Below are 56124 nucleotides of genomic sequence, written 5' to 3' on the forward strand. Positions count from 1 at the left end.
GAACACCGACTCCAGGTTGACCTTCTGGCTCTTGAAGTGATTGACCAGCTTGTTCAGCGCCTCGAGATCGGCACCACTCATAGCGACCATGGCTAGAGATCTTTAACGGTCCAGGTTATGGAGGTTGGAGGTCAAGCCCAGTTTTGGCGATGAGTCCCTCGATGAGGCGGGGGCGGTACTGCATCCGTTTCAGCCGCGTCTTTACCAGCGCGGTGAGCTGGTCGAGGCTGTGTTTGGTGAGGTTGGCCAGCGATCATTTCAGGTGCGACCACACGCCCTCAACGGGGTTGAACTCGGGGGCGTACGGCGGCAGCTGGTAGGCGGTCAGCCATGATCGGGCCGTGATCAGCTCGCGCATGGTGCGGCTGACGTGCGTGTTCAAGTTGTCCCACACCAGCACGATCGGTCCGCCGAGCTGCTGGTGCGCGGCGTCCAGCAGGCGGGCGTAGTCGGTCTCCGTGAAACCCTTGCGGCGGCCCTTGGCAGGGCCACGGTCGAGGTGGATGCGGTAGATCAGCCGTGGCCGGTGGCCCGCTTTGGTGCAGATCAGCGCCGCCATCGACACGCGTTTGGTGACTGCCGCAGTGACTCGCACCACCGGGATGTGTCCCCGGCGGCCCCAGGTGCGGCCCTCGGGCGGCCTCAGGCCCTGGCCGGCTTCATCCTCGAAGCAGAGCCAGGCGCCCAAGTCCGCCGCCCTCTTTTTATGACGGGCCACTGCGCCTGTGGCCAGGCGGCAATCTTCGCCTCATCCCGCTCGGTGGCCTTGCGGAAGGGGACCTGCACGCTCCAGCCGATGCGGTGCAGCAACAGGTCCAGCCCGGCCAGGGTGTACTCCACGCCGAACCGGCGGTGCACGATCCTAGCCAGCGTCCAGCACTGGTCACTCCAGCCCGAGGCGGCCGGTCCAGCATCCAACACCGCTTCCAACGTTCGGAGTTGCGCCGCATCGAGCTTGCAGCGGGCGTCGCCGGGACCCTTGGAGGCCAGGGCCTCCCGACCGCCCGAAGCCAACGCCCGCCGCCAGCGGTTCGCCGACATTCGGGTCGCCCTGAACCGCCGGGCCACCTCCCGGTCACTGTCCCCGGCCTCGATCAGGTCAGCGGCTGCAAGCCGGACTTGCTCACGCCAAGCCCGTTCCTCGGCCGTCAACCCACCCCCATCGGGATACCTCATGCCCCCGGCATAGCGCGACCAACGACAGCCGTCACGACCCCGCGTAACCCGCACCGTTAAAGATCTCTAGCCTCGCGCTTTCATAAAGTTCGAGGCTAGCCGGGACGCCGACACTCGGCCGCGCATGCCCAGGCTCGTATTCAGCGGCTGACAGCCTGGGCCTCTTCGACGACGACGTTCTGGGTCTTCCCGAACACACCATTGGGCAAGCCGGTCGGGTTCGGGCGGCCGGTTCCGGTCCAGGTGACCTGCCAAGTGATCGTCGCCTTCAGAGGGAAGGACCCGCCGGCGGACGAACGCAGGTACTTAATGCCGCAGGGCGGGTCCTGGTTCCCAAGTCCCGGGGCCCAAGCCTTGCCGATGGAGCCGTCGTCATTGAACGTGCACTCGCCGCTGGCCGGGTAGGTCGTCGCATCCGGCGTGCCGGGCTCTAACTTCAGCGAGATCGACTTGGCGGTCGTGGTAGCCTGGAGGCTCCACCCCGGTACATTCAGCTCGGCGGTCACCGACACCGGTTTGAAGTTCTTCTTGTCCAGCCAAGCCCAGGTGGGCAGGTTCACCTTGGTGGGACCGGGCGGGGCGAGCGTCACCTTCGTGTCAGGCAACTTGATTTTGTTGTACGCGAGTTGGGCCAGGACCTCAGGGGTGACCGCGTTCTTGACGGTGGGCGTCTCCCCGTTCTTCACCCAGAAGGTAGCGGTGTCACAAGCAAAGGCAGCCGGATCGCCGGCCTTTCCCCGTGCCGGATCCCGCACCGCGTCCCACCACATGCCTTTGCCGGCCTCGGCCTTGTTGAAGTCCTTGTACGGCTTGCCGTTCTGGAAGTGCTCCTTGGCAATGTTGTACGCCTCACCGACCCCGCTGGCTGTGGGGATGTCCCACGCCTCCTGGAAGTGCTTGGCGAACTCGTCGGGGTTCCATTTCGGCTCGTACCAGCATGCAGGTGGCGACCAGTTGGTCATCGGCTCCAGGCCACCGGAGTCGCCCCCTCCGGAACCCCGCGTCGCCCCGTGGAAGGAGATGCGCGAGCCGATGGTCTGACTCTCGCCTTGCTGGTTCTCGCCCGAGAGGTCGAACTGGGAACCGCCCGGCCCCGTTGCAAACGCCAGGTTCGGCGCGAGGACACCTGCGAGGACGACCACGCCGGCGAGCAGCGTGCCGGATCTCTTCAGCGCATGCATGACTGGCTTCCCCTCACGGACGTTCCGACTGTCGTCTGCCAGACGCCCTGGGCGTTCTTCTCCAGGCGCATGTTGTACAGCACGAACGCGTCCTTGCCGGGCGCGGTGTGGTCGACCTTCCCGGTCTTGCGGTTCTTGTTGAACGCCTTGGTCTCGTCCGAGCAGAACACGACCCCGGCTGCGTTCTTGCCGAACAACTCGACCTTCGGGTTGAAGTAAGACGTGGTTCCTGTGAAGCTGAGCTCAGCGTCCTTCCACTTCTGCACCCACTTCACGGTGGAGACGAGGGCTTCGTCCTTGTAGTAGAAGGACATGGCCGACGTGTTGGGATCGCCCTTGAGGATCGCGGCGTTCATGGCATTCTGCGCGCCGCTTGCGTCGGTGAGGACCGCGTCCTTCGTGGCGTCGCCGGTCTTCCAGTTTTCGAAGTCGTCCTTCACGTCTCTCGGCAGTGAGATCGCCGGGCGATCGTCCGAGGCCGACACGCTCGGGCTGGGCGACGTAGACTCCTTCGTGTCGCCGCTCCCGGCGCCCGCGATCTTGCCGCTGTCCTTGGCCTTGGAATCGCTGCTACAGGCGGCCAGCGACAGAGCCGCGGCGCTCGTCAGCGCGGCCACGATAAGCAGAAGACGGCGGTTCACGTGTGACTCCCAGTGAGGCGAGGGGCTTCGTGGTGGACATGACGATACTCAGAGCGCAGGGTGCCACGATGGCGAATGAGTATCGGATGCGGGATCGCGATGTGGCTGATATCGGCTCCATCCTCAGTCACCGAGGGATGGCTGTGCGCCATATTCCATTTCATTGGGACCGCCGCATCCCTGCACGTCAACCAGCTTGAAGGTACCGGGACCCTGAGTCGGCTGAACGGGTTCCCGGAGCAGCTGCAGGACGATCCTGGCGTCCTCGTGCGTTCTTTGCGTGTGGCTGGCATTCGTCCCTCGGGTTGGCGCACGCGAGACTGGCTAGGGGGAATCCGGGAATCGAGAGAGCCACCGTGCCTCTGCGCCAGCTCTGTCAGACCTTTGGGTCGGAGGACGTGGGGACGCAATCCGAACTGACGCTGATGAACATTGACGACTCGTTCTCTACGCCCACGCCGACCCACCATTCGGACTTTGGAGGTTTGCCCCCGACCCTGGCCATTTTCGGGTACGGGGGGTCGAGCGTGTATCCGGCCTTGACGAAGTGCGCCTTCGCCGCGTCCATCACGGGCTGAGAGGCGTTCTTGGGAACGTCGACCTTCAGGACGTAGTCGTAGGTGAACCTGTGCACGCCGGGTGTCTCGGTCGAGCACTTCTCCCAGCTACTGCTGTCGACCGACGTAGTGGCCGATCCGATGGTCGGGCGAACCGCTTCGAGCGTCTCCTGAGCAAGCGACTGTGCCTTGCTCACCACCGACTTAGGGTCAGTACCTCCGACGCCTGACCCTCCACAGCCCGCTGTCGCTGCCAACGCTGCCACGGCGGCGGCCGCGGCTCCCTTCGACAACCGTTCCGTCATCTTCACAACTCACCAATCCAAGAGGTCTTCTCCAGCGTGCAATATGCCCTTGCCGCTGGCCTTCAGATCGTCACCGACATCACCGAGACCGTCCAACGCACCATCCGCATCACCACTCAGGAGGTCACCGCCAGCCCCAACAAGGTTGTCCCCAGCTACCCCCAATGCGTGCATTGAGTCGCCGGCGTGCTCGATTGGCGTCCCCCAGTCATCCATCGCATGACCGGCGTTCTGTAAGACCGCGCCACCTACGTCAATCGGGCTCCATATATTGGGTATCGCGCCGATCTTCTGCTCGGTCGGCATCGCCGTGACCTTCTGGGGCTGGCCGAGCACGATGTTGGTCATGTTGTTCAGGGACGGACCTGCGTCCCAGTACTCACTGTGTGCGTGGTCGACGCCACTCCCGTCGCCGGTGTCGAAGGTCTGACCGCCGAAGGCCGAGGATGTGGGGTCGTTGCCGAACCTGATGTGATGGTCGTCGTGCCACTCAAGCGGATTGAGCGGCACGGACACCTCGGGAACGGGGTCGAACTTCGCCTTGCCCGCCCAGACGTGACTGGGATCGAGATGCAGATCGGATGCCTTGTCGACCGTGACTCCAGGTGACCCCACGAAGATGACACCGTCGGCTTTCATTCCTGCGTGTGCGAAAGCATCACCGATGACGGTCGAACCGTAGCTGTGGCCAATGAGTGTCACATGGCCCGCGCCGATGTGGTTGGGCTTAAGGGAGTTGACAAAGGCTGCCAACTTGGGAGCCCCCGCATCCGCGTAATCCGGCACGGTCGGACCACCGGGAAGGTCGTCCCATTGCGGAGCGTCATAGCCGAGCCAGTAGATTGATGCGGTGGAGTCCGGTTTCTGCGTGTTCGTCGTGCTGTTGAGCGTCAAGGCTCGATTCAAGTCACCCGAAGCACCGTCGAGGCTCGATCCCGTGCCGGGCACATAGACTGCCGTATTGGCCGCGGTGTCCGGGTTTCCATACGAGACTGCGACATGCCCCATGTCTACGTCGTCGAAACCGAGCAAGAACATATCCGGCGTGTACTGCGGATCCTTCGGATTCGTCAAGTGCTTCCACAGCTTCTTAAGCCGCTGCGGGCAGTCCGGCTTCTGCACCGCCGCCTCGAGCCGCAGTCGATTAAGCTTGTCCGCCGCATCGGCGGGCAGCCCTTGAAATGCCGTCACATCATTCGGCGGCGAGGCGTCCGAGTACGCCTGCAGAAACTCCCGGTCGTTCAGGTGCTTACGTAGGTCGCCTTTAACAAGGTTGATCGTTGCCTGGTCCTTGTTCGCGAGCGCTTGCTGGAGCAAGGCTGCATCGGCAGCCCCCATGGAGTACGGCTCGGGGATGCGGACGGTGTTACCGATTCCTGGGCGCTCTTTCTCCAAGGCTGCCCCCAGAGCCTGTCGGCGCTGAAGCATGGGTAACTGGTCATCAAGCCAGCCGCAGATAGCTACCAAGCTGGTCAAAGGCTCGGCATCGATACCGAACCGATCGAATTGGGCCTTGATCGATGATGCGCCGTTCCGCAGCCGCTCCTTATCCCCCTTTAAGGAGTTGATGGTCTTCAGTAAGGCACCCGGGTCGATCCCCGAGAATTCCCCCATACCATTTCTTCCCGTTGAGTCCGTGCGCGTCGGCCATGCCCGTCAGTAGCCCTGGAGGTCCATCCTCATCATCTTAGCCTCAGCAACAGATACCTTGGCCGGGCACTTGGCGATCTCGGCATCAACTGCTGGAATGACTTTGTCGATCAGAGATTTCATGTGTGCACGTCGGCCTTCGAGTTCCGAGTGCCAGGCATCGGCGGTCTTACCCGACCACACTTTTCCCGAGCCGATGTCTTTGGATGTCGTCTCCAGCTGCTTTCTGAGCTCAGCCGTCTGCGTCAGGAGATTGAGCTTCAGCGCCTTCAGAGCAGAAATACGCGGATTGTCCACCTTAGGCTGGCCATCGTCTGCCCCCAAGTGCTCCCCCTCAGGCTCCTGTTGGTGAGTTGCGTCACTCAGCATGATGCCACGGGGAGCCAAGCAGCGTGGGTGGATGCCCCGCCCCTTGTGCACCCACTGCGGCCGCATTAGGGAGGGAACCGATCGGGTCTGCTGCACGATCGGGTGACATCTGAACTGGCTTGCCCTGTAGGGCGGGTGGGAAGGATGTCGCTGTGCCCAAGCCTTATCCGGAAGAGTTCCGCGAGGATGTCGTGCGGGTCGCGAGGAACCGCGGCCCGGGTGTCACGGTGGAGCAGGTGGCCACCGACTTCGGGGTCCACCCGATGACGTTGTGGAAGTGGATGCGCCGGGCGGATATCGACGAGGGGACCAAGCCCGGGGTGACCAGCCAGGAGAGTGCGGAACTGCGGGAAGCGCGTCGGCGGATCAAGCTGCTGGAGCAGGAGAACGGGGTGCTTCGCCGGGCCGCGGCCTATCTGTCGCAGGCACATCTGCCGGGAAAAGGCTCTACCCGCTCGTGAAAGAGCTGGCCGGGGACGGGGTGCCCGTCACGGTTGCGTGCCGGGTGCTGAAGCTCGCCAGACAGCCCTACTACCGCTGGCTGGGCAAGCCGGTTCCCGATGCCGTGCTGGAGGAGGCATATCGCGCGAACGCTCTGTTCGACGCCCACCGCGACGACCCGGAGTTCGGCTACCGGTTCCTGGCCGATGAAGCCCGTGGTGCCGGGGCAGGGATGGCCGGGCGCACCGCGTGGCGGATCTGCCGGGACAACCGCTGGTGGAGCGTGTTCGGCAAGAAGCGCGGCAAGGGCAGGAAGGCCGGCCCGCCGGTGCACGACGACCTGGTCCGCCGCGACTTCACCGCGGATGCCCCCAACCGCCTGTGGCTCGCCGACATCACCGAACACGCCACCGGCGAAGGGAAGCTGTATCTCTGTGCGATCAAGGACGTCTTCAGCAAGAGGATCGTCGGCTACTCCATCGACGCGCGGATGAAGTCCCGCCTGGCCGTGACCGCCCTGAACAATGCTGTTGCCCGGCGTGAACACGTCGACGGGTGCGTTCTGCACACCGACCGCGGGTCCCAGTTCCGGCCACGGAAATTCGTCCGGACACTCGACGGTCACGGGATGGCCGGGTCGATAGGAAGAGTCGGGGCCGCAGGCGACAACGCGGCCATGGAATCCTTCTTCAGCCTGCTGCAGAAGAACGTCCTCGACCGCCGGACCTGGGCCACCCGTGAAGAACTACGGATCGCGATCGTGACCTGGATCGAACGGACCTACCACCGACGCCGCCGACAAGCCTCGCTCGGCCGGCTGACCCCCGTCGAATTCGAAACCGTCATGACTACGCCGGCCCTCCAGGCCGCGTGACCCAACCTGTCACCCAAACCTGCAGCAGACCCGTCAGGCCAGTGCCCGCTATGAAGCCGTCGAGGGTGGCGGACCGGTACTGGGGTCGTTTAGGCCGGTTGCGGACGAGGGCCTCAAGCCGGTCGAGTTCGACCACGGCGAGGTTGGCCAGGCTGCGCTTGACGTGCGCCCGTACCCACTCGACGGGTCGAGGTCGGGCGAGTAGGCGGGCAGCAGGAACACCATCAGCCATGCGCGCTCGGCGATCAGCTCACGCATGGCGTGGGAGACATGGGTGTTGAGCCGGTCCCAGACCAGCACGATCGGCGCCTTGACGAGGTGGTGGACTCCGTCGATCAGCTCGATGAAGTCCCGCTCGCCCATGCTGCGGCGTCTGTCTTCGCCGGCTCGGCGGGCGCGCAGCCGGTGGCACAGCCGGTCCGCGACCCGGGCCGCATGGCGATCAGCCCAGCCACGGACAGGCGTCCCGAGCGTCGGCCGCTCACGGTCACGACCGGGGTAGGCCGCGCCGGCCCCAGGTGCGTCCTTTGGGCGGCCGACAGGTGAAGTCTGCCTCGTCCTCGACGCCCTGCGCGTGGCCGAATCACGCGGCATGCGGCTAGCCGGGCTCCTGAGCATCGGGGACGGCAGCGGTTCGGGAGGGTGCCCGTAGCCGGCGCGCCGTCCGCCGCTACGTCCCATACACCATCCGACATCCCACGGAAGGCGGGATGCGACGCACCGCGAGCGCGGCGGAGAGCCCGCGGTCACGACAGCCCCGGGCGCCACACTCCAAAGTGACCGGGGCCGTCATCTCCTTGAACACGACCAGGCCACAACGCAGGCAGCCGCCTTCGGCGTGGGTGCCCCCGTCGCCTCAGCACCTGACACAGCTGGCGCGGTGCTGCAGGACGCCGGGCATGTCTTCGGTCTTCCCGGTATCTGATATCGCCCAGGGAAACGGCCCGGGGGTGGTGGTCCGACCGTGCGGACCACCACCCCCGGGTCGTGATGCCAGGCTTCTAAGAGCCGGTCGGGTCAGCGAGGACCCACGGTGGCGTGGTGGATGTTCTGGTGGTTGGTGTGCGCGGCCTGGTGAGCCTCGTGCAGCAGGTCCACGATCTTCTGCAGGTGCGGCTTCATCGCGGCCCACTCATGACGGAACTTGTCCGCCAGCGGACCCGTCCAGTACGCCTGGCTCTCGTCAGAGGCAGAGTTCAGACCGGAGAACACCGACTCCAGGTTGACCTTCTGGCTCTTGAAGTGATTGACCAGCTTGTTCAGCGCTTCGAGATCGGCACCACTGATGTTGGACGCCATGGCGAACCGCTCCTCCCCGTATCAAGAACTCTTGCTCACGGACGCGTCATCCGCAGGTGGCACCGTACTCTACGCCACCGTGGCAACGGTCGTTCCGGTGCATTCATCGACAACACACGCCACTCGTAAGCCCGTTGGTTCCCGGGGATCCAGCAGTGGGCGTGGGTGTCGAACCGCGCGGTCGGCAGGAGTTGTGGATCTTCGGTCACACATCGACCAAAGGCAGTCATGTCCGAAGCCCTCTCGTCTAGGGTTCCGGAGACGCCACGGACGGATGGGACACGGGGGACACGGGGGACATGGCAGACCAGGACGACGCTGCGACGTTGCGCGGTCGGGCGAAGAATCTGCGCGAGGCCGCGCGCCAGGCGCGGAGCCTGGCGCCCAGGCTGGGTGGCTACCTCGACGACGTCAGCAGACAGGCCTGCAACGGCATCAACGACTTCGTCGTCCGCAACAGCGAGTGGAGCTCGGCCATCTGGCACGGCCCCTATGCCCAGCAGTGCGCCCAGGCCCTGGTGACCCACCAAGCCACGCTTGAGTCGATGGCCACGGCGCTCATGGCCGACGCCAGCCGGTGGGACGCCGAGGCCACGGATCTCGAGACCAGAGCGAAGGACGCGGACAAGAAGACCGCGTCGGCGGGCGGGAGCCACTGATGGGTGACGGATACGTCGGATTCGACATACCGGGCGTACGCAAGCTCGCGAGCGACCTGGACGGACTCGCCGCACACGCCTCCCCGCTCCACCGGAGCCTGAAGGCCGTCCTGGAGATGGCGCAGACGAACCTGTCCGCGGGCAAAGTCGCTTCCAACGACCCCGACCTCCAGGCGCTCGCCACGCCCCTCGGCGACTTCTCCCTGTTCGGTGGCACCTTTCATCTTCCCGGTGTGCTGACCGGTGAACTCGGCGACATGCAGGCCGACATCAAGCGCCGCCTCGCCCAGTTGGAGGGCATGCGCAAGCTCGCGGACCTGGGCTACCCCGTCGACCCTTCGATGACCTTCGCGGACGAGAAGCCGCCGGACCCGCAGAAGATCCAGGACGCGCTGAAGTTCTTCCGGGAGCACCTCGACAAGGAGGTGGTCGACCGTGGCTTCTACGTCTCGCCCGATTCGGACCCGATCCTCAAGGAGTTCAAGACGCTCACCCCCGCCGAGCTCGATGCGGTGGTCTCCAAGCTGTCGGACGACGATCTGCAGAGGCTGGACCAGCAAGTGAAGGTCTCGTTCGGCAACGGGGACCAGCTGCGACGTGACTGGGCGAACCTGATGTTCAGCAGCGTCTCGGCGACCAACGTGGCCAGGGTCGCGAAGGACATGCCCTGCCTGGAACCGACGATCGACGGTGACTACGGGTACGGGGATGTGAACGGCAACCTCTTCGGCCCGAACGGCGTGGACGTCAAGCACGACCTCGCTCAGGGCAACGAGGGCGACTGCTGGTTCCTGGCTTCCCTGGGGGCTGTGGGCCAGCAGGACCCCCAGTTCTTCCAGAACCACATCCGCCAGAACCCCAACGGCACCTACACCGTGACCTTCTACAGGGACGGCAAGCCCGTGGACGTCACCGTCGACGGAAAACTGCCGGTCAGGTCGGACGGCGGCACCGCGTACGCCGAGGTGCGCGACAACGTGAAGTGGGTGGCGATCTACGAGAAGGCGTTCGCCCAGTTCAAGGGCGGCTACAAGAGCATCGACGGCGGCTGGGGCGACGAGGGTCTTGACGCCGTCACCGGTCAGTCGACCGAGCGGCTCGACTCCGACGATCTCTCCCTGACAGACCTGAAGAGCAAGCTCGACCAGGGGTACGCGATCACGACCGGCAGCAAGGACAACAAGACACTGTGGTTCTTCGGCGGCAGCGACTCCACCGACAACCACCAGATCGTCACCACACACGAGTACGTGGTGCAGCACGTCGACACCGACGCGCACCCGCCGACCGTGACCCTGCTGAACCCCTGGGGGGACAACGGACTCGACGACGCGCAGGTGAAGATCCCGCAGCAGATCACCCTGACCGAGGACCAGTGGCACAAGTACTTCGACGAGGTCGGCACCACGAAGGGCAAGGTGTGATCCGATGACACAGGTTCCGCAGGAGCACCGCCTGGTGCACAGCGGCAGACTGCGCCTCGGCCCCGTCACCCTGGGAATCGTCGCGATGAGCCCGGATCCCGCGGACCGCGCCGCCCGGATCGACGTCGTGGACCGGGCCGCCGGCTTCGCCGACGTGGTGGAGGTCCGCGAGGGCGAGGAGGTCGCCACCGGGCGTCACACCGTCCGCTTCATCGAGGTGTTTCCCGGCGACCGCGACGGATACGTCGTCGTCACCGTCGAGGAGACCGGGCAGACGGCGGACGCAGACACGCCGGGGGTACGACCATGAGCCCCGTCCGCCGCCGCCTGCTCGTCTGGATCCTCGTCCCTGTCACCTTGCTGGTCGCAGGCCTGATCGGTTTCCTGGTGTACTGGGGCCAGACCCCTCCTGCGCTCGGCGCGCACTCCTCGGACGTCTACCGCGTCACCTTCTCCGACACCGGTGGCCACTCGGCCCCACAGGTGCCCACCGCGTTCATCAAGCTCCCCGACGGATCGAAGGTGGGGCTCCAGATCGGCGGCCCGATCCACGGCTCCGGACCCCACCGGGCACTGCTGATGATCCGGCCGCTGCTCCCCAGCGGCTCCTACGGAGACGGCACTTCGTTCCCGGTCGCCCCCGGCGACGTCGTACGGGAGCACGGTCTACGCGTCAAGGTCCTCAAGGTATGGGCCATGCCCGACTGGAAGAAGTCCGCCGTCGACGTACAGGCCGACCCCTCGTAACTCACCGCTGTGTTCTCCTCGACAGCACCGCCATCGGATTGCCTTCCGCAGAGCTGTCCGAGGTGTACGTCAAGTCGCCGTGCGTCGGCGTGAGTTCCACGGTGTGCGGGGCGGGGTCGCAGCCCCCGTGGTTGCCCGTTGCACCGGTCGACGTGGCGACCAGCCTCGTCTCGGTGGCCTTCTTCAAGGTGAGGATGTCGGTGCACACACCGCCGAGCTGGTCGGTCTGGGTCAGGTGGCCGAGGTCTTTGCCGACGGCTGCCGGGTGGACGGTGAGACGGAAGGTTCCGATGGGGAGGTTGCCGTCGAGGGCGGTGGCCCGGCCCTCCCAGGTGCCGAGGTAGCGGGACGGGATCGCGTCGGGTGCCTGGGGGTTGCCGGTGAAGCCGGCGGAGGGCGCCGGTGCCTGGGAGCGGGAGGGGGAGCTTGCCGCGTTGTCGTCGCTGCTGCCCTGACCGGACCAGGAACCCAGCAGCCCGCCGAGGCCCAGGGCGCTCACGGCCAGTGCCCCGGCGACCGCCAGGGCCACCGAGCAGCTCAGCCGGCGGCCCCGACCGCCCGCCACAGGCGCGGAGGCCGCCGACACGCTGACGGAGAGCCGGCCGGGGCGCGGTGCGTCATGCGGCTCCGGTACGGCGGCCGGCGCTTCGGCGGGCGGGCCGTTCAGGTCGGTGGCCGGTGCGGAGGGGCTCTGCTCGGGGGCGACGGGCGGTACGAACGGGATGTCCGCGCCCGAGGCAGGGGACGGGGTTGATGGCGAGTCGAAGGCCACCGGCCCCGAGTGCGCCGTCTCCCCCGTGTCCAGGTTGAGCAGGTGTACGGCGCTGCGGCTGACCTGCTCCACCAGGGGACCGGGCAGCCAGCCGCCGGTGATCAGGCGGGGAGCGCCCTGGGGGGCGAGGCGGTGGCTCACCTCGGCGGGGGCGGGCCGGGCCGCCGGGTCCTTGGCCAGGCAGGCCGGCACCAGCTCGCGCAGCTCTCCGTCCAGGGTGCCCAGTTCGGGCTCCTCGTGGACGACCTTGTAGAGCAGTGCGGCCGAGGAGTCCCCGCGGAAGGGGGGCTCGCCGGTGGCGGCGTAGGCGAGGACCGCGCCGAGGGAGAAGACGTCGGCGGCGCCCGTGATGCCTTGGGCGAGGATCTGCTCGGGGGCCATGTAGCCGGGGGAACCGACCGACACCCCGGTCGATGTCAGGGACGCCGTACCGTCCGTGGCGCGGGCGATGCCGAAGTCGATGAGGAGCGGGCCGTCCAGGGTCAGCAGGACGTTGGACGGCTTCACGTCCCGGTGGACCAGGTCCAGTTCGTGTACGGCCGTCAGCGCCTCGGCGAGGCCCGCGCCCAGGGCCCGTACGGTGTGCGCGGGCAGCGGGCCGGTGTCGGTGACGGCCGCGGCGAGGGAGGGGCCGGCCGCGTAGGCGGTGGCGACCCAGGGCACCGGGGCCTCCGGGTCGGCGTCCAGGACGGGCGCGGTCCAGGCGCCGCCGACCCGGCGGGCGGCCGCCACCTCACGTCGGAAGCGGGCGCGGAACTCCTCGTCCAGGGCGAAGTGCGGGTGCACGATCTTCACGGCGACCGTGCGGCCGCCCGCGCTGCGGCCGAGGTAGACCCGGCCCATGCCGCCGGCCCCGAGCCGGCCGAGCAGCCGGTAGGGCCCGACGGCGACCGGCTCGTCCACGTCCAGCGGCTGCATGGCGCGTACCCTCCCCCAACGCCCGGGATCCCAGCTCCCGGAACCCCGGCCCCGGAACCCCGGCGGCTGTGCCCCCGAGGTCCCTACCCACGGATGCCGCACAGAAGCCTAGGGCCTGTACGACGGATCCCCAGGGCCTCACGACCGCAGCAGGTCGACCTTCACGTCCGCCGGGAAGCCGGTCGTCGGGCCGACGCGGCGGGCGAACTCGGCGACGGCCTCCAGCTGTGGGCTGCCGAAGCTGAAGTCGAGGGTGGTGAAGTACTGCGCCAGGGTCGTCTCGTCGAAGGCCTCCCAGCGGGCCGCCTGCTCGGCGACCTTGCCGACCTCCTCCAGGGAGAGGTCGCGGGAGGCGAGGAAGGCCTCGTGGATCTTGCGGGTGAGCTCCGGCTCGCGCTCCAGGTACTCCCGGCGGACGGCCCACACCGCGAAGACGAACGGCAGGCCCGTCCACTCCTTCCACAGGGCGCCGAGGTCGTGCACGTCGAGGCCGTAGCGCGGTCCGTCGTGGAGGTTGGCGCGCAGGGCGGCGTCGCCGATGAGGACGCCGGCGTCGGCCTCCTGCATCATCAGGCTGAGGTCGGGCGCGGAGGTGTAGTACGCGGGCTGTACGCCGTAGCGCTCGGCGAGCAGCAGCTGGGCGAGCCGGACCGAGGTGCGGGAGGTCGAGCCGAGGGCGACCTTGGCGCCGTCCAGCCGGTCCAGCGGGAGCTGCGAGACGATCACGCAGGACATCACGGGGCCGTCGCAGCCGACCGCGATGTCGGGGAAGGCGACCAGCTCGTCCGCGTGCTTGAGGAACTCGACCAGGGTGATCGGGGCGATGTCGAGCTCCCCGCGGACCAGCGTCTCGTTGAGCTTGTCCGGGGTGTCCTTGGTCAGCTCGAAGTCGAGGAGGGTGCCGGTTCTCGCGAGCCCCCAGTAGAGGGGCAGGCAGTTCAGGAACTGGATGTGGCCGACGCGCGGCCGGGTGCGAGCATTGTCCACATCGCGAGACTAGACCCCGGGGGCCACGGGGCCGGGACCGACCCCGCCGTCAAATGGCGCAACGGCCGTTCAAACATCCGGGTGACGTGATCTTGACCCCTATTGCATCCGGCCCCCCACGTGCTAGGCTCGCCGCAAGTTGCAGTTTGGTTTCCCTTGCAGTACAGAGCCTGCGGAGCATGTGACCGCGGGCTCTCGTCGTTTTCAGACGAATGCAGTTGTGCAGCACCGTTTCGCACGTGCAGGTTCTGGAGCAGGGCAACCCTTTTTGAGCCCAAGGAGGGCTTATGGCTACCGGAACCGTTAAGTGGTTCAACGCCGAAAAGGGCTTTGGCTTCATCGCCCAGGAGGGCGGCGGCCCCGACGTCTTCGTTCACTACTCCGCGATCAACGCGAACGGCTTCCGTTCGCTTGAGGAGAACCAGGCGGTGACCTTCGACGTGACGCAGGGCCCGAAGGGTCCGCAGGCGGAGAACGTCACCCCCGCCTGATCACTGCCTGATCGCAGAACCTGAGAGCAGTACCCAAGGAGCCCCACGCCGTTTTCGGCGACGGGGCTCCTGCCTTTCCTGTGAATTCTCTCGGCCGGCGGGGCCGCGCCTCAGGCCGCCTTCCGCCAGATCGTGAGGTCCCCCTTCAGGAAGGCGATGTCCGGCACCGCGGTGGACTTGACCTCGATCACGAACAGCCCGACGTCGCCTTCGGCGTCCTTCATGCAGATCTCGGTGCCCGCCGCTGCCGCGGCCAGCGACCAGCTGTGGTACTTGCCGCTCCCGAGCATGAGACGGCACTCGTCGAGGGTCGTGCCGTGTCCGCCGAAGATCTGGACGAACGCGGTGCTGTCGCTCTTCAGCTCGCAGCCGGTTGTCCGGCAGTCGAAGCGGATGTCCCCCTTGCGGTCGTTCCGCGCGGGGTCCTTGCTCTGGAGGCTCAGCGAGGTCTTCGCGTCCAGCCACACCAGGGGGAACCCCTCCGGCCGCGCCTCCTGGGGCGAGGCGGCCTGGGACGCACCCCCACCCTCGCCCTCACCCTCACCGGTCCCCCGGGCCGACGAACCCACCACGCCCGAGGAATCCGACGAGGAGCCGGGCGCGGACGCCGACGAGGAGGACCGTGCGGCCGGTCCCGTGGCGGACGTCCTGGAGCCCGCCGCGTCCCGGTCGCCGCGCCGGTCCTTGGCGTCCAGGAGCGACCAGGCCGCAGCCGTCACCAGCAGCGCGCCCCCCGCCACACCGGCGGCCGTGATCAGCGCCGTGCGCCGTCTGCGGGCCTTGCGCTCCTGAGGCGTCAGCTGGGTCGGCTGCATCGGATACACCGGCTGCGTCGGCTGCGTCCACCCGACCTGCGGCTGCGGGAAGGCCGGAGTCGGCTCGGGCACCGGCGCCGGTATGGCGACCTCCGGCCCGGCGATCTCCCGCCACACGGACGGCCCCCCGCCCGCGTCAGCGCAGGCGTCGGCGCCCGCGCCCAGCCGCTGCCGGCACCACTCCATGACCTCCGCCGGAGTGGCCCGCCGCGCCGGATCGGCGGCCAGGCACCGCGCCAGCAGCGGCCGCAGCGGCTCGGGCAGCAGGGACAGGTCGGGCTCGGAGTGCACGATCCGGTACAGCACGTTGAGGGCCGCCCCGTCCCCGTACAGGGGCCTGCCCAGCGCCGCGAACGCCGCGGTCTGGCCGAGCGCGAAGACATCGGTCGCCGCCGTCACCTCACCCCCCGACGCCTGCTCCGGAGCCATGAACGAGGGCGTGCCGATCGTGCTCCCGGTCGCCGTGTACGAGGTGCCGTCGGTGGCCAGCGCGATACCGAAGTCGATCACCCGCGGCCCGTCGGCCGCCAGCAGCACGTTCGACGGCTTCAGATCCCGGTGCACGATGCCCTCGGCATGGATGGCCTGCAAGGCCTCGGCCACGCCCGCCATCAGCCACAGCAGCGCCGGCACCGGCAGCGGCCCGCGCCGGGCCACGGCCTCCGTCAGGGACGGACCGGGCACGTACAGCGTGGCCAGCCAGGGCGGTACGCCGTCCGCGTCCCCGTCGATCAGTTCGGCGGTGTAGGCGCCGCGGACCCGCCGGGCCGCTGCGATCTCCCGGCCGAACCGCCGCCGGAACCCCGGATCGTCCGCCAGCTCCGGCCGCACCACCTTGATCGCCACGGGCCGGCCGCCCTGCGTGTGCGACAGGTAGACCCGGCCCATGCCGCCCGCCCCCAGCCGCGCGGCGAGCCGGTACCCGGCCACGACGGGCGGGTCGTCCGCCTGGAGCGGCTGGAAGACCTCTCTCTCCTGGTTCGTCGCGTGGTTCGTCGCATGGGTCACTCGGCCCACTACCCCCCGTACACACTGCCTCGGTCAACACCAGCAGCCTAGACGGCGTTGTCAGTGCGGTCCGTTACGGTCCCTCCACATGACCGCCACCGAGGAATTCCTGACCGCCACCCGCGCCTTCTACGACACCGTCGCAGAGGACTACGCCGACCACTTCCGGAACCCGCTGAGCGACAAACCCCTGGAGCGGGCGCTGCTCGCCGCGTACGCCGAGCAGGTCGGCCCGGACGGGCCGGTGGCCGACCTCGGCTGCGGCCCCGGCGCGGTCACCGCGCATCTGGCCGGCCTGGGCCTGTCCGTGTTCGGCCTGGACCTGTCCGAGTCGATGCTCGCCATCGCCCGGCGCGAGAACCCCGGGATCCGCTTCGAGCAGGGTTCGATGCTGGAGTTGCCCGTCGGCGACGGTGCGCTGGCCGGTGTCGTGTCCTGGTACTCCAGCATCCACACGCCTGTGGACCGGCTCCCGGACCTGTTCGCCGAGTTCCACCGAGTGCTGGCGCCGGGGGGCCGGGTCCTGCTCGCCTTCCAGGTCGGCGAGGCCCCGCGCCACATCGACCATGCCTGGGGGCATGACGTGGTACTGGACTTCCACCGTCGCCGCCCCGAGCGGATGGCGGAGCTGCTGTCCGGCGCCGGGTTCGTCCTTCGGTCCAGCACCGTGCGCGAGCCCGAGGACGAGGGGATCGCGGCGTCAGTCCCGCAGGCGTTCCTCCTCGCCCAGAAGGAAGGCTGACCAGGCGGCCGGGGTCACGGTGAGGTGAGCGGCGGCGGGTTGCTTCGAGTCGCGGATGTGGACGGCGGTGGGGTGGGCGGCGGCCTCCAGGCAATCGCCGCCTTCGCCGCCGCTGTACGTGGACTTCCGCCAGTTGTAGGCGAGTTCGAGGCACTGGCCGCCTTCGCCATCGCTGTAGGTGGACTTATGCCAGTTGTAGGCGAGTTCGACGCACTCGCCACCTTCGCCGCCGCTGTAGCTGGACTTGAACCAGGCGAGTCTCTCGGTGTTCATCGCTCTCCCAGCAGTTTCTCAATCAGGGCCAGGGACTCCATGGGAGTGAGTGCCATCGCGCGCATGATCCCATAGCGGTCTGCGATCTTACGGACTTCCTCCGGTTCGGTGATCAGCCGTGGGTAGCCCTGAACCTCTACGTAGGCGACCTGGGCCCGCTTCTTGGGCGTCAGCAGGTTGAACGGGCCGTCCATGTTGGGGTGTTCCGTCTGCACGAAGGGCATCACCTGAATCTCGACGTTACGCCTGCCTCCGATCCGCAGCAGCTGGCGAAGCTGGCCCTTGTGCACTTCCGAGCCACCGATGAGGCGATGCAGGATTGCCTCTTCCAGGACATAGCCACACATCGGCAGCGGCCACTGCTCAAGAACCTGCTGGCGCGCCAACCGGTCGGCCACTCGCTTCTCAATGGCATCTTCGTCCAGCAGGGGGCGACGGCGGGAGAACACCGCCCGCGCATACTCCTCCGTCTGCAACAGACCAGGCACGCCCTGGTTCGCATAGAAGTGCAGCTCGACGGCCTCCGCCTCCAGCGCCGCATAACTCCTGTACCACTCCGGATGCCTCGTCCGCGCCTTCGCCATCGCCTCCTCTACCTCCGGGATGACCGCCTTCAGGAGCCCGCCCGCCTTGAGGATGTCGTCCGCCTGCCTCAAGAAGTCCGGCCTCGGCGTCCGTACCCCCCTCTCCATCGCCGAGATCTGGTCGGGGCCGTACCCCACCAACCTCCCGAACTCCGGCTGGCTCAGCGCCGCCCGCTCCCTCAGCAACTTCAGCTGCTTGCCCAGGAGGACGAAGACCCCCACCGCCCCGTTCTGCTCCGCGGGCGTCTCCGGCCTTCGCTCCGTCTCCTCCGTCACGCCACCCTCCACCGACTACCCGTACACCAGACGTACCGCTCCCGTACGATTACGCACAGTCGCGGGAAACCTCCTGGTCAGCGTAGAGAGAAGCGACCACGCTCGGTCACGTGAATCTGGAAATCTCCACCCCCACAAACGAACTCAGCCAACGTCTCAGCGCCACGCCCCGCGGTGCCCGTCTGGCCCGGCGACTCACCGCGACCCAGCTCGCCACCTGGGGATACCCGCATGACAGCGACGCGAGCCACACCGCTCAGCTCCTCGTCGCCGAACTCGCGGCGAACGCCGTCACCCACGGTCGTGTGCCGGGCCGGGACTTCGAGCTGAAGCTGACGCTGCTGCCGGAGAAGGACACCTTGCGCATCGAGGTGAGCGACACCCGGGGGGACCGTGAACTGCGGTTCCTGGACGGCGGGTCGGAGGACGAGCACGGCCGCGGACTGGTCGTCGTCTTCGTGCTGTCGGCCAGGTGGGGTGTGGCCCGGCGCACGGTCGGCAAGACGGTGTGGGCGGAACTGCCGCTCACCTCGCGGCGGCGACCGTGTCCGCGAAGGCCCGTGCCGGAGGGCTGAGGGCGTCCCAGCGGCGGACGGCCCAGCCGACGGGGAGCGGGCGCAGGCCGGGGAGGGGGATGAGCCGCAGGTCGCCCTCCCCCGGCACCGGAAGCCCGGGTACGGCCGGTACGACCGCCCGCCCGACCCCCAGCTCGGCGAGGAGCAGGGCCGTGTCCCAGTCGGCGACGCTCGTGTCGTACGCGAACCGCACCCCCAACTCGTCACACGCGGCGTCGAGATGGGCGGAGGAGGTGGAGTTCGGGGGGAGCCGGATGAGGCGGACGTCCCGGAGTGCGGCAGGGTCGAGGTCCGGCCGTCCTGCCAGGGGGTCGTCGGCGCGGACGGCGAGCAACCAGGGCAGTTCCGCGATCGTCCGCTGCTCGATGCCGCGGACCGGCGGGCCGATGGTGACCCAGGCGAGGTCGAGGGTGCCTTCGGCGAGGGCGTCGAAGCTGCTGCGCCCCGAACTCACCGTACGGAATTCGAGGTTGACCTTGGGGTGCCGGCGGCGGAAGGCGACCACGGCGTGGGACATGAAGTGCCGGACGGTGGTCGCACCGGTGGCGACGCGGACGTAGCCGCTGTGGCCGTCGATGAGATCGCGCAGTTGCCGTATCGCGAGATCCAGGCCGGAGATCCCCTCGGCCGCGGCGGCCTCCAGGATGCGCCCGGCCCGGGTGGGGACGACTCCGCGCGGCTGGCGTTCCACCAGTGCCACCCCGGTCTCCCGCTCCAGCCGTTTGACGTGCTGACTGACGGCGGACTGGGTGCAGCCCAGGTCCCGCGCGACGGAGCTGAGGCTGCCCGCGCGGCACACGGCCACGAAGACACGGAGATCGTCCAGGGTCACGAGATCCAAGCTAACACTTGGAGTTGATGAGTAAATCCAAGGATTGACTAAGCATCAGGTGCGTACCAGGATCAAGGGCGGGCCGCGACCGACCCAGGCGGCAACCCGCTCCCCGTCTCGCCGAGTCCGGACGACGCGGGGTCAGCGAGGAGCGGGTGTCGACCCTCACCCGAGGGCGCGGACGGCGACCTCGATCGCCGTGCCCATACGGGCCTGGTCATGGCCCGCGCGTTCCCGTACGCGCAGCCCGAGCACCGTCGTGAAGAGCAGCTCCACCGCGCCGTCGATCTCGAGACCGGCGGGCAGCTCCCCCTTGCCCCGCCCCTTGAGCAGCAGCGCCCGCAGCGCCTGCCGGGTGACCTCGAACGCGGCCTCGGTGCGCTCGCTGATCCGGGCGTCGGCGGTGCCCAGTTCCGTGGCCGTGTTGACCACGAAGCAGCCTTTGCCGGGTTCGCCGTCGGGCGGGCAGGTGACCAGCCAGAGCATCCAGTCCCGCAGCACCTCGCGGATCGGCCGGTCGTCGGCGGCCAGCAGCCGTTCCGCCTGAGCGGATTCGGTGGCCCGGTAGTGGTCGAGCGCGCGCAGGAACAGCGTGTGCTTGTCGGTGAACGTCCGGTACAGGCTGCTGGGGGTGAGTTTGAGCTCGTCACCCAGGTCCCGTACCGACGTGGCGTGATAACCGCGTCGCCAGAACAGCTCGGTCGCCCTGACGACCGCGTCCTGCTCGTCGAACTGTCGGGGTCGTCCCATGCCCCTCATCCTACCCGACTTGTGGAGCGATCGTTCCCGTACTAGCCTCGTTCTCGTATGGGAGCGATCGCTACCAAATATGAAGGAGACTCCGGTGACGACGGCAGAACAGTCCGCCGCCCAGGCGACCCAGCCACAGAACGCGCAGAAGAGCCGGTGGCTCGCCGTCAGTGCGGTGGCCCTGGGCACATTCCTGCTGGTGACCGCCGAGCAGCTGCCGATCGGCCTGCTGACCCCGGTGGGCAAGGCGCTGTCGGTCTCCGAGGGGACCGCCGGCCTGATGGTGACCGTGCCCAGCATCGTCGCCGGTTTCGCGGCACCCGTGGTGCCGGTGGTCGTCGGCGCCCTGGACCGACGGGTGCTGCTGCTCGGCCTGATGGCGCTGATGACCGCGTCCAACGTGGTCTCGGCCGTGGCCCCGAATTTCGGCGTACTCGTGGCGTCGCGGGTGCTGGTCGGCATCGCGATCGGCGGTTTCTGGGCCATCGCCAGCGGCCTGGCCGTCCGGCTGGTGCCCGGTGAGGACGTGCCGCGCGCCACTGCGATCATCTTCGGCGGCGTCGGCGCCGCCAATGTGTTCGGTGTCCCGCTCGGCACCCTGGTCGGTGATCTCACCGGCTGGCGCATCGCCTTCGCTTCGCTGAGCGCGCTCGCGGTCCTCACGCTGCTCGCCCTGCTGGCCGTACTGCCCCCGCTGGCCGCGGACCAGGCCATCCGCCCCCGGCTGCTGCTCGAACAGCTCCGCAACCCGGGGGTGCGCGTCGGCATCATCGCGACGGCCCTGATCGTGTTCGGCCACTTCTCGGCCTACACGTTCGTCAGCCCCGCGCTGCAGAAGCTGTCGGGGATCGACGAGAGCTATGTCGGTCCGCTGCTGTTCGGGTTCGGTATCGCGGGCATGATCGGCAACTTCGCGGCCGGCTCGGCGCTGTCACGCCGGGTGCACCGCAGCGTGCTGATCATCGCCGTGGCCCTGACGATCGCGATGCCGCTGTTCCTCCTCCTGGGCCGCACCACGATCGGCGGCGCCGTCCTGCTGATCGTCTGGGGCCTGGCCTACGGTGGCGTCTCCGTCGGCCTGCAGACCTGGATGATCAAGGCCGCCCCGAACGCGGTGGAAGCCGCCTCCTCCCTCTGGGTGGCGGTCTTCAACCTCGCCATCGGCCTCGGCGCCCTGGCCGGCGGTGTCATCGTCGACAGCATCGGCCTGCGGGGAGTCCTCCTCCTCGGCGGCGCCTGCGCCCTCCTGGCCGCCCTGTCCCTCGCCGGCGCCCGCACCAACGAGAGCGTGCGCTAGGGCTGTCCGGCGGACCGGATCACCGGCGGGCGTACAGTCCCGCCACCTCGTCCGTGAAGTCGGACATGATCTGGGCACGACGGAGCTTCATCGAGGGGGTCAGATGGCCGGCCTCCTCGGTGAAGTCCACCGGCAGTACGGCGAAGCGGCGGATGGACTCGGGGCGCGAGACCAGTTTGTTGGCCTCGTCGATCGCTCGTTGCAGTACGGCGTCCAACTCCGGGTCGCCGCACAGGAGTTCCGGCGGCACCGGGTGCTTGCCGAGCATCTGCCGCCAGTGGGTGATGCCGTCGGGGTCGAGGGTGATGAGGGCCGCGACATAGGGGCGGGCATCGCCGACCAGCATCACCTGGGAGATCAGGGGGTGCTGGCGCAGCCAGTTCTCCAGCGGGGCCGGGGCCACCGACTTGCCGCCCGCCGTGATCAGCAGTTCCTTCTTGCGGCCGGTGATGGTGAGGTAGCCCTCGTCGTCCAGCTCGCCGATGTCGCCGGTCGCCAGCCAGCCGTCCCGGGCCGCGGGCACGACACCGCCGGCCTGCGGATCCCAGTAGCCGCGCAGGACGTGGTCGCCGGCGACGAGGATCTCGCCGTCGGCGGCGATGCGTACCCGGGTGCCGGGCAGGGGCCAGCCGACGGTTCCCAGACGGGGTTTGAGCGGCGGGGTGACCGTCGTGGCACCCGTGGTCTCCGTCAGTCCGAAGCCCTCGAAGATCTCGATGCCGGCGCCCGCGTAGAACGCGGCGAGCCGTCGGCCGAGCGGGGAGCCGCCGCAGATGGCGTAGCGGACCCGGCCGCCCATCGCGGCCCGGATCTTGCGGTAGACCAGCGGGTCGTAGAAGGCGCGGGCCGTCTTCAGGGAGCGGCTCGGGCCGCCGCCGGTGCCGGTCTGCCGGGCTTCCAGCGCCTCGCCGTAGCGCCGGGCCACCCCCGCCGCCCGGTCGAAGGCGGTGACCCGGCCGCCCGACTCGGCCTTCGCACGGGCCGAGTTGTAGATCTTCTCCAGCATGTAGGGGATCGTCAGCAGACAGGTCGGCCGGAAGGCGGCGAGGTCGGGCAGGAGGTCCTCGGCGGCCAGGCTGGGCGCATGGCCGAGGCGGACGCGGGCGCGGACGCAGGCGATGGCCACCATCCGCCCGAAGACATGGGACATGGGCAGGAACAGCAGCACCGACGGCTCCTCGCCCTGAGCCTTGAAGACCGGGTGGAGCAGCTCGATGGCGTTGTCGACCTCGGCGAAGAAGTTGCGGTGCGAGAGGGCGCAGCCCTTGGGGCGGCCGGTGGTGCCGGAGGTGTAGATGAGCGTGGCGAGGGTGTCGGGGCCCAGCATCCCGCGCCGCACGCCGACTTCGCCGTCCGGCACCTGCGCGCCCGCCTCCGCCAGCCGGGTCACATGCTCCTTCTCCATCACCCACAGATGACGCAGGTCGGGCAGGTGCTGGAGTTCGGGGCCGATACCGGAGGCCTGTGCGGTGGTCTCGGCGATCAGGGCGACCGCGCCGGAGTCGTGCAGGATCCAGCGGGTCTGGAAGACCGAGGAGGTCGGATAGACCGGCACGGTGACCAGACCGGCGGCCCAGGCGGCGAAGTCCAGCAGCGTCCACTCGTACGTCGTACGGGCCATGACGGCGATACGGTCGCCGGGCACCAGGCCCTCGGCGATCAACCCCTTGGCCACGGCGAGGACCTGCCCGGCGAAGTCCGCGGCGGTCACCTCCGCCCAGCCGCCGTCGGGGAGCCTGCGGCTGAGCACGACCTGCCCGGGGGCCGCCTCGGCGTTGTCGAACGGCAGGTCCGCGAGGGAGCCGTGGGTGACCGGGGGCGCGAACGGCGGTACGGAGACCTCCCGTACGGCACCGTCCAGCCGCTGGACCCAGGGTTCCACGAGGACCGGGCGGCCGTCGTAGTCGGTGGCGGAGACCGGGGCACCGGAGGGGACGGGGGCGCCGGAGGAGACGGGGGCGTTCGGGAAGGGGGTGGACACGGGCGGCTCCTCTGGCGTGCGTGCACCTGCGGCGGGCCTTGGCGGAAAGGTGTTACCGCAGGTTAGGCAGGTGATCGTACGGGTCCGCCGTGAGGGGATTGTGCGGGTCCGGGGGTGGTCCGGGGCTGAAGGTATGCAGCGTCGGGGGTTATGTGACAGGGGCTCACTTCTGTGTGTCCGGCGGGCTCCCGTCGCGGGGCTTTCGCCGCCGGGCGCCTCGTCGGCGTATGATTACCGGCGGTAACCTTACTTCAGGGTAAGCAGGGGGGATCGCCATGGCGCGCGAGTTGTTGCATCTCACGAGCGGCGTGCTGCGCTCGCCGTTCAAACGGCCTTCCGCGCAGGCGGGTTTCCCGCGCACCCGGCTGGTGCTGCCCGGACTGCGGATCGATCCGGACCGGCTGACCGCCTATGAGCGGGTGTGCGGCTTCGCGACCGGGGCCGGCGGACCGGCCGACGGACCGGCCGGCGCGGCCACCGGACCGGCCGCCGGCGAAGACGCGTTGCCGGTCACGTATCCGCATGTCCTCGGCTTTCCGCTCGCCCTGCGGCTGATGAGCGACCGGGCCTTTCCGCTGCCGCTGCCGGGGCTCGTGCACACCTCGATCGAGATCACCCGGCACGCCCGCCTCCCGGCCGGGGCGGTGTACGAACTCGCCGTCCACATCGAGAAACTGGCCCCGCACCGGCGCGGCACCGAAGCCACGCTGGTCACCGGGATGCGGGCCGGCGGGGATGTCGTATGGGAGTCGCGCAGCACCTATCTCGCCCGGCACCGGACGCCCGGCGCGGCAGCACCGGAGCGGGCAGCGGAGCCGGGGCGGGAGGGGCCGGCGCTGCCCGTCGTCGCCGAGTGGCGGCTCGCCGGCGACGTCGGCCGGCGGTACGGCGCCGCCTCCGGCGATCGCAACCCCATCCATCTGCATCCGCTCGCCGCCCGCCTCTTCGGCTTCCCCCGGGCCATCGCCCACGGCATGTGGACGGTGGCCCGCTGTCTGGCCGCGCACGGCACACCCGACGCTGCGGTGGTCCGGGCCCGGTTCCGGGCACCGGTGCTGCTGCCGGGCACGGTCGCGTACGGCGCGGACGGCGGCGGCCGGTTCGAGCTGCGCGGCGCGCGCGGCGAGCGGCTCCATCTGTCCGGAGAGGTACGGACGCCGGACGGGGAATCCCGCACGCTCCCCGGCTGAGCGGGGTGCGGTGGGCGAAAGCCCTTCGGCGGGCTCGGGCCCTGCTCTCAGACCACGCCTTCGGGCGGCGGGGTCCAGCGCCGGCCCCGCATCAGGGCGCCCAGGCCCGACCAGGCGAAGTTCATCAGGGTGGAGGCGGCCTGGCGGGCGGTGACGCCGGGCGTGGTGTTGGCCCACGCGGCCAGTGACTCCGCCGCGCCGACCAGGGCCTCGGCGAGACCGGCGACCTCGTGTTCGGGGAGGTCGGGGTCGCGATGGGCCTCGCGGGCCGCCACCGCGACCAGGCGGGTGACGAAGGAGACGATCTCCGTGCGCATCGCGGCGGCCTCGGCCGCGAAGGGTTCCCCGTGCGTGCGGGCCTGCAGATGCAGCACGGACCAGGCGTCGGGGTGCTCGGCGGTGTGCTGGAAGAAGGCCCGGAGCCCGTCCCACAGCTGGCGGTCGGCGGGCAGATCGGTGCGCACCCCGGCGCGGACGGCCCGCGTCAGCGCGGTGGCCTCACGCCGGATACAGGCGGTGAAGAGGTCTTCCTTGGAGTTCAGATACAGATAGACCAACGGCTTGGAGACGCCCGCGAGTTCGGCTATCTCATCCATCGAGGCGGCCATGTAGCCGCGTTGGCCGAAGATCTGCACGGCGGCGTCGAGCATCTGCTGCTCCCGCACCGCACGCGGCATCCGCTTGGTCCTCGCCCCACCCATGAGGGCAAGACTAATTGGGCTCCGGGGTACCGGGAGCCGTGCCGGACGTCAGGAGGGCTGGCTCTGCGCCCGGGCGGTGTCGTCGGCGACGTCCTCCTGGCTGCGGTTGGCTTCCAGGTTGGCCTTCATCCGGTCGACCCTGCTGACGATGCGCTCCGAGGCCCGGTCCCGCTCCCTGCGCAGCACCACCCAGCTGATCGGCGCCGACAGCACCAGCGAGAGCAGCAGCACCCAGAGGAAGTTCGAGTCGCCGAAACCGCGCGGGAAGATGCCGGAGTAGACGGCTCCCCAGACGACCACGAGGCAGCCGGCGAAGATGCCGAGGCGCATCAGCGTGTAGCGGAGCATCTCAATCCACTCGTCCGATTCCAAACAGGGTCATCGTCCAGTGAAGCACGGTCGGGAAGAGATCTTGCAAGAGGGTCAGTCCAGCGGCCGCAGCATGATCACGTCATCGCGGTCGTCGCCGGGCGCGACACGGATGGCGCCGGGGATCCGGCCGACCTCCTTGTAGCCGCAGGAGCCGTAGAACCGCTCCAGGCCGAGGCCGCCCCGGCAGGTCAGCCGTATCGCGCCGATGCCGTCGAAGGTGCGGGCCGCGTCCTCGGCGGCCGCCAGCAGATCACGGCCGTACCCCTTGCCCTGGTGGCGGGGGTGGACCATCACCGTGTACAGCCACACCCAGTGCTTCTGGAGCCGGTGGGTGTTGTGGGCGAGGAACGCGGTCGCGGCCGGCGCGCCCTGCTCGTCGCACCCGACGAGCAGCCGGTGCCGGCCCTCGGCCATGGCCACGAAGTGGGTCACCAGCTCCGGCCGGACGTCCTCCCGGGTCACGGGCGGCACGAAACCCACGGCGCCGCCCGCGTTGGAGACGTCCGTCCACAGGTCGAGGATGCCGTCGCGCAACGCAGGGGTGATGGCGGGGTCGAGCGTGAAGGTAAGGGGCATGTAGGCAGCCTATCCATTACCCGCACGCTCCTTCCAGCGAATGGATCACACCCGCATCGGCTGCGGGGAGTCCCGGCGGGCCGGGTCGGGGCCGTCGTACTCACGGATGATCTCGTAACGGGTGTTGCGCTCCACCGGGCGGAAGCCGGCGTCGCGGATCAGGTCGAGCAGATCCTCGCGGGTCAGCTTGTTCGGGGTGCCGTAGTTGTCCGCGTCGTGCGTGATCTTGTACTCGACGACCGAGCCGTCCATGTCGTCCGCGCCGTGCTGGAGGGCCAGCTGGGCGGTCTGCACGCCGTGCATCACCCAGAAGACCTTGACGTGCGGAACGTTGTCGAACAACAGCCTGGACACCGCGAAGGTCTTCAGGGCCTCGGCGCCGGTCGCCATCTGGGTGCGGGCCTGGAGGGTGTTGCGTACCTTGCCGTCCTTCATGTCCACGAAGTCGTGCTGGTAGCGCAGCGGGATGAAGACCTGGAAGCCGTTCGTCTCGTCCTGCAGTTCACGCAGGCGCAGAACGTGGTCGACCCGGTGGCGGGGCTCCTCGATGTGGCCGTAGAGCATCGTGCAGGGGGTCTTGAGCCCCTTCTCGTGCGCCAGGCGGTGGATCCGCGACCAGTCCTCCCAGTGGGTCCGGTGGTCCACGATGTGCTGCCGGACCTCCCAGTCGAAGATCTCGGCGCCGCCGCCGGTCAGCGACTCCAGACCGGCGTCGATCAGCTCGTCGAGGATCTCGGACGCCGACAGGCCGCTGATCGTCTCGAAGTGGTGGATCTCCGTCGCCGTGAAGGCCTTCAGGGAGACGTCCGGGAGCGCCGCCTTCAGTTCGCGCAGCGAGCGCGGGTAGTACCGCCAGGGCAGGTTCGGGTGCAGGCCGTTGACGATGTGCAGCTCGGTGAGGTTCTCCGACTCCATCGACCTGGCCAGCTTCACGGCCTCCTCGATGCGCATCGTGTACGCGTCCTTCTCGCCCGGCTTGCGCTGGAAGGAGCAGTAGGCGCAGGAGGCCGTGCACACATTGGTCATGTTCAGGTGCCGGTTGACGTTGAAGTGCACCACGTCGCCGTTCTTGCGGGTGCGCACCTCATGGGCGAGGCCGCCGAGCCACGCCAGGTCGTCCGACTCGTACAGCGCGATGCCGTCCTCGCGAGTCAGCCGCTCACCTGAGCGGACCTTCTCCTCCAGCTCGCGCTTGAGCCCGACGTCCATTGCCCACACCTTTCTACGACAGCCCGGCCAACGGTATCCCTAGTGCCCCGGCAGGCGACGTTTGCCCCTCAAGGAGCGGCGTCCGGTGCGTGCTCTCGGCGCGCCGGCCGGAAGTCCTCGTACTGGGCGTACGTGGGCTTTCGGCCGGTGCGGCGAGAGGGCGTGCCGGGCGTCGCGACGGGGTGAACGTCGCCTGCCGGGGCACTAGACCTCTTCGGGCAGCTCTCCGACCCGGTTCTCCCACTTGGTGGAGAGCACGATGGTGGTACGGGTGCGCGAGACACCCTTGGTGCCGGACAGCCGGCGGATGATCCGCTCCAGCCCGTCCACGTCCGCCGCGCGCGCCTTGAGCATGAAGGAGTCGTCGCCGGCGATGAACCAGCAGTCCTCGATCTCCGGCAGATCCCGCAGCCGCTGGGCGACGTCCTCGTGGTCGGCGGCGTCGGAGAGCGAGATCCCGATCAGCGCGGTGACGCCGAGACCGAGGGAGGCCGCGTTCACCGTGGCGCGGTAACCGGTGATGACACCGGCCGCCTCCAGCCGGTTGATGCGGTCGGTGACACTGGGGCCCGACAGGCCGACCAGGCGCCCCAGCTCCGCGTACGAGGCCCGGCCGTTCTCCCTCAGGGCCTGGATGAGCTGCCTGTCCACCGCGTCCATGCGATCGAAGCCTTCCGGTGAAAGTTCCTGAAGTGATGAGAGGTACTGCTACTTGCCCAGTGCGTCTGCTTGCCCGGTGCGTCTACTCGCCCGGTACGTCCGAGGAGCCGCCGCCCAGCTCGCCCCGCCACCGCCGGTACAGGCCGTGCTCGACGCCCGCCGCGTCCAGCACCCGCCCGGCGACGAAGTCCACCAGGTCCTGGATATGGGTGGCGCCCGCGTAGAAGGCGGGCGAGGCCGGTACGACGGTGGCTCCGGCGTCGTCCAGCGCGACGAGGTGGCGCAGCGTCTGGCCGTTCAAGGGGGTCTCCCGCACGGACACGACGAGGGTGCGGCGCTCCTTCAGGGTGACGCTCGCCGCACGCTGCAGCAGATCCTTGGACAGCCCGAGCGCCACCCCCGCCACACAGGCGGTGGAGGCGGGCACGATGAGCATCCCCTTCGCCGGGTACGACCCCGAGGACGGCCCGGCCGCGAGGTCGCCCGCGTTCCAGTACCGCAGCCCGCTGATGTCCACGTCGAAGGTCCCGGGCTTGCCGTCGGCCCCCCGGGCCAGCCATTCCCGCAGGTCGTCCTGCCAGTGGGCGTCCCGGAACGGGATACCCGTCTCGTCCAGCAGCGTCAGCCGCGAGGCCCGGCTGACCACCAGGTCGACGGCCTCTCCCGCGGCCAGCAGCGCCCGCAGCACGGCCGCCGCATACGGCGTCCCGGACGCGCCGGACACCCCCACGATCCAAGGCACGCGCTGCGTTTCTCCTGCGTTCACACCTTGAGCGTACCGGTGGGTCGGACAGCCCTCAGGCCGGGTGGGGGCAGCCGCCGGCCCGGTGACCCGAGGGGCCACCCGAGCGACCGTCACCCGAAGGGACTACGGCGTGAGGCCCCGCACCAGCAGATCGATCAGCGCGCAGACGAACAGGGAGATCCCGATGAAGCCGTTCGTGGAGAAGAACGCCCTGTTCAGGCGGGACAGGTCGTGGGGGCGGACGATGCTGTGCTCATAGACGAAGGCACCCGCGACGATCACCAGGCCCAGCCAGAAGAACGCGCCCGCGTGGGTGGCGAGGGCGTACCAGACGAGCAGGGCCGTGGTCAGCGTGTGGCAGACCCTCGCGCCCCAGATCGCGGCCGGGATACCGAAGCGCGCCGGCACCGACATCACGCCGGTCTCGCGGTCGGTCTCGACGTCCTGGCAGGCGTAGATCAGGTCGAAGCCGCCGATCCAGATGCCCACGGCGAGGCCGAGGATCACCGCGTCCCAGTTCCAGGTCCCGGAGATGGCGAGCCAGCCGCCGATCGGGCCCATGGACTGGGCGAGCCCGAGGATCGCCTGCGGGAAGTTCGTGAAGCGTTTGCCGTAGGGGTAGACCACCATCGGGATCACCGCCACCGGCGCCAGGGCCAGGCACAACGGGTTCAGCAGGGCCGCCGCGCCCAGGAAGATCACCAGGGCGATCAGGGCGCCGGTCCACGCGTGCCGGACCGACATCGCGCCGGTGACCAGCTCCCGGTGCGCCGTACGCGGGTTACGGGCGTCGATCTCCCGGTCGATGATCCGGTTGACCGCCATCGCGAACGTCCGCAGGCCGACCATGCAGACGGTGACCAGCAGCAGCCGACCCCAGTGGATGTTCCCGTCCCACTCGAACATCGCCGTGAGGGCGGCGATGTAGGCGAAGGGCAGCGCGAAGATCGAGTGCTCGATCATCACCAGCCGCAGGAAGGCCTTGGTGCGTCCCGGCTGAGGGATCGCGGCGGAAGCGCTGCTCACAGTCCGTACTCCGGATCACCCCCGCGAAGACGGGGAAACCCCGTCTTCGCGCTGCCCCGCACCATCATGTCGGTGCCCTTCACAGTCCGTACTCCTTCCAGCGCCGCGTCACCCGTTCGGCCGTATCCGGGTCCGACAGGACCATGTCCGGCCAGCCGCCGTCGCGGGTGTAGCCCTCCTCGGGCCACTTCCTCGTCGCGTCGATGCCTGCCTTGCCACCCCAGAACTGCTGGTAGGAGGCGTGGTCGAGATGGTCGACGGGGCCTTCGACGACCGTGAGGTCACGGGCGTAGTCGGTGTTGCCGAGGGCCCGCCAGGCGACCTCGTGCAGATCGTGCACATCGCAGTCGGCGTCCACGACCACGATCAGCTTGGTCAGGGACATCATGTGCGCCCCCCAGATCGCGTGCATGACCTTCTGCGCGTGCTTGGGGTACTTCTTGTCGATCGAGACGATCGCACAGTTGTGGAAGCCGCCGGCCTCGGGGAGGTGGTAGTCCACGATGTCCGGGACGATGATCTTGAGGAGGGGCAGGAAGAAACGCTCCGTCGCCCTGCCCAGCGGGCCGTCCTCCGTCGGTGGGCGCCCGACCACGATCGACTGGAGCAGCGGACGCTTCCGCATCGTCACGCAGTCGATGGTCAGCGCCGGGAACGGCTCCTGCGGGGTGTAGAAGCCGGTGTGGTCGCCGAAGGGGCCCTCGGGCAGCATCTCGCCCGGCTCCAGCCAGCCCTCCAGGACGACCTCGGCGTTCGCGGGCACCTGGAGCGGGACGGTCTTGCAGTCGACCATCTCGATCCGCTTGCCCGCGATGAACCCGGCGAACAGGTACTCGTCGATGTCGCCGGGGAGCGGGGCGGTGGAGGCGTACGTCACGGCGGGCGGGCACCCGAAGGCGATGGCGACCGGCAGCCGCTCGCCCCTGCGCGCCGCGACCTGGTAGTGGTTGCGGCTGTCCTTGTGGATCTGCCAGTGCATGCCGATCGTGCGCCGGTCGTGGCGCTGCAGGCGGTACAGACCGAGGTTGCGGATGCCGGTCTCGGGGTCCTTGGTGTGGGTCAGACCCAGGTTGAAGAAGGAACCGCCGTCCTTTGGCCAGGTGAAGAGCGCCGGGAGCCGGTCGAGGTCGACCTCGTCGCCGTGCAGCACGACCTCCTGCACGGGGGCGCTGTCCGATTTCACCTTCTTCGGTGGCACATGGGTCATCGCACCGAGCTTGCCGAAGGCCTCCCGGACGCCGACGAAGCCGTGCGGCAGTTCGGGCCGCAGCAGGCCGCCGATCTTCTCGGAGATCTCGCCGTACGACGTCAGGCCCAGCGCCTTCAGCAGGCGGCGGTCGGTGCCGAAGACGTTCATCGCGAGGGGCATCGCCGAGCCCTTCACGTTCTCGAAGAGCAGCGCGGGGCCGCCGGACTTCTGCACCCGGTCGACGATCTCCCCGACTTCCAGATGAGGGTCGACCTCGGCCTTGATGCGCTTGAGGTCACCCTCGCGCTCCAGCGCCCGCAGCAGGGAGCGAAGATCGTCGTAAGCCATGCGGTCAAGTATCGCCGACGGACCGCTTCGTCCCGGCGCCCACCCCTGCCCGGCCGGGGCGCGGCGGCCGCTGGGATACTCGGTGATCATGAGACGCCGTGCCGTGTCACCGGTCCTGACCGCGCTGCTCGCACTCGCCGCGTGCACGCCTCGGCAGGACCCGGACGCCTCCGCCGATTCCCTGGTGAACCGCGTCCCGGCCGCCGGCCGCGAGGCCGCGCCGGACCTCGCCGGCACCGACCTCGACGGCCGCCGGATCCGGCTGTCCGCCTATCGCGGCAAGGTCGTCGTCCTCAACGTCTGGGCCTCCTGGTGCGGCCCCTGCCGTGCCGAGGCGCCCGAACTCTCCCGGGCCCAGCAGCACTTGGCGGCCAAGGGCGTCCAGGTGCTGGGCGTGGACACCGACGCCGACCGGTCCCAGGGCCGGGCGTTCGCGAGCGACCACCGGCTGGCCTATCCGAGTCTGTACGACGCCGGCAGCCGGCAGCTCGTGCGGCGGCTGCCCGCGAAGTACCTGGCGCGGGCACTGCCGTTCACGCTCTTCATCGACCGGGACGGGAGGATCGCCGCCCAGGGGCTGAGCAGCTTCACGGAGACCGACGTCCGCACCGTCACGCGCCCGCTGCTCGACGAGAAGACCGGCAAGCACTGAGCGGGGCCAACCGCTACCCTGGCCCGGTTGCCGGCCGTCTCATTTCGTGAGGGATCGCACGCCATGCTCAGCTGTCTGCTGTTCCTGCTGGTGCTGGCCCTGTGGATCTATGCCTTCGTGGACTGTCTGAACACCCCCGAGGAAGAGGTGCGGCAGCTGCCGAAGGTGGCCTGGGTGATCATCATCCTGCTCTTCGGCGAGGTGCTGGTCGGGCCGGTCGCCTGGCTGATCACCGGCCGGGCGCGGCCGGCGGCGGGCGGCTCCGGCCCCGGGGCGGGGCGCCGGGACGCGGGGGCGCGCTGGGTCGCCCCCGACGACAATCCCGAGTTCCTCAGGACCCTGGGCCCGTCCCGGGACACCTCGCGTGGCACCTCGCGTGGCACCACCCATGACACCACCCATGACACCACCCTCGACGACTCCCGCGACAAGGACGACCCGAAGGGCGGTCCCAAGGGCGGTCCCAAGGGCGGCCCCACGGGCGGCTGAGCCGTACCGCCCGTCGCCCAGGCCGCCGTCAGGTGTGGTGCCAGTTCTGCGAGGACGCCCCCGACTGGCAGGTCGCCTCGGACACGCCGCCGCCGAAGGCGAGGTCGAGGCAGCCGCCGTCGTAGACCGTGCGCAGGGAGTTGCCGGAGCCGCTCGTCCAGCGGAGGTTGCTGCCGCCCTGCGAGCAGTCGCCGACGAAGACGGCCTGACCGTTGCCGTTGGCGCTCAGACATTCGCCGGTCGACGCGTTGACGACCTTGACGCTGCCGCCGGCGGCGCTGCGGAAGGTCCAGCGGGCCGTCGAGTCCGAGCAGCTGCCGAGGCCCGTGGAGCCGTAGACCTGGGTCAGGCACTTGCCGTTCTCGCCGTTCTCCAGCCGGAACGTGCCGGAGCCGGGGCTGGTGCCCCCACCGGACGAGCCACCGCCGCTGCCACCGGAACCGCTCGACCCCCCGGCGCCGCTCGACCCCCCGGCGCCGCTCGACCCTCCCGAGCCGCTGGAACCGCCGGAGCCCGAGGAGTCGCCGGAACCTCCCGAGCCGCCGCCTGCCGAGCCGTCGGAACCGGAGCCCGAGCCGCTCCCCCGGGTGCCGGATCCGCCGCCCGAGCCGTGGGAACCGCCGGAGCCGCCCGTGTCCTTCGGGTCCGTCGTCGAGTCGCCCTTCTTCCCCTGCTCGTTCTTGCCGTTCGACGGTGCGGCCGAGCCCTTCGCTCCCGGCCCCGGCCTGCCGGACGGGCTCGCCGAGGACACGCCGGGTGTGGCACCGGCCGACGCGGAGACGGAGGCGCCCGGTGTGCCGGCGGCGCCGTCGTGCCGGGCGTCGGAGGTGTACGGGAGCAGCTGGAGGGCCAGGGTCGCCACCCCGGCGCCGACCACGATCGGTACGACGGCCACCAGCACGCGCCTGCGCCGTCGCTCCCGCTCGGGCCGCCGCTGCCCGCCGGACCGCACGACGATCTCGGGTTCGGGTGCGGGCGGTGCGGGCGCGGCTGCCGCGTCCGGTGCCGGAAGCGTCCCGGCGGCACCTGCCCGCTCCGGCTCCGCCGGCTCAGCCGTCCCCTCCGGCCCTGCCGACTCCTCCGGCTCCTCCAGCTCCTCCGGCTCCGGTGCCTGTGCCGCGAACTCCGCGCGGGCGGTGAGGCATTCGGTGAGGGAGGACGGCCACAGCGGCGCGCCGGACGAGGGGATGTGACCGGCGGTCAGCTCCAGCAGTTCGGCCGCGGTGGGACGGCCCTCCGGGTCCTTGTCCAGGCAGGAGGCGACGACGCTTGCCAACTCGGCGTCCACGGCGCCCAGTTCGGTCAGATCGGGCCGCTCGTGCACGATCCGGTACAGCACCCCGTGCCCCGACTCGTCACCGAACGGCGGCCGTCCGCTGCCCGCGTACGCCACCACGGAACCGAGCGCGAAGACGTCCACCGCACCGGTCAGCCGGCGGGCACCGGAGGCCTGTTCGGGCGACATGTAGGCCGGGGTGCCGACCACCATGCCGGTCCGGGTCAGCTGGCTCTGCTCGGCGGCGCGGGCGACCCCGAAGTCGATCAGGGTGACCCCGTCGAGGGTCAGCATCACATTGGACGGCTTGACGTCCCGGTGCACCATGTCCAGCCCGTGCACCGCCGCCAGCCCCGCCGCCGCCTGCCTCAGCAGCAGCCACAGCGCCTCGGCCGGCAACGGCCCGACGTGCGCCTCGACGGCCTCGCGCAGGGTCAGCCCGGGGACGTACGCCGTGGCGAACCACGGCGGGCGGGCGTCCCGGTCCCCGGCGAGCAGCGGTGCGGTGGCCCCGGCGGGCAGCCGGGAGAGATTGTCCAGCTCGTGTCCGAAGCGGCGGACGAAGTCCTTGTCCTCGCCGACGACCGACGGCAGGACCTGTTTGACGGCGGCGTACCGCCCCTCGTGCACACCGAGGTAGACCCGCCCCATGCCGCCGGCGCCGAGCCGGCCGACGAGCGGGATCGGTCCGATCCGCCGGGGGTCGTCCCCCTCCAGCGGCTCGACCCCGTTGCGTTCCCCGTTCAACTCTTTCCCCCTGCTTCCGCTTCTGCCTCTGCTTCAGCGCGCGTAGGACCCGAGGCCCACCAGGCAGTACACATACTCGTTGATGGTCGACCCGTTGATCGTGTAGCGGGAGGAAAAGGCGTACTGGGTCTGGGAGTTGTCGTTGCAGCGGCTCATGTCCGAGGTCAGCGGAATCGTCTCGATCACCTTGTAGTGCGCGTCGGACGCGGAGCAGGAGACCTCGTCCACCCCGCTGACGGACTGCGCGGTGGTGGAGTCCGGCAGGGTGCCGTTCAGGCAGGTGCCGGAGGTGTACGGGCTCGGCTCCGGGGTGGGGCTGGAGTACGGGTCGCTCGAATACGTGTCACTCGGATACGGATCGCTGGAGTACGTGTCGCTGGGGTACGGATCACTTGAGTACGGCGCACCGGTCGCCGTGGGCGAGTACGACGGCGAGTCCTCCGCGTAGCTGCCGGACGAACTGCCGCCGCCGGCGGTGTGGGCGGACTTCACCACGGCCGTCACGATGACGACGACGAGCGCCAGTACGGCGAGGACGGCGAGGACTCGCCCGCCCTGCCCCCGCCCCTGCCCCTGCCCGGGCGCGGGCGCGGGCGTGGGCGCGGCGGCCGGTCCGTCGACGACCCGGATGCGCAGCAGGACGTCGCGTCCGCCGAGCCGGACGGGCACGGTGTCGCCGTCGCGGACCGGCGGGATGTGTATCGGCGGAAGGCCTGAACTGTCCGGCAGACGGATGGTCGTGCCGGCGGCCGCCTCCCGGGCGGTGAGGGAGATGGGTATCTCGGGAATCGCGGAGTTCTCGGGGTTCTCGGGTGACGACACCAGCCGCTCCTGGATGTGAGGATGAGGCAACCAGTGTGGGCCAACAGCCCACAGAACTAAAATATCCTTCTAGAAAAGTACTTCAGAATGAGCCCCAAGCAGCAGCGTGGCGAGGCCACCGCCGAACAACTCCTGGACGCCGCACTGCGGGTGTACGCCGAGTCGGGCGAGCAGGGGCTGACGGTCGCGGCTCTGACCAGGGCGAGCGGGGTCAGCCTCGGCAGCCTCTACCACCACTTCGGCAGTGTCGACGGGCTGATGAACGCCCTGCTCACGCGCTGGCTCGGCCGGCTGCTCGGCGAGCTGGTCACGGCGCTGGAGCACACCCGTACCGCGCACACCGGTATCCGTGCCCTGGTCAGGGCGTACCTGGACTTCGTACAGCAGCACCGGGAGGCGGCGCTGCTGCTGCACTCCTCCTACGCCGACCGGCAGGGGATGACCGACGGGAAGCGGCTGCGGGACGCGCAGGAGGCCCGGCTGTCGCCGCTCGCGCAGTGGGCGGGGCGGTATGTCGACTCCGGTGACCTCGCCCCGCTCCCCCCGCCGCTGCTGGAGTCCCTGATCCTCGGCCCGGTCATCGGGGTCGCGCGGCGCTGGCTGTCCGGGATCGACGACGTGGATCTCGACCAGGCGGCGGTGCTGCTGCCGGACCGGATCTGGCGGTCGGTGGCCGCGTGAGCAGGGGCGGTCTCCGCCCCATCCCCTGCGCATCCCCTCCCCTGGCCAGCGGGCCCTCCCCTCCCCTGGTCAGCGGGCCCGCCCGTGGTCCAGGCTGGCCCGTACCCGCTGTTCCGCGCCGTCCGGCCGCAGGAGTCCCCGTGTCCAAGCCTCGCTTCGCCGTCCTCGGCGCCGGCACCATCGGCTGCCATCTCGGCGGCCATCTGGCCGCCGCCGGGTACGAGGTGACCTTCATCGGCCGGCCCGCCGCGATGGACGTGCTGCGCGAGCGGGGCCTCACCCTCAGCACCTCCGTCCGCCCGCCCGTCCGCCTCACGCCGGACCGGCTGACCCTGGCCACCGGCGCCGAGGCCGCCGCCGGCGCCGACTATGTGCTGGTCACCGTGAAGAGCGCGGGCACCGGCGCCGCCGCCGGGGAGCTCGCCCCGCACCTCGCCCCCGGCACCGTCGTGGTCAGCTTCCAGAACGGACTGCACAACCCCGCCACCCTGCGCGCCGCGCTCCCCGGCCGCACCGTGCTGGCCGGGATGGTGCCCTACAACGTGGTGCGGTCCGAGCTGGGCACCGTGCACCAGGGCATGCCGGGCCGGCTCATGACCGAGCCCGACGACGGGCTCGTCGCCGCGTTCCGCGAGGCGCGCCTCGCCATCGAGGCCCGCACCGACATGCCCGGCGTGCAGCACGGCAAGCTGCTACTCAACCTCAACAACGCGGTCAACGCCCTCTCCGGGCTGCCGCTCGCCGACCAGCTCGGCCGGCGGGCGTACCGCCGCTGTCTCGCGTTGTGCCAGCGCGAGGCTCTCGCCGCCTACCGGGCCGCCGGTGTCGCACCCGCCCGCCTCGGCCCCACCGCGCCCGGTGTCACGCCGTATCTGCTGGGGCTGCCCGACGCGGTCTTCCGGCGGGTGGCGGCGGCGTCCCTGCGGATCGACGCCCATGCCAGGTCCTCGATGTGGGAGGACCTGCGGCGGGGCCGCCCCACCGAGATCGACTCCCTGCAGGGCGAGATCGTCGGCCTCGCCGAGGCGCATGGGCTGAGCGCCCCTGTCAACGCCCGCCTCGTCACGCTGGTGCACGAGGCCGAGCGCGGCCCGCGCACCTGGAGCGGGCCCGAGCTGTACGCGGAGCTGCGGGCGGCACGGCGGCACGGGCGGTCCTGAGCGTCGCCGGGCGCGGCCCCGTTGCCCGGTACTCCCCCCGCCCCGCACAGTGAAGGCATGGACGAACGACAGGCCCGGCGCTGGCTCGCCACCGCGCTCGACGAGGCCCGTGCCGGACTGGCCGAGGGCGGGATCCCGATCGGGGCCGCGCTCTACGCCCCCGACGGCACCCTCCTCGGCCGCGGCCGCAACCGGCGGGTCCAGGACGGCGATCCCTCGGCCCACGCGGAGACGGCCGCGTTCCGCGCGGCGGGACGGCAGCGCGGCTACCGGGGTACGACCATGGTCACCACGCTCTCCCCGTGCTGGTACTGCAGCGGCCTGGTCCGCCAGTTCGGCATCTCCCGGGTGGTGATCGGCGAGGCCACCACCTTCCACGGCGGGCACGACTGGCTCGCCGGGCAGGGGGTGGAGATCGTGGTCCTGGAGGACCCCGAGTGCGTCGCGGTGATGCGCGCCTTCGTCAGGGACAACCCGGAGCTGTGGAATGAGGACATCGGTGAGTAGCGCACGCGTTCCCGTCATCGATCTGCGCCCCTGGCGGGGCGGCGCCGAGGAGACCCGCGCCGCCCTCGCCCGTACCGTCGACGAGGCCCTGCAGAGCGCCGGGTTCCTGCTGGTCACCGGGCACGGGGTGGACTCCGGGCTGCGGTCCGGGGTCCGGGAGGCGGCGCGGGCGTTCTTCCGGCTTCCCGAGGAGGTCAAGCGGCGGTACGCGGTGAAGGTCGGCGGCCGGGGCTGGCTCGGGCCCGGCGCGGAGGCCAACGGCTACGCGGAGGGCACCGAGACGCCGCCCGACCTGAAGGAGTCGCTGAGCTTCGCCACGGACGAGCCGTACGACGATCCCGTCGTCAACGCGCAGTGGTACGCGCCCAATGTGTGGCCCGCCGAGGTGCCCGGCCTCAAGGCGCTCGGCCAGGAGTACCTGACGCGGATGGCCGCCCTGGAGAAGGAGCTGCTGTCGCTGCTGGGGTACGCGCTGGGACTGGAACGCGACTTCTTCTCCCGGCACATGGACCATCCGACGTACGGCTTCAACATCAACTGGTATCCGGGCACGGAGGTGGTCGGCGAGCCGTTGCCGGGGCAGTTCCGGATCGGACCGCACACCGACTTCGGGACCGTCACCATCCTCGACCGGCAGGCCGGCAAGGGCGGGCTCCAGGTGTACACCGACGAAGGAGGGTGGCAGGACGCGCCGTACGATCCGGCCGCGTTCACCGTCAACATCGGTGATCTGCTGGCCCGTTGGACCGGTGACCGATGGCGGTCCGGGCGGCACCGGGTGCTGCCGCCGCCGGTCGACGCGCCCGCCGAGGAGCTGATGTCGCTCGTGTACTTCGGCGAGTGCACCCCCGGCACCCTCGTGCGGTCCGTGCCGGCGCCGGTGGGCCGGGTGGCGTATCCGCCGGTCGACTCGCATGTGTATCTGCGCGAGAAGCTCGACTCGATCACCGTCGGTTAATCCGTCTCGCGTTCGATCAGCCACCCGTTGGGGTGAAAAGAACCCGGCGCGCATGTCCCGGCCGCGTCCCACGGCATTGCCAAGGGAGGGGCCCGCGACCAGGGCCCCTTTCTGTGATGGGAGACGCGTGCGAATCACTGACATCCAGCGCTGCGAGGTCCGGCCGGGACGGCTCGTCGAGTGGACACTGAGCCCGGCGACCGTGGCGGCGGCCACGGCGCTCCCGGAGGACTCCCGGCCACCCGCCTATATCCAGGAGTCGCACATCAGGACCGCCAAGTGCGTCCGGGAGGACGGGCTGTTCGTACCGACCTGGCTCGGCACCGGCTTCGACCTGCCGGGCCCGGTCGACCTCGATGTGCTCCAGGGGGCACTGCGCGCCTGGACGGTACGGCACGAGACGCTGCGCAGCGGATTCCGCTGGGCGGGCCCGTCGGGGGACGAACTGCGCCGCTTCACCCTCGACGCCGCCGATGTGACCCTGCACCGGGAGGAGGTCGGCGACTTCCCCGACGCGCAGGAACTGGTCGGGCATCTCCAGGACCGCTTCGACACCGTCGCGGACGCGCTGCGCTGGCCGAACCTGATCTACACCGCGGTCGTACGGGACGACGGCGCCAGCGTGTACATGGCCTTCGACCACAGCAACGTCGACGCCTACTCCCTGACCCGGATCGCCTCCGACGTGCACGAGCTGTACACGGCGGGCCTCGCCGGCATCGAGCCCGACTCCCTCGACCCGCCGGCCAGTTACGTCGACTTCTGCGAGATCGAGCGGGCCGACGCGGACGCCATCGACGGCCGGCACTCCGTCGTGGAGCGCTGGCGCGAGTTCATCCGGCGCGGCGACGGCAGGCTGCCGGGCTTCCCGGTCGACCTCGGCCTGGAGCCGGACGGCCCGCTGCCGCGCCAGAAGATGCTGTGCGAGCCGCTCGCCGACGCGGACGAGGCGGCGGCGTTCGAGGCGTACTGCAGGCCCTACGGCGGCAGCCTGGTCGGGCTGCTGGCCGCGACCGGGCTGATCGTGCACGAGCTGGGCGGGCACTCGGTGTACCGGACCGTGGTGCCGTTCCACACCCGGGTGAAGTCCCGCTGGAACGACTCGGTGGGCTGGTACGTGGGCGGCGCCCCCATCGAGGTCCCCCTCGGCCGTGCGACGGGCTTCCCGGACGCCCTGCGTGCGGTGCGCGGCGAACTGCAGGCCAACCGGCCGCTGGCCCGGATGCCGCTGGCCCGGGTGCTGAGGCTGCTCGGCGCGGACTTCCGGCCGACCTCGCCGGACCTGTACTCGATCGTCTCCTACCTCGACGCCCGGAGCGTGCCCGGCGCCGAACGCTGGGCCGAGCAGCGGGCGCACGCGCTGCTGCGGGTGTCGTACGGCGATCAGGTGTGCGTGTGGGTGAACCGGCTGCACGAGGGGCTGTGGCTGGCGAGCCGGTACCCGGACACGGATGTGGCGGCGAAGAATCTGCGGCTGTATGCCGAGCGGCTGCGCGACCACATCTCCTCGGTGGCCCACGGCAGCCTGTCCGCGGTCTCCTAGGACCCGGCCCCTAGGACCCAGCCCCCAGCCATTCGACCAGACGTTCGAATCGGCTGCGCCAGCTCGCCTCGCTCTCCCTCTCGCCCTGGAACTCATGGGTGAAGCGCAGCACGCTCCCGGTGTCCCCGGCCCGCTCCAGATGGAACCGGATCCGGCCGCCGCCCCCGACGGTGTACTCGGCGACCCGGTCGACGTCCCAGGCGGTGACCCGGCCGGAGCCCAGGTCACGCAGGCTGACCGCGCCGTCGAGGCGAGGCTGCAGAACGTCGACGGCGGTGCACCACGCCCCGAGTCCCTCAGGGGTGGCCACCGCCGGCCAGACGTCTTCCATGGGCCTCGGGAGCCGCACCAGGAAGTGGAGTATGTGCGTGTTCCCGTGGGTCCGGCTGGTGCCCTGTGCGATGGAACCGCTCATGACACCAGTGTGGGCGCCCCTCGGCTCACACGCCCGCGTAGGAGTGCTTGCCGCTGACGAAGATGTTGACGCCGTAGTAGTTGAACAGCCAGCAGCCGAAGGCGATCATCGCCAGATAGGCGGCCTTGCGGCCCTTCCAGCCGGCCGTCGCGCGGGCGTGCAGATAGCAGGCGTAGGCGACCCAGGTGATGAAGGACCAGGTCTCCTTCGGGTCCCAGTTCCAGTAGCGGCCCCAGGCGTCGCCCGCCCAGATCGCGCCCGCGATGATCGTGAAGGTCCACAGCGGGAAGACGGCCGCGTTGACCCGGTAGGCGAACTTGTCCAGGGACGCCGAGGCGGGCAGCCGCTCCAGCACCGAGGTCGCGAACGCGCCCGGCTTGCCGCCGGTCTGCAGCTTGTTCTCGTAGGAGTCCTTGAACAGGTACAGGATCGTGGCGACCGCGCCGACGTAGAACACCGCACCGCAGAAGATCGCGGTGGAGACGTGGATGTACAGCCAGTACGAGTGCAGCGCGGGGACCAGCTGGTCGCTCGCGGTGTACAGGACGGTGACCGCGAGACCGAGGTCCAGCAGGACCGTGGTGATCAGGAACAGCCCGAGCCAGCGCACGTTCTTCTTCAGCGCCAGCAGCGCCAGGTACACCCCGACGGCGACGGTGGAGAAGGTGATGTTGAACTCGTACATGTTGCCCCACGGCGCCCGCTGCACGGAGGCCGCGCGGGCGACGACACCGCACAGCTCCACCAGGAAGGCGAGCACCGTGAGGGACACGGCGATCCGGCCGTACAGGTCGCCCTGTACGTCACCGCCGTGCGCGCCGGGCCCGTCCGGCACATCGCGGGCGCCGGCCGCGGCGCGGACGACGACCCGGGGCCGCTCCAGTACGGCGGTGCCCCCGGCCCGCTTGACGGTGACGGCGGGCGCGCTCGCCTTCCGCGTGTCCTCGGCGGTCAGCGCGGCCGCCGTGCGAGCGACCTTGCTGCGGCTGCCGAAGAGCCACTCGGCGATGTACGCGAAGAAGGCCAGGGTGTAGACGGCCATGGACGAGTAGATCAGCGTGTTGCTGATGCTCGCCAGATGTTCGTTGGTCGCGGCAGCGAGGTCGGCAGCGGCGGCGAGAGTCACTTCTCAGCCCCTTCGGCAGGTACGACGGAGGATTCGGTGGAGTCGTCGTCGGGTTCGGCGGCCCCCGGCGCCTGGTCGTAGAGGATTCCGGCGAGGTCGCCCAGTTCCTCGGGCACCTTGGCGGACTCGCTGCGGCCGAGTCCGGCCATCTCGACGACCGTCACGCCGTCGGCGCCGCGCACCGCGCGCACCCACACCCGGCGCCGCTGGATGAACAGGGACGCGGCCAGACCGAAGATCGCGGCGATGGCACCGCCCAGCGCCCAGCCGCTGCCGGGCTCCTGGACGATCTCGAAGCCGGCCCATTCCTTGATGTCCTTCTCGAAGGTGACGGAGCCGGCACCGTTCGGCAGGGTGAGCGTGTCGCCCGGCTGCAGCAGCTTCTTCAGCAGCTGGCCCTTGCCGTCCTTGAACGCCTTCATGTGCGTCTTGTCGAGCTGGTACACGTTCTGGGTGCCCGCGTTGACCCCCAGGTCGCCGTGGTAGGCGTTCACCGCGAGCAGCGGGTTCACCAGCGCGGGGAACTGCGAGAGCATCGTGCCGCTCTTCGGGTCGAAGGTCGGCACGAAGAACGCCTGGAAGCCGAGCTGTTCCTTCTTGCCCTGCCCGTCGCGGTAGCCGTCCATCACCTTCACCACGCCGTTGGAGGTGACGTTTCCGTCGAGCGGCAGCAGCGGCACGGCGTCGTGGAAGACCTCCTTGCCCTTGCCGTCGCGCACGGTGATGACAGGCGCGTAGCCGTGGCTGACGAGGTAGACCTTGGAGTCGTCGATGGTCAGGGGCTTGTTGACCTGGACGGTGGCCGGCTGGTCCTTGCCGTACGCGCCCTTGCTGTAGGTGATCTTCGCTTCGAAGGTGCGCGGGGTGCCCCGGTTGGGGCCGTCGACCTCGTAGGTCGCCCTGAAGTCCTTCAGGTCGAAGCTGAACGGCACGAGGTCGTCGCCCCGGAACAGGCTGCCGGACTTGAAGTCGTCGTACTGCGGCAGCGCGTTGGCGAAGCCGTCGCCCTCGACCACCAGCTTGGTGCCGTCGGCCTTGTACAGCTGGCCGGAGGCGAAGGCGATCAGCAGCACGATCAGGGCGACATGGAAGGCCAGGTTGCCCAGCTCGCGCAGATAGCCCTTCTCGGCGGCGACGGCGTCGCCGGCGAGATGGGCGCGGAAGCGGCGCTTCTTCAGCAGGGCGAGCGCGGCCTCGCGGACCTGCTCGGGCTCGGCCGTGGTGCGCCAGGTGGTGTACGCGGGCAGCCGGGTCAGCCGCTTCGGCGCGGCCGGCGGCCGGCCGCGCAGCTGGCCGACGAACTGCCAGGTGCGCGGGACGATACAGCCGATGAGGGAGACGAACAGCAGGATGTAGATCGCGGAGAACCACACCGAGCTGTAGACGTGGAACAGGCCGAGCTTGTCGTAGATCGGCGCGAGCGTCGTGTGGGCCTTGCGGAAGTCGTCGACCTTGTTCAGGTCGGCGCCGGTCTGCGGGATGAGCGAGCCGGGGATCGCGCCGAGCGAGAGCAGCAGGAGCAGCAGCAGCGCGACCCGCATGGAGGTCAGCTGCCGCCAGAACCAGCGGGCCCAGCCGATGACACCGAGGCCCGGCGCGACGGACAGCTCCTCGGCGGGCGCGGTGGACAGCTGGGAGCCGGCGGCGCCGAGGTCCTCCTGGTCCGGGGCGTTGTCGGTTTCGGTCTTGCTCATCGGTCAGATCCCCACATCGAAGCCGCCGGACCAGATCTGCATCTGCTGCACCAGACTGTCCCAGGCACCGGTCAGCAGCAGCACACCGGTCACGATCATCATCGTCCCGCCGATGCGCATCACCCAGACATAGTGGCGCTTGACCCAGGCGAAGGCGCCGAGCGCCTTGCGGAAGGCCACGGCGGCGAGCACGAAGGGCAGGCCGAGACCGATGCAGTAGACGACCATCAGCAGGGCGCCGCGCCCGGCGCTCGACTCCCGCATGGCGAGGATGTTCACCGACGACAGCGTCGGGCCCAGGCAGGGGGTCCAGCCGATCCCGAACAGGGCTCCCACGATCGGCGCGCCCACCAGGCCGGTCGTCGGCCGCTTGTGGAAGCGGAACTCGCGCTGGGTGAACCAGGGCATCAGCCCCATGAAGAAGACGCCCATGAGGATCATGAACACGCCGAGCACTTGGGACAGTACGTCCTTGTGCTCCTGCAGGGTCCAGCCGAAGGAGCCGAACAGGGCTCCGGTGGAGATGAACACGGCGCTGAAGCCGAGCACGAACAGGGAGGCCCCGGTCACCATCCGCCAGCGCCGGGCCTCGCCGAGGTCGGTGCCGGCGACTCCGGTGACGTAGGAGAGATAGCCGGGGACGAGCGGCAGGACGCAGGGCGAGAAGAAGGAGACGAGCCCGCCGATCAGGGCGATCGGCGCGGCCGCGAGCAAGGCGCCGTGCAGCACGGTCTGGTTCTGGCCCACCGCCAGCATCAGCGTCGCGCTCACGTCACTTCTCCGCGAGGACGGGCTTGAGCATCTTCAGCAAAGACGTGTCGTCGAGCGCTTCCAGGGCCCGCGCGGCGACCTTCCCGTGCCTGTCGATGACGAGCGTGGAGGGGATCAGCTGCGGGTTGAGCGTGCCCTTCTCGAAGCGCAGCATCAGCTTGCCCGTGGGGTCGTACAGGCTCGGGTAGCCGATCCCGTGTTCCTTCTCGAAGTTCACCGCGGGGGTGGTGCTGGTGTCGCGGGTGTTGATCCCGACGAACTGCACACCCTTGCCCGCGTACTGCTTCGACACCTTCGAGAAGTACGTGGCCTCCTCGCGGCACGGCCCGCACCAGGAGCCCCAGACGTTGATGACGACGACCTGGCCCTTGTAGTCGGCGACGTCCAGGGACTTGCCGTCGATGGTCTGGCCGGACAGGTCCGGCGCCGCCGCGCGCTGACCCGCGGCCACGGTGTCGATGCCGTTGTTGCCGGTGACGAAGTTGGTGTTGCCACCGCCGCCGGAGGTGCCGCCCTTGCCGCACGCGGACAGGGTCAGGGCCGCCGCCGCGGCCATGGCGCCGAGCAGGACGGCGCGGCTACGGGTACTCATGTGAAAAGTTTCGCATGCCAGTTCCGGGGATTTCGCGCGCCCCCCTGTCGGGCGGAAAACCGCATTTCAGGAGCTACTTACACGGGACATTTCCGACAGGGGGTCACACCGGAAGCGGACCAGGGCCGCACCGGGCCCTGCCGGGCCTCAGGCGAGGAACGTCTTCCAGCCGCCGGTGGGCTGCGCTCCGACCCCCAGCGTGCGCAGCTTGGCGAGCACCTCGGGCTTCTGTACGTCCATCCAGTCGACGAACTGCCGGAAGGAGACCATCCGGACGTCCGCGCCCTTCTCCTTCTCCGCCGCGATGTGCTTGAAGGCCTCCTCGACGGAATCCATGTAGATGCCGCCGTTCCAGTGCTCGAAGTGATTGCCGATGAAGAACGGCGCCCGGTTCGTCTCGTACGCCCGCGTAAAGCCCGCGATGTACGCACCCGCGGACTGCTTGCGCCAGCCCGGGTAGTTGTAGGCGGGCGCATGGGTCGAGTTCTTGGACTGGTTGGCCATCATGTTGTAGTCCATCGAGAGGACCTCGAAGGAACGACCGGGGAAAGGTACCTGCTGCAGCGGCAGGTCCCAGATGCCGAGCCGCTTCACCGGCCACACCTGAAGGCCGCCCGGCGAGGAGGCGTCGTAGCGCCAGCCCAGCTTCTTGGCCGTGGGCAGCAGGTTGTTCTGGCCGAGCAGACAGGGCGTGCGGCCGCCGGCCAGCTCCTTGTCGTAGTCGAACGGCAGGGAGGGCATGTCGGACCAGCCGGTGTTGGTCCGCCACTCCTTCACGAACGCCTTGGCCTGCCGGATCTCGCTCTCCCACTGCTGCGGGGTCCACCACTTCACCGAGCCGTGGGCCTCACCGCAGAAGTGCCCGTTGAAGTGGGTGCCTATCTCATGACCCTCCAGCCAGGCCCGGCGCACATTGGTGAGGGTCATCTTGATGTGCTCGTCGGTGAGGTAGCCGATGTCGGAGGCACCGCGCAGGTTGTTCGGCGGCTCGTACATCCGCTTCTTCGCCTCGGGCAGCAGATACAGCCCCGAGAGGAAGAAGGTCATGCTCGCGCCGTGCTGCTTGGCGAGGTCCAGAAAGCGCGGGAAGAGTCCGTTGCCGACCTCGCCGGCACCGTCCCAGGAAAAGATCACGAACTGCGGCGGGGTCTGGCCCGGCTCCAGCGGCTCGGGCTTGTCCGGCTGGTGGGGCTGCTTGCCCGTGAAGGACGTGGAGCCGTCCCCGATCGGCCGGCCGGCCGTCGAGCCTCCCCCGTCCTGGCCGTTCTTCCCCTGATCGGAACCGGTCGAGTGCCCGGCACCGTCCGATGAGGTGCCGGTCCCGCAACCGGCGAGGGTGGCGGCGGCGGCCGCACCCGCACCCAGGCCGAGTATTCCCCGGCGGGAGAGAGTCCGGGAGACGGTGCGCATGGAAATCCCCGATTCGTCGCGCCTACTGGTAGTCACCCAGTGAGAGGGCACGACGATCGGGGAGGTTCACCTGGATTCTTATGTTTTTCGCAATATCTCCGGCAAATTGCTCTACGGCAAGTCAAATAACCTGCTGGAGAGGTGAGTTACGCGCCGAAGGCCTTGCCCTTTCCCTGCACCGGTTTGGCACCGGCCCGCAGATGGGCCGGGACGAGATCGATGGCGGGCTCGCTGTAGCCGACCGACACGATCTTGTCGCCCAGATAGGTGAAGGTCGTCAGGGAGGCCAGGGTGCACTGCCGCTTGCGCGGATCGTGCCACAGCCGCCGCCGCTCCACATAGGACCGCACGATCCAGATCGGCAGCTGATGACTGACCAGCACCGCCTCGTGCCCGCGGGCGGCGTCCTTGGCCGCGTTCAGCGCGCCGGTCATCCGCACCACCTGGTCGACGTACGGCTCGCCCCAGGACGGCTTGAACGGGTTGACCAGGTGCTTCCAGTTCTCCGGCCGCTGCAGCGCGCCGTCCCCCACCCCGAAGGTCTTGCCCTGGAAGACGTTGTCGGCCTCGATGAGCCGCTCGTCGGTGTCCAGGTCGAGACTGTGCGCCTTGGCGATCGGGGCGGCCGTCTCCTGCGCCCGCTCCAGCGGCGAGGCGCAGACGTACGTCACATCCCGCGCGGCGAGATGCTCGGCGACCCGGTCGGCCATCTGCCGGCCCAGCTCGGACAGGTGGTATCCGGGCAGCCGCCCGTACAGAATCCCGTCCGGGTTGTCGACCTCGCCGTGCCGCATGACATGGACGACGGTGACGTCCTTGTCCCTGGCACCGCCGCCGATGCCGGTGCTGCCGCCGATGCCGGTGCTGCCAATGCTGTTGCTCACGCGGTGGCCTCCGCAGCCGCCCGGGCCGCCGCCGGAAGGGCGTCGGCGATCTTCTGGATGGCCCGCTCGTCGTGGGCCGTGGACACGAACCAGGACTCGAAGGACGACGGCGGCAGATAGACGCCGTTCGACAGCAGCGAGTGGAAGAACGCCGTGAAGCGGAACGACTCCTGCCGCTTGGCGTCCTCGTAGTCCCGCACCTGCCGGTCGGTGAAGAACACGGAGAACATGTTGGAGGCGGTCTGCAGTCGGTGTGCGACGCCCTCCTTGTTCAGCGCCTCGGTGACGAGGGCCTGGATCCGCCGCGACACCTCGTCGACGGTGTCGTAGGCGGCGTCGTCGAGGAGCCGCAGCTGGGCGAGGCCGGCGGCGGTGGCGACGGGGTTACCGGACAGCGTGCCGGCCTGGTACACGGGCCCGGCGGGCGCGAGATGCGCCATGACGTCGGCCCGCCCGCCGAAGGCGGCGGCGGGGAAGCCCCCGCCCATGACCTTCCCGAAGGTCATCAGATCCGGCTTGACCCCGTCGATGCCGTACCACCCGGCGCGACTCGTACGGAACCCCGTCATGACCTCGTCGGAGATGTAGAGCGCGCCGTTCTTCCCGCAGGCGTCCTTCAGGCCCTGGTTGAAGCCGGGGTTCGGCGGGACGACGCCCATGTTCCCCGGCGAGGCCTCGGTGATCACACAGGCGATCTCGCCCGGGAACCGGTGGAAGGCCTCCTGCACGGCCTCCAGATCGTTGTACGGCAGCACGATCGTGTCGCCGGCCTGGGCGCCGGTGACACCGGGCGTGTCCGGCAGTCCGAACGTGGCGAGCCCGCTGCCGGCCGCGGCGAGCAGCGCGTCCACGTGCCCGTGGTAGCACCCGGCGAACTTGATCACCTTGGACCGCCCGGTGAACCCGCGGGCGAGCCGGATCGCGGACATGGTCGCCTCGGTCCCGCTGCTGACGAGCCGGACCTGCGCCACGGGCTCGACCCTGGCGACGATCTCCTCGGCGAGCGCGACCTCTCCCTCGCCGGGCGTGCCGAAGGACGTACCGCGGGCGACGGCCTCCTGGACGGCGGCGATGACCTCGGGGTGCGCGTGCCCGAGGATCATGGGCCCCCAGGAGCAGACGAGATCCACATACTCCCGCCCGTCGGCGTCGGTCAGATAGGGACCGCTGCCGGACACCATGAAGCGGGGCGTGCCGCCGACGGCGCGGAAGGCGCGCACCGGCGAGTTCACACCGCCGGGGGTGACGACGGAGGCACGGTCGAAGAGCGCCTGGGAGGCGGGCGCATCGTAGGAATAGGGCGTTTCGCTCAGGGCACTCATGACGTGCGGCTTCTCCGGCTTCTCGGACTCCGGTGACGTGATGACCTCCTCAGGGTAGGCCGCGGCCCGACCACAGCGGGGGTCGGCTCGGGATCGGGGCGGATCGGGGGGCGGGGCGGGGCCTGGATCCGGGCGCGGGTCGGGGCTCCGTCATCCACCGCCGCCGTCCGCCATCTGCGAGACTGAGACCTGATACACACAGCTCATACGCACGTAATGATCAGGGGCCGGAAAGAACCCGTGGACTGTTGTTCAACCGCACGTTTCGGCGGGCGGACGTGGGGGAGGTCACTGACACGATGATCGGGTTGCGCGGCGGGGGCCACGCGTCCTAGAAAAGCAGTCGGGTGGAGATATGCATCGCGGTGGCGGACTGGGCGAGGGGACTGATGACCTGGGTCCTCGACGTGCCCGGCGGGGAAGGCACCGGCGCGACGCGGAGGAAGCGACCGAAGCACGTCACACACAGGGTGTACCGGGTGAGCCCGAGCGGCGGGCCGACCGTCTCAGGGCGGGGAGCAGGAATGGTGGTCGGGTGGGGGTGACGTACAAATACTTCGGTGCGCCGGACGGCGCGACCGCGGCCCGCGTTCCCATCTCGATGCGCCCGGAGGAACTCGGCGGCGACGAGCTGGGCATGAACGGCATGTTCACCAAGATCAAGCCGGAGACGATGGCCGCGATGGTGCTGACCGGCATCGAGGGCGTCCCCCTGCACAAGGTCCCGCCCCTGGAACTGGTCGTCCTGCACCCCGACTACGCGGTCGTGAAGCTCCCCATGACCGTCGTCGACCCCTTGCGCGGCATCGGCGAGGAAGCGGTCGGCGCGGCCGCCTTCATCTGGTCTACGGTCCCTGACCGCGGGGGTCCGCGGGACGCGTTCAACGTGTACCAGTTGCTGCACGAGTGGCAGGACTTCTCGCATCGGTTGCATGAGGCGGGGCATCAGCCGTATTGCTTGGTGTGGCCCTGAGCTGGGGTTTCAGGGGTTTCGGGCGGGGTTTCTGACCCCGCCCTCGTCATGTGCGGAGAGAGGCCGTCAGGCGGCCAGGGCACATTGAGGGCACATGGGTTGTGATCAGGGCACTGGCGTGCGCCGCGCCCTTCCCTGTAGCTCGTGCTCTGCCCGTCCCGGTACTGCGCGTAGGTCGATGGGATGCCGGTGACGCGTTGTGCATTCAACATTGCCCATCGTCAGAGGCATGCGCCAGAATCATCGGGCATTTGACAAAACCTCGTGCCACAGACGATCCCGCAGGCTTCCGCGAACTGCTCGGGTGTCCGCTTGACGGGCGGCGTTGGGGGCGAGTGAGTTCTGTTGCGGGAAGGACACCGCTGTGGAGAGCGCCGCTGGAAGCGCGAAGCCAGGAGCCTTACGCGCTTCGGCTGAGGCCGCTGTATCCCTTCTAACCGACGACCGCGTCCCTTACCTCGCCCGGCTCCCGGAGGCGGCCTCGGTGGCGTTGATCAGCGCCGGAACCGAGCTGCGTTATCCCGCTCGTACCGCCCTGCTCATGAAGGGCGAGCCGTCCTCCCACGTCCTGCTCGTCCTGGAAGGTTGGGTGAAGGTGACCGACGGTTCCCCCGGCGGGCACGAAGCACTGCTGGCTCTGCGCGGGCCTGGGGACGTCATTGGCGAAAGCGCCGCGCTCGAGGACACGTCACGGTCCGCTTCGGTGACCACCTTGGAGCCGGTGAGGGCAGTGGTCATCTCGGCGGACCGCTTCAAGGCGTACCTTGACGCGCACCCGACCGCGGCGCGTCAGCTCATGGCCGTGGTCACAGACCGAATGCGTGCCGCGGACCGCAAGCGGCTGGAGCTCGCGGCCTGCGGCGTCAAGGAGAGACTGGCGCGCCTGCTGCTGGAGCTGGCTCAGCACCACGGTGAGGCGGTACCGGAGGGCGTTCTCGTCAGAGTGCCGCTCACTCAGCAGGAGCTCGCCGGAGCAGTGGGGTCGTCTCGTGAGTCGGTTACTCGGCTTCTTCGTGAACTACGGGAGCGCGGCTACGTCACCACGCACCGTCAGTCCCTGGTGGTAGTCAAGCCGGAGATGCTGCGGCGGATCGGCGGCTCTGCGTAATCCGTCACACCAACCGTGCGGCAACGATCCTCGCGGCGCACGACGTGCTGGTTGACCCTGGGTATGGAGTGCTCGGACAGCCAGGGCGGTCGGCCCGGTGGTCGATTCGCCCTCCTGCACTTCGCTTTGGCCTGACGCGCCGGTCGCGCGCTTCTGAGGAGAGACACATGGCGGAACCCAGCAACAAGACGATCCTGCTCATGGACATGGAGGGATCGGGGCGGCGTCGCGACAGCGAACAAGCCGTCATTCACCGCATGTTGTACAGAGTCCTCCACGAGACGCTGTCGGCTGCCGCCATCGAGCCGACCGAGTATCGCAGCGAGGACCGCGGCGACGGCGTCTTCGTCCTCATCGATCCGGCCGTGCCGAAGCCCGCGCTGCTCAGGGCCTTGCTGACGGCGACACCTGAGCAACTCGTCAGCACCAATCGGCTGGCCGCCGAGGGTGCTCGGATCAGGCTGCGGATCGTCGTCCATACAGGCGAAGTGGCACTGGACGAGTTCGGTGCAGTGGGCGCGGATCTCGTCCATGCCTTCCGGCTCCTTGACGCACCGGCGCTACGAAAGGAGCTTGTCGCTACGTCGGAGCCGAGTGTCCTTTGCGTGTCCAACGCCGTGTATCAGGGCGTTGTGCGTCACGCGCATCCGGGTGTACGGCCCGAGCAGTTCCACCCGCTGACCGTCGACAGCAAAGAAGGTGCCACGCTGACGGGCTGGTACCACGACATCTCGCGACGGCACACCGACACCGCCGGATCGGAGCAGCCCGCCGCGGAGTCGACCTCATCGTCCATCCCCGCGCAGGCGGCCGCACCGGTACCCAGGACTGAGCACTCGGCCGACGCGGCTCCGGCTCCGGCGCTGCACACGCGCACCGGCAACTTCTTCTTCGGGACCGCGAGCATCGCCGGGGACGCCATTGCGGGTGACAAGCACGTTGGTACCCGCTCCACCGAGTCGACTCGGCATCGGGACGTGGAAGGAAGCGGAGAGTGAATCAGCACGTGGACGCCCCCTTAGACCCCGAAGACGCCAGCGCCGGACCCAAGGCAGAGAAGGATCCCGGGCGGGCCACCGATACCGGGGACGTGGCGGCACCGCCACCGGATGAAGACCCCGCCCCGGAGGCATGGGAGGCCATCGAGCAGCTCTTTGCTCTCGCCCCGCACCTGCGGTCAGGGCGAGCCAATGTCATGGGGGACACCCAGGTATCAGGCGATGTCGTCGCAGGCGACAAGCGCGTCGATGTGCACCTGCACGAAACCCGCCTGCCCCGGTTGCACACTGTCGGCCCTCTACCGACAGCGCAACTCAACTACCTTGCCGAGACGTTCGCACCGAATCGGCGGTATGACGAGCTGTGCGCGCAACTCACCGCCCGGCGCGTCCTCGTTCTGCGCGGGCGGCCCGGCACAGGCCGTAGGACCGCGGCCCTGCGCATGCTCATGCAGGTCGGTCCAAAAGCCAGCGAGGTGATTGCGCTGGATCCAGGCACGGAGTCGGCCGATTTCGCCGACCACGTCCAGCCCGGCGGAGCCTACGTGGTGGTGGACCCGATCACCAGCCAGGACAGTCCGTTGCGGGACATCCATCTCAACGCCATCCGCCGCCGTCTGGGGGACGACGGGCTCTTTGTCGTCGTCGCAGCGCACGGCACTGTCATGGAGGAAGTGACAGCGCACGATTGGCAACCGCTTCCCGCCGCCGACATCACACGGGCTCACTTGCTGCACGCGATCCAGGGCTCAGCGGCAGACGGACCGGCCGGTGATGCCGCGGCGGCCGACAGGGTACGGCGTTTACTCGAACTGGAGCCGACCGTACAGTATTTGAGCGCCGGCCCGTCACCCACGGAGGCCGCCGACTTCGCTCGGCTTCTCGTGGAGTACGCAGCGGGACGCCGCGACGATGAGGAGCTGTCCAGGTACGGCCATAGATCGGCCGAGGAGATCGCCAGCAGGTGGTTCAGTGAAGACCAGCATTCGGGCGGAGCCTCGCTGCGCGACAAAGCGTTTCTGATCTCGCTCGCCGTATTCGACGGATTGCCATATCCATTGGTGGCCGAACTCGGAGACCTCCTCTACATGCGGCTTCGCACCGTCGAGGAACCCGATCGCACCGCCGGATATCCCGTTTTCGGTTCATCCCCGGATGACCGATTGAGGTTGGCCAGGGCCCAGGAACACGACGAAGAGACCGTAACCGCATGGGGACGCTTGCCCGAACGGGTCGTCGCCTTCCAGAACGACTCCCTCTGGAGCATCGCCCTACGCCACGTCTGGACAAGCCATCCAGCTGTCAGAAAGCCCCTGTTGGCCTGGCTCGACACCCTCGTGACGGACCGCCGGACCTTCGTACGGCTCCGAGCCGCAGTGGCCTCGGGAGTGCTGGCGGCCGCGGACTTCGGTTACGCCTTCGACAGCTTCCTCAATCAATGGGGTTCTTCGCCGAGGCCGATGCAGCGGCAGCTCGCCGCATGGGCGCTGTACACCGCCGCCGAACATGGCATGGACACAGCGGTCAGGCGCCTACTCTCCGACTGGAGCAGCCGACATCACCTGGCACGGAGGTGGACGGTCGCTCGCTCATACGCTCTGCTGGGCGGGGCCACAGCCCCGAGTGCGCTCCGGGACATCGGGCGAATGGCCGCGACCGAACCGCCACCGGACAGCGCACTCCAGTCAGCGCTTGAGCAGGCACTGGAGGCGTTGCTTCAGGGGCCCGCAGCCGTCACGGTTCTGGAGCGACTCGTGCAGTGGCACGCAAGCCGTGGTCCCCTGCGCGAACTGGCAGTAGCAGGATTTCTGCGGGGTGCGCGCAGGCGCCACCGGGCCGTGAGCAACGAGGCGACGACGTGGCCGAGCCTTCTGTGGTTGGCGGAACACGACGCCCACGCCCGACGGTACGCCGTCGTGATGTGGCGGGCGTTGCTGGACAGTCGCTCCAGCCGCGACGCGGCACGTGACGAACTGGTTCGCTGGGTCCGGGTCGCAGAGCGTGCATCCGCGAAAGCGGCACGGCACCGAGCTTTTACGACCGAGGCGCCATTCGAGCAGACGGACCGATACGACACGGTGTCGGACGTAGAGGAGGCGCTGGGCAGACTGCTCCCTCTGCTGGTCGAAAACCAGAACGACTGGGACCGGTTGGACTTCCTTCTGCGCCGGGTCAAAACCCCGGACGGAGGCCAGAGCCCCACGGCCGCCCGGCTCGGGATCGCCCTCGCCAAAGGCCCCGCGGCACTGCCCCGTCCCCTGTGACGGCAGACCCGTCATCCCCGGTTCCGGCCGCCGCCAAGACTCGGCCAGCCTCACGCAACTCACCGCCTCGTACGCAACCCCCGATAGCAGGAGAACTCATGGCACTCGTCAACGACCCTGTACGCCAGATACGGAGCCTGGGCCGCTTCGAATACGTACGCCACCGGCCACCGGCCTACGCGGAACGCGCACTCGTGTTCCTGACGTCCGGAGGACGACCGCAGACGTATCTCCCGCATCAGCAGCCCACCCGCGGAGAGCTGGTGACCAGCAACTTCCGCACGCTGTACGAAGTAGACATGGGCATCCAACACATGTCGCTGGAGCACCGGCTGCCTAGCGACGGCGATGCCGCGTTCTTCTCCGCGGAGACCGATCTAACCTGGCGGGTCATCGACCCCGCCAAGGTGGTGGAACGGCAGATCCGCGACGTCCGTGCACTGCTGGAACCCCGCCTGCTGACCCGGATGCGCCGGGAAAGCCGCCGGTACGCCATCGAGGAGAGCGCCGCTGCCGAGGTCGCAGTGATGGAGGCGCTGGCCACCACGCCTCTGGCGGCCGACGAAGGGCTGGACATCCAATGCGAAGTCAGGCTCAGCCTCGACGAGGAGGCGGTCGGCCAACTGTCCTCACTGCGCTCCCTCGACTACACCAAGCAGCGGACGCGGAGCGAGCACGAACTGACCAGGCTGCGCACCCACAACGAACACGAAGTCATGGAGGAGCGCAGCTCCTTCTACGCCCGGCTGCTGTCTCAGGGCGAGTTCGAGCGCTGGGGCGCGCACCTCGCACAGAATCCGGCGGACATCCCGCTCGCCATCGAATCCATTCGTGACGACGAGCGCGAGGCCAGCGCCAACCAGATCCGCGTCATCGAGCGGGTCCTCGACTCCGGAGCAGTTGAGGATCACATGCTGGAGGATGCCTCGCGGGCGGCTCTGTCGGCTGTGAAGGAGCGGCTCAACGACGCCGGCCGGGGCCGGACACGCAAACACCCCCTCTACCGGGAACAGCTGGAGCGGGGGACCAGTGACCAGGACGAGCGACCGGACGCATCGGGAGACGAACGGTGACCACGCCCGCGGACGTTGAACGGGCCCTCGTGCCCGCTCTCGTCGTCGGCATCGCCTGCTACGTGCTGCTCCGCTGGGCTGCGGTACCACTGTTGACGCACCTAGAGAACGGCATGGAATACGCCATGAATGTCATGGTCGTCGGACTGCTGTTGCCCGAATACTGCTGGACCCGGGCACAGCGCCGTGTCTCCGGCCACGCCGCCCCCTTCGCCTACACCTACGGAGACGCGGTGTGCGCTGTCGCAAACGCCGGACACCGCTGTGTGGGCACCGTCCTGTCGGCGCTGCGCGAGGCAGTAGGCCAGCTCGGTCATCGCGGCGCGTTGTGGGGCGGCCTGCTGGTAGCGGGTGCCCTCCTGTGGTCCGGCTTGCCGTGATGTGACGGCGGCAGGGGATGTCTCCAACCGGAATCGATGTCAGGAGAACCGAAGATGATGGGTGTCACGAGCACAACGTCCTCCTCTCACGGGCCCGCCCCAACGCTCAATTCCGATCACGCAGGTGTGCATGCCGCGGAACGCTTGCTGGCCGAGGTGCGAACCGAAATCGGCCGTGCCGACACCAAGGCATCCGTTCTCATTGGCGCGCTGGGTGTGTGTGTCGGAGTCGTCCTGAGCACGTACTGGAGCAGGATGCCAGCCACAGGCTTCAGTCGAACCCTGGGCGCGGCCAGCGCTCTGACCTGGGCTCTTGCGCTGGGCTTTCTACTGTTCGCGACAGCCCCTCGCTACCGGGCGAGCCAGTGGCGGGCCGGCAGTCCCCTGACGTATTTCCTCGACATCCGTCGCGCCGCGGATTCCGGAGTACTCGCTGATGCTCTGCGCACCACCGAAGAGGAACAGATGTCCGGCCTGGTGATCGCGCTCCGCAACACGAGCGACATCGTCGCGGCCAAGCACCGATGGATCAGGACAGGACTTGTCTGCTTCCTCCTCGGAACGATTGCCCTTGGGGGGAGCGTGCTGGCAGCAGTCTGAGCGGCGAACAAGCCAATCGATGCAGGTCGTTTCGCCCAC

The 56124-nt window shown here is 69.2% G+C and carries 56 protein-coding genes and 2 pseudogenes; 24 read left to right on the top strand and 34 right to left on the bottom strand.

Annotated features, from left to right (window positions below; genetic code table 11):
- Positions 1–115: 115 nt before the first annotated feature.
- The 6 genes and pseudogenes from IE277_RS50160 to IE277_RS35480 all read right to left on the bottom strand — a co-directional run bounded on the left by IE277_RS50160 (position 116) and on the right by IE277_RS35480 (position 5879).
- Positions 116–1176: pseudogene (locus tag IE277_RS50160) on the bottom strand (IS630 family transposase).
- A gap of 140 nt (positions 1177–1316) precedes the next feature.
- Complete coding sequence (locus IE277_RS35460; protein WP_229882198.1) at positions 1317–2357, bottom strand: hypothetical protein; 1041 nt, start codon at positions 2355–2357, stop codon at positions 1317–1319.
- The gene (locus tag IE277_RS35465; protein WP_229882199.1) at positions 2345–2974 is read right to left on the bottom strand and encodes a hypothetical protein; all 630 of its coding nucleotides are present in this window, start codon (positions 2972–2974) and stop codon (positions 2345–2347) included. Before IE277_RS35465 ends, IE277_RS35460 begins: the two co-directional genes overlap by 13 nt.
- A 400-nt stretch (positions 2975–3374) precedes the next feature.
- A complete protein-coding gene (locus IE277_RS35470; RefSeq protein ID WP_189957862.1) occupies positions 3375–3755 on the bottom strand; it encodes a hypothetical protein in 381 nt (126 codons plus the stop codon).
- A gap of 114 nt (positions 3756–3869) precedes the next feature.
- On the bottom strand, positions 3870–5474 hold the full coding sequence (locus IE277_RS35475; RefSeq protein WP_189957863.1) for an alpha/beta hydrolase: 1605 nt from the start codon (positions 5472–5474) through the stop codon (positions 3870–3872).
- A gap of 42 nt (positions 5475–5516) precedes the next feature.
- Positions 5517–5879, bottom strand: coding sequence for a hypothetical protein (locus IE277_RS35480; RefSeq protein ID WP_229882200.1), 363 nt, complete (start codon positions 5877–5879; stop codon positions 5517–5519).
- Between the two features lie 152 nt (positions 5880–6031).
- On the opposite strand from IE277_RS35480, the gene IE277_RS35485 reads away from it, so the two are divergent.
- Positions 6032–7194 (top strand): IS3 family transposase gene (locus IE277_RS35485; protein WP_189957864.1). Its coding sequence is split into 2 segments (ribosomal slippage): positions 6032–6316 and positions 6319–7194, totalling 1161 coding nucleotides; the frame shifts between segments, so codons are not numbered across the junction.
- Here IE277_RS35485 and IE277_RS49315 read toward each other — a convergent pair.
- Both IE277_RS49315 and IE277_RS35495 read right to left on the bottom strand, forming a co-directional pair.
- Positions 7169–7764, bottom strand: a pseudogene (locus tag IE277_RS49315) (transposase); the annotation flags it as partial. The gene IE277_RS35485 and the pseudogene IE277_RS49315 overlap by 26 nt on opposite strands.
- A 447-nt stretch (positions 7765–8211) precedes the next feature.
- The gene (locus IE277_RS35495) at positions 8212–8493 is read right to left on the bottom strand and encodes a WXG100 family type VII secretion target (RefSeq protein ID WP_189957865.1); all 282 of its coding nucleotides are present in this window, start codon (positions 8491–8493) and stop codon (positions 8212–8214) included.
- Between the two features lie 299 nt (positions 8494–8792).
- Here IE277_RS35495 and IE277_RS35500 point away from each other — a divergent pair, with 299 nt between their 5' ends.
- Genes IE277_RS35500 through IE277_RS35515 form a run of 4 tightly spaced genes read left to right on the top strand, consistent with a single transcriptional unit; the run spans position 8793 to position 11323 of the window.
- Positions 8793–9152 (top strand): hypothetical protein, encoded by a 360-nt coding sequence (locus tag IE277_RS35500; protein ID WP_189957866.1) that lies wholly within the window; start codon positions 8793–8795, stop codon positions 9150–9152.
- The gene (locus IE277_RS35505; RefSeq protein WP_189957867.1) at positions 9152–10576 is read left to right on the top strand and encodes a C2 family cysteine protease; all 1425 of its coding nucleotides are present in this window, start codon (positions 9152–9154) and stop codon (positions 10574–10576) included. Before IE277_RS35500 ends, IE277_RS35505 begins: the two co-directional genes overlap by 1 nt.
- Positions 10577–10580: 4 nt before the next feature.
- The gene (locus IE277_RS35510) at positions 10581–10886 is read left to right on the top strand and encodes a hypothetical protein (RefSeq protein WP_189957868.1); all 306 of its coding nucleotides are present in this window, start codon (positions 10581–10583) and stop codon (positions 10884–10886) included.
- Positions 10883–11323, top strand: a complete 441-nt coding sequence (locus IE277_RS35515) for a hypothetical protein (RefSeq protein WP_189957869.1) — start codon at positions 10883–10885, stop codon at positions 11321–11323. Before IE277_RS35510 ends, IE277_RS35515 begins: the two co-directional genes overlap by 4 nt.
- A gap of 1 nt (position 11324) precedes the next feature.
- On the opposite strand, the gene IE277_RS35520 is transcribed toward IE277_RS35515, so the two are convergent.
- Both IE277_RS35520 and IE277_RS35525 read right to left on the bottom strand, forming a co-directional pair.
- A complete protein-coding gene (locus IE277_RS35520) occupies positions 11325–13013 on the bottom strand; it encodes a serine/threonine-protein kinase (RefSeq protein ID WP_189957870.1) in 1689 nt (562 codons plus the stop codon).
- A gap of 138 nt (positions 13014–13151) precedes the next feature.
- Positions 13152–14000, bottom strand: coding sequence for a menaquinone biosynthetic enzyme MqnA/MqnD family protein (locus tag IE277_RS35525; RefSeq protein ID WP_189957871.1), 849 nt, complete (start codon positions 13998–14000; stop codon positions 13152–13154).
- Positions 14001–14287: 287 nt separating this feature from the next.
- Here IE277_RS35525 and IE277_RS35530 point away from each other — a divergent pair, with 287 nt between their 5' ends.
- Positions 14288–14491 (top strand): cold-shock protein, encoded by a 204-nt coding sequence (locus IE277_RS35530; RefSeq protein ID WP_003948780.1) that lies wholly within the window; start codon positions 14288–14290, stop codon positions 14489–14491.
- A gap of 110 nt (positions 14492–14601) precedes the next feature.
- On the opposite strand, the gene IE277_RS35535 is transcribed toward IE277_RS35530, so the two are convergent.
- Positions 14602–16314, bottom strand: coding sequence for a serine/threonine-protein kinase (locus tag IE277_RS35535; RefSeq protein ID WP_189957872.1), 1713 nt, complete (start codon positions 16312–16314; stop codon positions 14602–14604).
- An 88-nt stretch (positions 16315–16402) separates the two neighbouring features.
- Here IE277_RS35535 and IE277_RS35540 point away from each other — a divergent pair, with 88 nt between their 5' ends.
- A complete protein-coding gene (locus IE277_RS35540) occupies positions 16403–17056 on the top strand; it encodes a class I SAM-dependent methyltransferase (protein ID WP_189957873.1) in 654 nt (217 codons plus the stop codon).
- On the opposite strand, the gene IE277_RS35545 is transcribed toward IE277_RS35540, so the two are convergent.
- A complete protein-coding gene (locus tag IE277_RS35545) occupies positions 17015–17329 on the bottom strand; it encodes a DUF397 domain-containing protein (protein WP_189957874.1) in 315 nt (104 codons plus the stop codon). The two genes, IE277_RS35540 and IE277_RS35545, sit on opposite strands and share 42 nt — an antisense overlap.
- Positions 17326–18189: a helix-turn-helix domain-containing protein gene (locus tag IE277_RS35550; protein ID WP_229882202.1), complete on the bottom strand. Its 864-nt coding sequence runs from the start codon at positions 18187–18189 to the stop codon at positions 17326–17328. Before IE277_RS35550 ends, IE277_RS35545 begins: the two co-directional genes overlap by 4 nt.
- 110 nt (positions 18190–18299) lie before the next feature.
- On the opposite strand from IE277_RS35550, the gene IE277_RS35555 reads away from it, so the two are divergent.
- The gene (locus IE277_RS35555) at positions 18300–18764 is read left to right on the top strand and encodes an ATP-binding protein (protein ID WP_189957876.1); all 465 of its coding nucleotides are present in this window, start codon (positions 18300–18302) and stop codon (positions 18762–18764) included.
- On the opposite strand, the gene IE277_RS35560 is transcribed toward IE277_RS35555, so the two are convergent.
- Both IE277_RS35560 and IE277_RS35565 read right to left on the bottom strand, forming a co-directional pair.
- Entirely contained in the window at positions 18715–19596 is an 882-nt protein-coding gene (locus IE277_RS35560; RefSeq protein ID WP_189957877.1) for a LysR family transcriptional regulator, read from the bottom strand. The two genes, IE277_RS35555 and IE277_RS35560, sit on opposite strands and share 50 nt — an antisense overlap.
- Positions 19597–19761: 165 nt before the next feature.
- The gene (locus IE277_RS35565) at positions 19762–20346 is read right to left on the bottom strand and encodes a TetR/AcrR family transcriptional regulator (RefSeq protein WP_189957878.1); all 585 of its coding nucleotides are present in this window, start codon (positions 20344–20346) and stop codon (positions 19762–19764) included.
- Between the two features lie 94 nt (positions 20347–20440).
- Here IE277_RS35565 and IE277_RS35570 point away from each other — a divergent pair, with 94 nt between their 5' ends.
- Entirely contained in the window at positions 20441–21643 is a 1203-nt protein-coding gene (locus IE277_RS35570; RefSeq protein WP_189957879.1) for an MFS transporter, read from the top strand.
- A 19-nt stretch (positions 21644–21662) separates the two neighbouring features.
- Here the strand turns inward: IE277_RS35570 and IE277_RS35575 are convergent, their stop codons facing one another.
- On the bottom strand, positions 21663–23624 hold the full coding sequence (locus IE277_RS35575; protein WP_189957880.1) for an AMP-dependent synthetase/ligase: 1962 nt from the start codon (positions 23622–23624) through the stop codon (positions 21663–21665).
- A gap of 275 nt (positions 23625–23899) precedes the next feature.
- Between IE277_RS35575 and IE277_RS35580 the strand changes: the two genes are divergently transcribed.
- Positions 23900–24814, top strand: a complete 915-nt coding sequence (locus tag IE277_RS35580) for a MaoC family dehydratase (RefSeq protein WP_189957881.1) — start codon at positions 23900–23902, stop codon at positions 24812–24814.
- Positions 24815–24861: 47 nt separating this feature from the next.
- Here IE277_RS35580 and IE277_RS35585 read toward each other — a convergent pair whose 3' ends face one another.
- From IE277_RS35585 to IE277_RS35620, 8 genes are all read right to left on the bottom strand, one after another.
- Positions 24862–25515, bottom strand: coding sequence for a TetR/AcrR family transcriptional regulator (locus IE277_RS35585; protein WP_189957882.1), 654 nt, complete (start codon positions 25513–25515; stop codon positions 24862–24864).
- Between the two features lie 48 nt (positions 25516–25563).
- Positions 25564–25863 carry a DUF4229 domain-containing protein gene (locus tag IE277_RS35590; RefSeq protein WP_189957883.1) on the bottom strand — a complete coding sequence of 100 codons (300 nt, stop codon included), beginning with the start codon at positions 25861–25863 and terminating at the stop codon, positions 25564–25566.
- A gap of 75 nt (positions 25864–25938) precedes the next feature.
- Positions 25939–26463: a GNAT family N-acetyltransferase gene (locus IE277_RS35595; RefSeq protein ID WP_189957884.1), complete on the bottom strand. Its 525-nt coding sequence runs from the start codon at positions 26461–26463 to the stop codon at positions 25939–25941.
- Positions 26464–26508: 45 nt separating this feature from the next.
- Positions 26509–27672, bottom strand: a complete 1164-nt coding sequence (gene mqnE / locus IE277_RS35600; protein WP_189957885.1) for an aminofutalosine synthase MqnE — start codon at positions 27670–27672, stop codon at positions 26509–26511.
- A 204-nt stretch (positions 27673–27876) separates the two neighbouring features.
- Positions 27877–28332 (bottom strand): Lrp/AsnC family transcriptional regulator, encoded by a 456-nt coding sequence (locus IE277_RS35605; RefSeq protein ID WP_189957886.1) that lies wholly within the window; start codon positions 28330–28332, stop codon positions 27877–27879.
- 82 nt (positions 28333–28414) lie between these two features.
- Positions 28415–29074 (bottom strand): UbiX family flavin prenyltransferase, encoded by a 660-nt coding sequence (locus IE277_RS35610; protein WP_189957887.1) that lies wholly within the window; start codon positions 29072–29074, stop codon positions 28415–28417.
- Positions 29075–29200: 126 nt separating this feature from the next.
- Positions 29201–30103, bottom strand: coding sequence for a menaquinone biosynthesis prenyltransferase MqnP (gene mqnP, locus IE277_RS35615; protein WP_189957888.1), 903 nt, complete (start codon positions 30101–30103; stop codon positions 29201–29203).
- Between the two features lie 79 nt (positions 30104–30182).
- On the bottom strand, positions 30183–31640 hold the full coding sequence (locus tag IE277_RS35620) for a menaquinone biosynthesis decarboxylase (RefSeq protein WP_189957889.1): 1458 nt from the start codon (positions 31638–31640) through the stop codon (positions 30183–30185).
- Between the two features lie 88 nt (positions 31641–31728).
- Between IE277_RS35620 and IE277_RS35625 the strand changes: the two genes are divergently transcribed.
- Both IE277_RS35625 and IE277_RS35630 read left to right on the top strand, forming a co-directional pair.
- Positions 31729–32292, top strand: coding sequence for a TlpA family protein disulfide reductase (locus IE277_RS35625; protein WP_189957890.1), 564 nt, complete (start codon positions 31729–31731; stop codon positions 32290–32292).
- Positions 32293–32355: 63 nt separating this feature from the next.
- Positions 32356–32781, top strand: a complete 426-nt coding sequence (locus IE277_RS35630; RefSeq protein ID WP_189957891.1) for a PLD nuclease N-terminal domain-containing protein — start codon at positions 32356–32358, stop codon at positions 32779–32781.
- Between the two features lie 28 nt (positions 32782–32809).
- Here the strand turns inward: IE277_RS35630 and IE277_RS35635 are convergent, their stop codons facing one another.
- Both IE277_RS35635 and IE277_RS35640 read right to left on the bottom strand, forming a co-directional pair.
- Positions 32810–34804 (bottom strand): serine/threonine-protein kinase, encoded by a 1995-nt coding sequence (locus tag IE277_RS35635; protein WP_229882203.1) that lies wholly within the window; start codon positions 34802–34804, stop codon positions 32810–32812.
- 33 nt (positions 34805–34837) lie between these two features.
- Positions 34838–35626 (bottom strand): LppU/SCO3897 family protein, encoded by a 789-nt coding sequence (locus IE277_RS35640; RefSeq protein WP_229882204.1) that lies wholly within the window; start codon positions 35624–35626, stop codon positions 34838–34840.
- A gap of 87 nt (positions 35627–35713) precedes the next feature.
- Between IE277_RS35640 and IE277_RS35645 the strand changes: the two genes are divergently transcribed.
- From IE277_RS35645 to IE277_RS35665, 5 genes are all read left to right on the top strand, one after another.
- Positions 35714–36307 carry a TetR/AcrR family transcriptional regulator gene (locus IE277_RS35645; protein WP_189957892.1) on the top strand — a complete coding sequence of 198 codons (594 nt, stop codon included), beginning with the start codon at positions 35714–35716 and terminating at the stop codon, positions 36305–36307.
- A gap of 140 nt (positions 36308–36447) precedes the next feature.
- Positions 36448–37467: a 2-dehydropantoate 2-reductase gene (locus IE277_RS35650; protein WP_189957893.1), complete on the top strand. Its 1020-nt coding sequence runs from the start codon at positions 36448–36450 to the stop codon at positions 37465–37467.
- A gap of 57 nt (positions 37468–37524) precedes the next feature.
- Positions 37525–37974 carry a nucleoside deaminase gene (locus tag IE277_RS35655; RefSeq protein WP_189957894.1) on the top strand — a complete coding sequence of 150 codons (450 nt, stop codon included), beginning with the start codon at positions 37525–37527 and terminating at the stop codon, positions 37972–37974.
- Positions 37955–38932, top strand: a complete 978-nt coding sequence (locus tag IE277_RS35660; protein ID WP_189957895.1) for an isopenicillin N synthase family dioxygenase — start codon at positions 37955–37957, stop codon at positions 38930–38932. Before IE277_RS35655 ends, IE277_RS35660 begins: the two co-directional genes overlap by 20 nt.
- 127 nt (positions 38933–39059) lie before the next feature.
- On the top strand, positions 39060–40475 hold the full coding sequence (locus tag IE277_RS35665) for a condensation domain-containing protein (RefSeq protein WP_189957896.1): 1416 nt from the start codon (positions 39060–39062) through the stop codon (positions 40473–40475).
- Positions 40476–40485: 10 nt separating this feature from the next.
- Here IE277_RS35665 and IE277_RS35670 read toward each other — a convergent pair whose 3' ends face one another.
- From IE277_RS35670 to hemL, 8 genes are all read right to left on the bottom strand, one after another.
- Positions 40486–40890, bottom strand: a complete 405-nt coding sequence (locus tag IE277_RS35670) for an SRPBCC family protein (RefSeq protein WP_189957897.1) — start codon at positions 40888–40890, stop codon at positions 40486–40488.
- 25 nt (positions 40891–40915) lie between these two features.
- Complete coding sequence (gene ccsB / locus IE277_RS35675) at positions 40916–42016, bottom strand: c-type cytochrome biogenesis protein CcsB (RefSeq protein ID WP_189957898.1); 1101 nt, start codon at positions 42014–42016, stop codon at positions 40916–40918.
- Positions 42013–43710, bottom strand: a complete 1698-nt coding sequence (resB, locus tag IE277_RS35680; RefSeq protein ID WP_189957899.1) for a cytochrome c biogenesis protein ResB — start codon at positions 43708–43710, stop codon at positions 42013–42015. The genes ccsB and resB overlap by 4 nt, the downstream gene beginning before the upstream one ends.
- Positions 43711–43713: 3 nt before the next feature.
- Complete coding sequence (locus IE277_RS35685; protein WP_373310965.1) at positions 43714–44466, bottom strand: cytochrome c biogenesis CcdA family protein; 753 nt, start codon at positions 44464–44466, stop codon at positions 43714–43716.
- Between the two features lie 16 nt (positions 44467–44482).
- A complete protein-coding gene (locus IE277_RS35690; RefSeq protein WP_229882205.1) occupies positions 44483–45073 on the bottom strand; it encodes a TlpA family protein disulfide reductase in 591 nt (196 codons plus the stop codon).
- Positions 45074–45220: 147 nt separating this feature from the next.
- On the bottom strand, positions 45221–46483 hold the full coding sequence (locus IE277_RS35695) for a polysaccharide deacetylase family protein (protein ID WP_189957901.1): 1263 nt from the start codon (positions 46481–46483) through the stop codon (positions 45221–45223).
- A 146-nt stretch (positions 46484–46629) separates the two neighbouring features.
- Positions 46630–47277 (bottom strand): histidine phosphatase family protein, encoded by a 648-nt coding sequence (locus tag IE277_RS35700; protein ID WP_189957938.1) that lies wholly within the window; start codon positions 47275–47277, stop codon positions 46630–46632.
- Between the two features lie 86 nt (positions 47278–47363).
- On the bottom strand, positions 47364–48680 hold the full coding sequence (gene hemL, locus IE277_RS35705; RefSeq protein ID WP_189957939.1) for a glutamate-1-semialdehyde 2,1-aminomutase: 1317 nt from the start codon (positions 48678–48680) through the stop codon (positions 47364–47366).
- 364 nt (positions 48681–49044) lie between these two features.
- On the opposite strand from hemL, the gene IE277_RS35710 reads away from it, so the two are divergent.
- The 7 genes from IE277_RS35710 (at position 49045) to IE277_RS35740 (ending at position 56085) form a co-directional block, all read left to right on the top strand.
- Positions 49045–49662 (top strand): hypothetical protein, encoded by a 618-nt coding sequence (locus tag IE277_RS35710; protein ID WP_189957902.1) that lies wholly within the window; start codon positions 49045–49047, stop codon positions 49660–49662.
- A gap of 484 nt (positions 49663–50146) precedes the next feature.
- Positions 50147–50770 (top strand): Crp/Fnr family transcriptional regulator, encoded by a 624-nt coding sequence (locus IE277_RS35715; protein ID WP_229882206.1) that lies wholly within the window; start codon positions 50147–50149, stop codon positions 50768–50770.
- Between the two features lie 167 nt (positions 50771–50937).
- Positions 50938–51768: an adenylate/guanylate cyclase domain-containing protein gene (locus tag IE277_RS35720; RefSeq protein ID WP_189957904.1), complete on the top strand. Its 831-nt coding sequence runs from the start codon at positions 50938–50940 to the stop codon at positions 51766–51768.
- The gene (locus tag IE277_RS35725; protein WP_189957905.1) at positions 51765–54032 is read left to right on the top strand and encodes a hypothetical protein; all 2268 of its coding nucleotides are present in this window, start codon (positions 51765–51767) and stop codon (positions 54030–54032) included. The genes IE277_RS35720 and IE277_RS35725 overlap by 4 nt, the downstream gene beginning before the upstream one ends.
- Before the next feature lie 98 nt (positions 54033–54130).
- On the top strand, positions 54131–55105 hold the full coding sequence (locus IE277_RS35730; RefSeq protein ID WP_189957906.1) for an SPFH domain-containing protein: 975 nt from the start codon (positions 54131–54133) through the stop codon (positions 55103–55105).
- Positions 55102–55485, top strand: a complete 384-nt coding sequence (locus IE277_RS35735) for a hypothetical protein (RefSeq protein WP_189957907.1) — start codon at positions 55102–55104, stop codon at positions 55483–55485. Before IE277_RS35730 ends, IE277_RS35735 begins: the two co-directional genes overlap by 4 nt.
- 54 nt (positions 55486–55539) lie before the next feature.
- On the top strand, positions 55540–56085 hold the full coding sequence (locus IE277_RS35740; RefSeq protein WP_229882207.1) for a Pycsar system effector family protein: 546 nt from the start codon (positions 55540–55542) through the stop codon (positions 56083–56085).
- Positions 56086–56124: the final 39 nt, after the last annotated feature.

It is taken from the genome of Streptomyces alanosinicus, assembly GCF_014650595.1.
GTDB lineage: Bacteria > Actinomycetota > Actinomycetes > Streptomycetales > Streptomycetaceae > Streptomyces > Streptomyces alanosinicus.

Coding starts and splice junctions, on each gene's coding strand:
- resB (WP_189957899.1), bottom strand. CDS start 43,710: ATGAGCAAGACCGAAACCGACAACGCCCCGGACCAGGAGGACCTCGGC.
- IE277_RS35510 (WP_189957868.1), top strand. CDS start 10,581: ATGACACAGGTTCCGCAGGAGCACCGCCTGGTGCACAGCGGCAGACTG.
- IE277_RS35460 (WP_229882198.1), bottom strand. CDS start 2,357: ATGCATGCGCTGAAGAGATCCGGCACGCTGCTCGCCGGCGTGGTCGTC.
- IE277_RS35540 (WP_189957873.1), top strand. CDS start 16,403: ATGACCGCCACCGAGGAATTCCTGACCGCCACCCGCGCCTTCTACGAC.
- IE277_RS35625 (WP_189957890.1), top strand. CDS start 31,729: ATGAGACGCCGTGCCGTGTCACCGGTCCTGACCGCGCTGCTCGCACTC.
- mqnE (WP_189957885.1), bottom strand. CDS start 27,672: ATGGACGTCGGGCTCAAGCGCGAGCTGGAGGAGAAGGTCCGCTCAGGT.
- IE277_RS35740 (WP_229882207.1), top strand. CDS start 55,540: ATGATGGGTGTCACGAGCACAACGTCCTCCTCTCACGGGCCCGCCCCA.
- IE277_RS35585 (WP_189957882.1), bottom strand. CDS start 25,515: ATGGGTGGGGCGAGGACCAAGCGGATGCCGCGTGCGGTGCGGGAGCAG.
- IE277_RS35630 (WP_189957891.1), top strand. CDS start 32,356: ATGCTCAGCTGTCTGCTGTTCCTGCTGGTGCTGGCCCTGTGGATCTAT.
- IE277_RS35475 (WP_189957863.1), bottom strand. CDS start 5,474: ATGGGGGAATTCTCGGGGATCGACCCGGGTGCCTTACTGAAGACCATC.
- IE277_RS35565 (WP_189957878.1), bottom strand. CDS start 20,346: ATGGGACGACCCCGACAGTTCGACGAGCAGGACGCGGTCGTCAGGGCG.
- IE277_RS35480 (WP_229882200.1), bottom strand. CDS start 5,879: ATGCTGAGTGACGCAACTCACCAACAGGAGCCTGAGGGGGAGCACTTG.
- IE277_RS35605 (WP_189957886.1), bottom strand. CDS start 28,332: ATGGACGCGGTGGACAGGCAGCTCATCCAGGCCCTGAGGGAGAACGGC.
- IE277_RS35580 (WP_189957881.1), top strand. CDS start 23,900: ATGGCGCGCGAGTTGTTGCATCTCACGAGCGGCGTGCTGCGCTCGCCG.
- IE277_RS35700 (WP_189957938.1), bottom strand. CDS start 47,277: ATGCGGCACGGCGAGGTCGACAACCCGGACGGGATTCTGTACGGGCGG.
- IE277_RS35685 (WP_373310965.1), bottom strand. CDS start 44,466: ATGCTGGCGGTGGGCCAGAACCAGACCGTGCTGCACGGCGCCTTGCTC.
- IE277_RS35500 (WP_189957866.1), top strand. CDS start 8,793: ATGGCAGACCAGGACGACGCTGCGACGTTGCGCGGTCGGGCGAAGAAT.
- IE277_RS35655 (WP_189957894.1), top strand. CDS start 37,525: ATGGACGAACGACAGGCCCGGCGCTGGCTCGCCACCGCGCTCGACGAG.
- IE277_RS35645 (WP_189957892.1), top strand. CDS start 35,714: ATGAGCCCCAAGCAGCAGCGTGGCGAGGCCACCGCCGAACAACTCCTG.
- IE277_RS35520 (WP_189957870.1), bottom strand. CDS start 13,013: ATGCAGCCGCTGGACGTGGACGAGCCGGTCGCCGTCGGGCCCTACCGG.
- IE277_RS35710 (WP_189957902.1), top strand. CDS start 49,045: ATGCATCGCGGTGGCGGACTGGGCGAGGGGACTGATGACCTGGGTCCT.
- IE277_RS35695 (WP_189957901.1), bottom strand. CDS start 46,483: ATGCGCACCGTCTCCCGGACTCTCTCCCGCCGGGGAATACTCGGCCTG.
- IE277_RS35660 (WP_189957895.1), top strand. CDS start 37,955: ATGAGGACATCGGTGAGTAGCGCACGCGTTCCCGTCATCGATCTGCGC.
- IE277_RS35620 (WP_189957889.1), bottom strand. CDS start 31,640: ATGGCTTACGACGATCTTCGCTCCCTGCTGCGGGCGCTGGAGCGCGAG.
- IE277_RS35590 (WP_189957883.1), bottom strand. CDS start 25,863: ATGCTCCGCTACACGCTGATGCGCCTCGGCATCTTCGCCGGCTGCCTC.
- IE277_RS35595 (WP_189957884.1), bottom strand. CDS start 26,463: ATGCCCCTTACCTTCACGCTCGACCCCGCCATCACCCCTGCGTTGCGC.
- IE277_RS35545 (WP_189957874.1), bottom strand. CDS start 17,329: ATGAACACCGAGAGACTCGCCTGGTTCAAGTCCAGCTACAGCGGCGGC.
- IE277_RS35670 (WP_189957897.1), bottom strand. CDS start 40,890: ATGAGCGGTTCCATCGCACAGGGCACCAGCCGGACCCACGGGAACACG.
- IE277_RS35530 (WP_003948780.1), top strand. CDS start 14,288: ATGGCTACCGGAACCGTTAAGTGGTTCAACGCCGAAAAGGGCTTTGGC.
- IE277_RS35730 (WP_189957906.1), top strand. CDS start 54,131: ATGGCACTCGTCAACGACCCTGTACGCCAGATACGGAGCCTGGGCCGC.
- IE277_RS35495 (WP_189957865.1), bottom strand. CDS start 8,493: ATGGCGTCCAACATCAGTGGTGCCGATCTCGAAGCGCTGAACAAGCTG.
- IE277_RS35505 (WP_189957867.1), top strand. CDS start 9,152: ATGGGTGACGGATACGTCGGATTCGACATACCGGGCGTACGCAAGCTC.
- IE277_RS35690 (WP_229882205.1), bottom strand. CDS start 45,073: ATGAGTACCCGTAGCCGCGCCGTCCTGCTCGGCGCCATGGCCGCGGCG.
- IE277_RS35515 (WP_189957869.1), top strand. CDS start 10,883: ATGAGCCCCGTCCGCCGCCGCCTGCTCGTCTGGATCCTCGTCCCTGTC.
- IE277_RS35720 (WP_189957904.1), top strand. CDS start 50,938: ATGGCGGAACCCAGCAACAAGACGATCCTGCTCATGGACATGGAGGGA.